Source organism: Pseudaquabacterium terrae, from assembly GCF_013266755.1.
Taxonomy (GTDB): Bacteria; Pseudomonadota; Gammaproteobacteria; order Burkholderiales; family Burkholderiaceae_C; genus Pseudaquabacterium; species Pseudaquabacterium terrae.
Window position 1 is genome coordinate 1 of sequence record NZ_JABRWJ010000010.1, and the last position, 52,859, is coordinate 52,859.

57 protein-coding genes and 3 pseudogenes (1 of these 60 running past the window's edge) are annotated in these 52,859 nt (G+C 70.4%); 36 read left to right on the forward strand and 24 right to left on the reverse strand.

The genetic code is table 11. The features are described 5' to 3' along the window. Nucleotides 1-434 precede the first annotated feature (434 nt). The 5 genes and pseudogenes from HLB44_RS28500 to HLB44_RS28520 form a co-directional block, all read left to right on the forward strand. Nucleotides 435-878 (forward strand): annotated as a pseudogene (locus HLB44_RS28500) (4Fe-4S binding protein); the annotation flags it as partial. Beyond that, entirely contained in the window at nucleotides 875-2,143 is a 1,269-nt protein-coding gene (locus HLB44_RS28505) for a nitrous oxide reductase family maturation protein NosD (RefSeq protein WP_173131174.1), read from the forward strand. The pseudogene HLB44_RS28500 and the gene HLB44_RS28505, both read left to right, overlap by 4 nt. Beyond that, nucleotides 2,130-3,050, forward strand: a complete 921-nt coding sequence (locus HLB44_RS28510) for an ABC transporter ATP-binding protein (protein WP_173131177.1) — start codon at nucleotides 2,130-2,132, stop codon at nucleotides 3,048-3,050. The genes HLB44_RS28505 and HLB44_RS28510 overlap by 14 nt, the downstream gene beginning before the upstream one ends. Beyond that, complete coding sequence (locus tag HLB44_RS28515) at nucleotides 3,047-3,868, forward strand: ABC transporter permease (protein WP_173131179.1); 822 nt, start codon at nucleotides 3,047-3,049, stop codon at nucleotides 3,866-3,868. The genes HLB44_RS28510 and HLB44_RS28515 overlap by 4 nt, the downstream gene beginning before the upstream one ends. After that, the gene (locus HLB44_RS28520) at nucleotides 3,865-4,386 is read left to right on the forward strand and encodes a nitrous oxide reductase accessory protein NosL (RefSeq protein ID WP_173131181.1); all 522 of its coding nucleotides are present in this window, start codon (nucleotides 3,865-3,867) and stop codon (nucleotides 4,384-4,386) included. Before HLB44_RS28515 ends, HLB44_RS28520 begins: the two co-directional genes overlap by 4 nt. A gap of 11 nt (nucleotides 4,387-4,397) precedes the next feature. Here the strand turns inward: HLB44_RS28520 and HLB44_RS28525 are convergent, their stop codons facing one another. Further along, nucleotides 4,398-4,955, reverse strand: a complete 558-nt coding sequence (locus tag HLB44_RS28525; RefSeq protein ID WP_173131190.1) for a hemerythrin domain-containing protein — start codon at nucleotides 4,953-4,955, stop codon at nucleotides 4,398-4,400. A gap of 134 nt (nucleotides 4,956-5,089) precedes the next feature. On the opposite strand from HLB44_RS28525, the gene HLB44_RS28530 reads away from it, so the two are divergent. The 11 genes and pseudogenes from HLB44_RS28530 (at nucleotide 5,090) to HLB44_RS28580 (ending at nucleotide 14,981) form a co-directional block, all read left to right on the forward strand. Beyond that, the gene (locus HLB44_RS28530) at nucleotides 5,090-5,866 is read left to right on the forward strand and encodes a Crp/Fnr family transcriptional regulator (protein WP_173131192.1); all 777 of its coding nucleotides are present in this window, start codon (nucleotides 5,090-5,092) and stop codon (nucleotides 5,864-5,866) included. Nucleotides 5,867-5,891: 25 nt separating this feature from the next. Continuing rightward, entirely contained in the window at nucleotides 5,892-8,129 is a 2,238-nt protein-coding gene (locus HLB44_RS28535) for a heavy metal translocating P-type ATPase (protein WP_173131195.1), read from the forward strand. A gap of 31 nt (nucleotides 8,130-8,160) precedes the next feature. Further along, nucleotides 8,161-8,295 (forward strand): annotated as a pseudogene (ccoS, locus tag HLB44_RS38235) (cbb3-type cytochrome oxidase assembly protein CcoS); the annotation flags it as partial. 103 nt (nucleotides 8,296-8,398) lie between these two features. Continuing rightward, the gene (gene ccoN, locus HLB44_RS28545; protein WP_173131201.1) at nucleotides 8,399-9,853 is read left to right on the forward strand and encodes a cytochrome-c oxidase, cbb3-type subunit I; all 1,455 of its coding nucleotides are present in this window, start codon (nucleotides 8,399-8,401) and stop codon (nucleotides 9,851-9,853) included. Nucleotides 9,854-9,889: 36 nt separating this feature from the next. Then, a complete protein-coding gene (gene ccoO / locus HLB44_RS28550) occupies nucleotides 9,890-10,513 on the forward strand; it encodes a cytochrome-c oxidase, cbb3-type subunit II (RefSeq protein ID WP_173131204.1) in 624 nt (207 codons plus the stop codon). Between the two features lie 15 nt (nucleotides 10,514-10,528). Then, a complete protein-coding gene (locus HLB44_RS28555; protein WP_173131206.1) occupies nucleotides 10,529-10,672 on the forward strand; it encodes a cbb3-type cytochrome oxidase subunit 3 in 144 nt (47 codons plus the stop codon). A 15-nt stretch (nucleotides 10,673-10,687) separates the two neighbouring features. After that, a complete protein-coding gene (gene ccoP / locus HLB44_RS28560; protein ID WP_173131209.1) occupies nucleotides 10,688-11,587 on the forward strand; it encodes a cytochrome-c oxidase, cbb3-type subunit III in 900 nt (299 codons plus the stop codon). 20 nt (nucleotides 11,588-11,607) lie between these two features. Continuing rightward, nucleotides 11,608-13,062, forward strand: coding sequence for a cytochrome c oxidase accessory protein CcoG (gene ccoG, locus HLB44_RS28565; protein ID WP_173131212.1), 1,455 nt, complete (start codon nucleotides 11,608-11,610; stop codon nucleotides 13,060-13,062). Between the two features lie 25 nt (nucleotides 13,063-13,087). Then, entirely contained in the window at nucleotides 13,088-13,357 is a 270-nt protein-coding gene (locus HLB44_RS28570; RefSeq protein WP_173131215.1) for a nitrogen fixation protein FixH, read from the forward strand. A gap of 28 nt (nucleotides 13,358-13,385) precedes the next feature. After that, nucleotides 13,386-13,682, forward strand: coding sequence for a hypothetical protein (locus tag HLB44_RS28575; protein ID WP_173131218.1), 297 nt, complete (start codon nucleotides 13,386-13,388; stop codon nucleotides 13,680-13,682). Between the two features lie 138 nt (nucleotides 13,683-13,820). After that, nucleotides 13,821-14,981 carry a Fic family protein gene (locus HLB44_RS28580; protein ID WP_173131221.1) on the forward strand — a complete coding sequence of 387 codons (1,161 nt, stop codon included), beginning with the start codon at nucleotides 13,821-13,823 and terminating at the stop codon, nucleotides 14,979-14,981. A 19-nt stretch (nucleotides 14,982-15,000) separates the two neighbouring features. On the opposite strand, the gene HLB44_RS28585 is transcribed toward HLB44_RS28580, so the two are convergent. Continuing rightward, nucleotides 15,001-15,750, reverse strand: a complete 750-nt coding sequence (locus HLB44_RS28585; RefSeq protein WP_246312525.1) for a helix-turn-helix domain-containing protein — start codon at nucleotides 15,748-15,750, stop codon at nucleotides 15,001-15,003. Between the two features lie 98 nt (nucleotides 15,751-15,848). On the opposite strand from HLB44_RS28585, the gene hemN reads away from it, so the two are divergent. Both hemN and HLB44_RS28595 read left to right on the forward strand, forming a co-directional pair. Next, nucleotides 15,849-17,276: an oxygen-independent coproporphyrinogen III oxidase gene (gene hemN, locus HLB44_RS28590; protein WP_173131224.1), complete on the forward strand. Its 1,428-nt coding sequence runs from the start codon at nucleotides 15,849-15,851 to the stop codon at nucleotides 17,274-17,276. A 16-nt stretch (nucleotides 17,277-17,292) separates the two neighbouring features. Next, nucleotides 17,293-17,979 (forward strand): sulfite exporter TauE/SafE family protein, encoded by a 687-nt coding sequence (locus tag HLB44_RS28595; protein ID WP_173131225.1) that lies wholly within the window; start codon nucleotides 17,293-17,295, stop codon nucleotides 17,977-17,979. Between the two features lie 29 nt (nucleotides 17,980-18,008). Here HLB44_RS28595 and HLB44_RS28600 read toward each other — a convergent pair whose 3' ends face one another. Both HLB44_RS28600 and HLB44_RS28605 read right to left on the reverse strand, forming a co-directional pair. Further along, a complete protein-coding gene (locus tag HLB44_RS28600) occupies nucleotides 18,009-18,593 on the reverse strand; it encodes a hemerythrin domain-containing protein (RefSeq protein WP_173131227.1) in 585 nt (194 codons plus the stop codon). Next, the gene (locus HLB44_RS28605) at nucleotides 18,590-19,090 is read right to left on the reverse strand and encodes a universal stress protein (RefSeq protein WP_173131229.1); all 501 of its coding nucleotides are present in this window, start codon (nucleotides 19,088-19,090) and stop codon (nucleotides 18,590-18,592) included. The genes HLB44_RS28600 and HLB44_RS28605 overlap by 4 nt, the downstream gene beginning before the upstream one ends. A gap of 116 nt (nucleotides 19,091-19,206) precedes the next feature. Between HLB44_RS28605 and HLB44_RS28610 the strand changes: the two genes are divergently transcribed. The 3 genes from HLB44_RS28610 (at nucleotide 19,207) to HLB44_RS28620 (ending at nucleotide 22,750) form a co-directional block, all read left to right on the forward strand. Then, complete coding sequence (locus HLB44_RS28610; protein ID WP_173131231.1) at nucleotides 19,207-21,672, forward strand: cation-translocating P-type ATPase; 2,466 nt, start codon at nucleotides 19,207-19,209, stop codon at nucleotides 21,670-21,672. Between the two features lie 89 nt (nucleotides 21,673-21,761). Then, complete coding sequence (locus tag HLB44_RS28615; RefSeq protein ID WP_173131233.1) at nucleotides 21,762-22,205, forward strand: universal stress protein; 444 nt, start codon at nucleotides 21,762-21,764, stop codon at nucleotides 22,203-22,205. A 122-nt stretch (nucleotides 22,206-22,327) separates the two neighbouring features. Beyond that, the gene (locus HLB44_RS28620; RefSeq protein ID WP_173131235.1) at nucleotides 22,328-22,750 is read left to right on the forward strand and encodes a universal stress protein; all 423 of its coding nucleotides are present in this window, start codon (nucleotides 22,328-22,330) and stop codon (nucleotides 22,748-22,750) included. Nucleotides 22,751-22,776: 26 nt separating this feature from the next. Here the strand turns inward: HLB44_RS28620 and HLB44_RS28625 are convergent, their stop codons facing one another. Beyond that, entirely contained in the window at nucleotides 22,777-25,458 is a 2,682-nt protein-coding gene (locus tag HLB44_RS28625) for a bifunctional acetate--CoA ligase family protein/GNAT family N-acetyltransferase (protein WP_173131238.1), read from the reverse strand. Between the two features lie 60 nt (nucleotides 25,459-25,518). Further along, nucleotides 25,519-26,661 (reverse strand): DUF1513 domain-containing protein, encoded by a 1,143-nt coding sequence (locus HLB44_RS28630; RefSeq protein WP_173131241.1) that lies wholly within the window; start codon nucleotides 26,659-26,661, stop codon nucleotides 25,519-25,521. Between the two features lie 261 nt (nucleotides 26,662-26,922). On the opposite strand from HLB44_RS28630, the gene HLB44_RS28635 reads away from it, so the two are divergent. The 3 genes and pseudogenes from HLB44_RS28635 to HLB44_RS38245 all read left to right on the forward strand — a co-directional run bounded on the left by HLB44_RS28635 (nucleotide 26,923) and on the right by HLB44_RS38245 (nucleotide 28,243). Next, entirely contained in the window at nucleotides 26,923-27,732 is an 810-nt protein-coding gene (locus HLB44_RS28635) for a Crp/Fnr family transcriptional regulator (protein WP_246312526.1), read from the forward strand. A 168-nt stretch (nucleotides 27,733-27,900) separates the two neighbouring features. Beyond that, a pseudogene (locus HLB44_RS38240) lies at nucleotides 27,901-27,987 on the forward strand (NAD(P)H-dependent oxidoreductase); the annotation flags it as partial. 70 nt (nucleotides 27,988-28,057) lie between these two features. After that, a complete protein-coding gene (locus tag HLB44_RS38245; RefSeq protein ID WP_343051633.1) occupies nucleotides 28,058-28,243 on the forward strand; it encodes a hypothetical protein in 186 nt (61 codons plus the stop codon). Nucleotides 28,244-28,265: 22 nt separating this feature from the next. On the opposite strand, the gene HLB44_RS28645 is transcribed toward HLB44_RS38245, so the two are convergent. Continuing rightward, nucleotides 28,266-29,102 carry a hypothetical protein gene (locus HLB44_RS28645; RefSeq protein ID WP_173131244.1) on the reverse strand — a complete coding sequence of 279 codons (837 nt, stop codon included), beginning with the start codon at nucleotides 29,100-29,102 and terminating at the stop codon, nucleotides 28,266-28,268. 338 nt (nucleotides 29,103-29,440) lie between these two features. Between HLB44_RS28645 and exaC the strand changes: the two genes are divergently transcribed. Genes exaC through HLB44_RS28670 form a run of 5 tightly spaced genes read left to right on the forward strand, consistent with a single transcriptional unit; the run spans nucleotide 29,441 to nucleotide 33,685 of the window. After that, nucleotides 29,441-30,961, forward strand: a complete 1,521-nt coding sequence (gene exaC, locus HLB44_RS28650; RefSeq protein WP_173131248.1) for an acetaldehyde dehydrogenase ExaC — start codon at nucleotides 29,441-29,443, stop codon at nucleotides 30,959-30,961. Between the two features lie 11 nt (nucleotides 30,962-30,972). Next, nucleotides 30,973-32,727 carry a PQQ-dependent methanol/ethanol family dehydrogenase gene (locus HLB44_RS28655; protein WP_173131251.1) on the forward strand — a complete coding sequence of 585 codons (1,755 nt, stop codon included), beginning with the start codon at nucleotides 30,973-30,975 and terminating at the stop codon, nucleotides 32,725-32,727. Nucleotides 32,728-32,756: 29 nt separating this feature from the next. Beyond that, on the forward strand, nucleotides 32,757-33,047 hold the full coding sequence (locus HLB44_RS28660; RefSeq protein WP_173131254.1) for a high-potential iron-sulfur protein: 291 nt from the start codon (nucleotides 32,757-32,759) through the stop codon (nucleotides 33,045-33,047). Between the two features lie 45 nt (nucleotides 33,048-33,092). Further along, on the forward strand, nucleotides 33,093-33,368 hold the full coding sequence (locus HLB44_RS28665) for a YlcI/YnfO family protein (RefSeq protein WP_173131257.1): 276 nt from the start codon (nucleotides 33,093-33,095) through the stop codon (nucleotides 33,366-33,368). After that, nucleotides 33,365-33,685, forward strand: coding sequence for a type II toxin-antitoxin system RelE/ParE family toxin (locus HLB44_RS28670; protein ID WP_173131260.1), 321 nt, complete (start codon nucleotides 33,365-33,367; stop codon nucleotides 33,683-33,685). Before HLB44_RS28665 ends, HLB44_RS28670 begins: the two co-directional genes overlap by 4 nt. 33 nt (nucleotides 33,686-33,718) lie before the next feature. Here the strand turns inward: HLB44_RS28670 and HLB44_RS28675 are convergent, their stop codons facing one another. From HLB44_RS28675 to HLB44_RS28725, 11 genes are all read right to left on the reverse strand, one after another. Continuing rightward, a complete protein-coding gene (locus HLB44_RS28675; protein ID WP_173131263.1) occupies nucleotides 33,719-34,675 on the reverse strand; it encodes a tripartite tricarboxylate transporter substrate binding protein in 957 nt (318 codons plus the stop codon). After that, nucleotides 34,672-35,487 (reverse strand): ABC transporter permease, encoded by an 816-nt coding sequence (locus HLB44_RS28680; RefSeq protein ID WP_173131266.1) that lies wholly within the window; start codon nucleotides 35,485-35,487, stop codon nucleotides 34,672-34,674. The genes HLB44_RS28675 and HLB44_RS28680 overlap by 4 nt, the downstream gene beginning before the upstream one ends. After that, a complete protein-coding gene (locus HLB44_RS28685) occupies nucleotides 35,487-36,656 on the reverse strand; it encodes a type 1 periplasmic-binding domain-containing protein (protein WP_173131269.1) in 1,170 nt (389 codons plus the stop codon). The genes HLB44_RS28680 and HLB44_RS28685 overlap by 1 nt, the downstream gene beginning before the upstream one ends. Then, on the reverse strand, nucleotides 36,649-37,614 hold the full coding sequence (locus HLB44_RS28690; protein WP_173131272.1) for a PQQ-dependent catabolism-associated beta-propeller protein: 966 nt from the start codon (nucleotides 37,612-37,614) through the stop codon (nucleotides 36,649-36,651). Before HLB44_RS28690 ends, HLB44_RS28685 begins: the two co-directional genes overlap by 8 nt. After that, nucleotides 37,611-38,336, reverse strand: a complete 726-nt coding sequence (locus HLB44_RS28695; RefSeq protein WP_173131275.1) for an ABC transporter ATP-binding protein — start codon at nucleotides 38,334-38,336, stop codon at nucleotides 37,611-37,613. The genes HLB44_RS28690 and HLB44_RS28695 overlap by 4 nt, the downstream gene beginning before the upstream one ends. Continuing rightward, nucleotides 38,330-39,523, reverse strand: a complete 1,194-nt coding sequence (pqqE, locus tag HLB44_RS28700) for a pyrroloquinoline quinone biosynthesis protein PqqE (protein ID WP_173131278.1) — start codon at nucleotides 39,521-39,523, stop codon at nucleotides 38,330-38,332. Before pqqE ends, HLB44_RS28695 begins: the two co-directional genes overlap by 7 nt. 10 nt (nucleotides 39,524-39,533) lie before the next feature. Beyond that, nucleotides 39,534-39,797: a pyrroloquinoline quinone biosynthesis peptide chaperone PqqD gene (gene pqqD / locus HLB44_RS28705; RefSeq protein WP_173131282.1), complete on the reverse strand. Its 264-nt coding sequence runs from the start codon at nucleotides 39,795-39,797 to the stop codon at nucleotides 39,534-39,536. Then, nucleotides 39,794-40,561: a pyrroloquinoline-quinone synthase PqqC gene (gene pqqC, locus HLB44_RS28710; RefSeq protein WP_173131285.1), complete on the reverse strand. Its 768-nt coding sequence runs from the start codon at nucleotides 40,559-40,561 to the stop codon at nucleotides 39,794-39,796. The genes pqqD and pqqC overlap by 4 nt, the downstream gene beginning before the upstream one ends. Then, nucleotides 40,558-41,490 (reverse strand): pyrroloquinoline quinone biosynthesis protein PqqB, encoded by a 933-nt coding sequence (gene pqqB / locus HLB44_RS28715; protein ID WP_173131288.1) that lies wholly within the window; start codon nucleotides 41,488-41,490, stop codon nucleotides 40,558-40,560. The genes pqqC and pqqB overlap by 4 nt, the downstream gene beginning before the upstream one ends. Nucleotides 41,491-41,592: 102 nt before the next feature. Beyond that, nucleotides 41,593-41,667: a pyrroloquinoline quinone precursor peptide PqqA gene (gene pqqA, locus HLB44_RS38390; protein ID WP_173131893.1), complete on the reverse strand. Its 75-nt coding sequence runs from the start codon at nucleotides 41,665-41,667 to the stop codon at nucleotides 41,593-41,595. Nucleotides 41,668-41,880: 213 nt separating this feature from the next. Beyond that, nucleotides 41,881-43,956: a sigma-54-dependent Fis family transcriptional regulator gene (locus tag HLB44_RS28725; RefSeq protein ID WP_173131291.1), complete on the reverse strand. Its 2,076-nt coding sequence runs from the start codon at nucleotides 43,954-43,956 to the stop codon at nucleotides 41,881-41,883. A gap of 225 nt (nucleotides 43,957-44,181) precedes the next feature. Between HLB44_RS28725 and pedF the strand changes: the two genes are divergently transcribed. Further along, a complete protein-coding gene (pedF, locus tag HLB44_RS28730; RefSeq protein WP_173131294.1) occupies nucleotides 44,182-44,697 on the forward strand; it encodes a cytochrome c-550 PedF in 516 nt (171 codons plus the stop codon). Next, complete coding sequence (locus HLB44_RS28735) at nucleotides 44,694-45,539, forward strand: ABC transporter substrate-binding protein (protein WP_343051611.1); 846 nt, start codon at nucleotides 44,694-44,696, stop codon at nucleotides 45,537-45,539. Before pedF ends, HLB44_RS28735 begins: the two co-directional genes overlap by 4 nt. Before the next feature lie 12 nt (nucleotides 45,540-45,551). Here HLB44_RS28735 and HLB44_RS37490 read toward each other — a convergent pair whose 3' ends face one another. From HLB44_RS37490 to pal, 3 genes are all read right to left on the reverse strand, one after another. Next, nucleotides 45,552-45,797, reverse strand: a complete 246-nt coding sequence (locus HLB44_RS37490) for a ribbon-helix-helix protein, CopG family (RefSeq protein WP_246312539.1) — start codon at nucleotides 45,795-45,797, stop codon at nucleotides 45,552-45,554. Between the two features lie 80 nt (nucleotides 45,798-45,877). Next, nucleotides 45,878-46,633: a fused MFS/spermidine synthase gene (locus tag HLB44_RS28745; RefSeq protein ID WP_173131297.1), complete on the reverse strand. Its 756-nt coding sequence runs from the start codon at nucleotides 46,631-46,633 to the stop codon at nucleotides 45,878-45,880. A 27-nt stretch (nucleotides 46,634-46,660) separates the two neighbouring features. After that, nucleotides 46,661-47,191 (reverse strand): peptidoglycan-associated lipoprotein Pal, encoded by a 531-nt coding sequence (gene pal / locus HLB44_RS28750; protein ID WP_173131299.1) that lies wholly within the window; start codon nucleotides 47,189-47,191, stop codon nucleotides 46,661-46,663. A 131-nt stretch (nucleotides 47,192-47,322) separates the two neighbouring features. Here pal and HLB44_RS28755 point away from each other — a divergent pair, with 131 nt between their 5' ends. The 4 genes from HLB44_RS28755 to HLB44_RS28770 all read left to right on the forward strand — a co-directional run bounded on the left by HLB44_RS28755 (nucleotide 47,323) and on the right by HLB44_RS28770 (nucleotide 50,933). Beyond that, the gene (locus tag HLB44_RS28755; protein WP_173131301.1) at nucleotides 47,323-48,069 is read left to right on the forward strand and encodes a YoaK family protein; all 747 of its coding nucleotides are present in this window, start codon (nucleotides 47,323-47,325) and stop codon (nucleotides 48,067-48,069) included. A 146-nt stretch (nucleotides 48,070-48,215) separates the two neighbouring features. Then, nucleotides 48,216-49,976 carry a ribonucleoside triphosphate reductase gene (locus HLB44_RS28760; RefSeq protein WP_173131303.1) on the forward strand — a complete coding sequence of 587 codons (1,761 nt, stop codon included), beginning with the start codon at nucleotides 48,216-48,218 and terminating at the stop codon, nucleotides 49,974-49,976. A gap of 32 nt (nucleotides 49,977-50,008) precedes the next feature. Further along, the gene (nrdD, locus tag HLB44_RS37995; protein WP_173131305.1) at nucleotides 50,009-50,218 is read left to right on the forward strand and encodes an anaerobic ribonucleoside-triphosphate reductase; all 210 of its coding nucleotides are present in this window, start codon (nucleotides 50,009-50,011) and stop codon (nucleotides 50,216-50,218) included. Then, nucleotides 50,196-50,933 carry an anaerobic ribonucleoside-triphosphate reductase activating protein gene (locus HLB44_RS28770; protein WP_173131307.1) on the forward strand — a complete coding sequence of 246 codons (738 nt, stop codon included), beginning with the start codon at nucleotides 50,196-50,198 and terminating at the stop codon, nucleotides 50,931-50,933. Before nrdD ends, HLB44_RS28770 begins: the two co-directional genes overlap by 23 nt. A 13-nt stretch (nucleotides 50,934-50,946) precedes the next feature. Here the strand turns inward: HLB44_RS28770 and HLB44_RS28775 are convergent, their stop codons facing one another. The 3 genes from HLB44_RS28775 to HLB44_RS28785 form a co-directional block, all read right to left on the reverse strand. Then, on the reverse strand, nucleotides 50,947-51,450 hold the full coding sequence (locus tag HLB44_RS28775) for a Rossmann-fold NAD(P)-binding domain-containing protein (RefSeq protein WP_173131309.1): 504 nt from the start codon (nucleotides 51,448-51,450) through the stop codon (nucleotides 50,947-50,949). A gap of 101 nt (nucleotides 51,451-51,551) precedes the next feature. Continuing rightward, nucleotides 51,552-51,959 (reverse strand): ribonucleotide reductase subunit alpha, encoded by a 408-nt coding sequence (locus tag HLB44_RS28780; RefSeq protein WP_173131311.1) that lies wholly within the window; start codon nucleotides 51,957-51,959, stop codon nucleotides 51,552-51,554. A gap of 88 nt (nucleotides 51,960-52,047) precedes the next feature. Beyond that, complete coding sequence (locus HLB44_RS28785) at nucleotides 52,048-52,332, reverse strand: DUF2249 domain-containing protein (RefSeq protein ID WP_173131313.1); 285 nt, start codon at nucleotides 52,330-52,332, stop codon at nucleotides 52,048-52,050. Nucleotides 52,333-52,518: 186 nt separating this feature from the next. Between HLB44_RS28785 and HLB44_RS28790 the strand changes: the two genes are divergently transcribed. After that, nucleotides 52,519-52,859: the 5' portion of an acyl-CoA dehydrogenase family protein gene (locus HLB44_RS28790; RefSeq protein ID WP_173131900.1), read on the forward strand. The gene runs 901 nt beyond the window's last position; the window shows 341 of its 1,242 coding nt (coding positions 1-341); its start codon is at nucleotides 52,519-52,521; its stop codon lies beyond the right edge, outside the window.

Here is a 52,859-nt window from a genome sequence, read left to right on the forward strand (position 1 = left end):
CCCGGCCAGCGTGCCCGCCACCGGCTTTGCAGAGACGGGGTGGCGTGCGACGAGAAACCTCTGCGTGACGGGTGTCGGGTTTTCTTCGCGCATCTCCGTGGTTTTGCAAAGCCGGGCGCGGGCTGCGCGGCCCGGGCATTCAGAGATGAGCGTCGAGCAGCGCAGCAGGCGCGGGTCGGCGACCGAAGGGAGCTGGGTCCACGTGTCTGAGGCCCTGTACTCAGGGCCGAGTTGTGGACCCATCCCGCGTCTGCGAGCAGCGCAGAGCAGTCGGCCCCCCAGGGCCGACCGCCATCTCGCCCGGGCCGTGCAGCCCGCGCCCGGCTTTGCCGCGCCGAACTCCGCAAGCCAACGACATGCCACGACCGCTCAGGGCCGCCAGCGGTCCTTCACGCTGTCCCGTCTTATGGATCTCGGCTCGCAAACAGCGCGGTCGAGCAACTGACATGGTCGACCCCCGCATGCCCACCGAGCCCGTCGTGCCCGCCTACCTGCAAGGCGAGCCCGGCGTCTGCGGCTGGCTCTGCGCCGAGGCCTGGGACCACGCGTGGCCGTGGCGCCGCGGGGTCGCCGCGCCGCACCTCGCGCTGCGCGCCGCCGGCATCTCGCTCGCGCTCGGCGCCACGATCGTCTGGGTGCTGGCAGCGCTCGGGCATCTGCGCGCCGGCGCCGTCATCGGCTGGTGGTTCGGCTGGAGCGTCTACGAGGTGCTGATCCGCCTGGGCGCCAAGCGCTACGTGAAAGACGGGCCGTGGTGGGGCCGCCGCTACCGCGTTGCCAACGTGATGGACATGGTCTGCTACGTCGGCTTCAAGAACCTGCTGATCGGCGCCGCGCTGTTCCTGGCGCTGAAGGCGGCCGGCCGCTTCGTCGCATGAAGATCCTGTTGGCCCTCATCGCCTGCGTGCTGGCCCCGCTGGCCACGGCCGCGGCACCTGCCGCACCCGCCACGTGGACCGTGCAGCCCGGCGGCTCGATCCAGGCCGCGATCGACCGCGCCGCGCCGGGCGACATCGTCGAAGTGCAGCGCGGCCGCTATACGGCGAACCTGAAGATCACGAAGCCGCTCATTTTGCGCGGTATCGACCGGCCGACGCTGAGCGGTGGGCTGCAGGGCGACACGATCCGCATCACCGCGCCCGACGTGATCATCGAGGGCCTGATCGTGCGCGACTCCGGCGCCAGCCTGCTTGAGCAGAACGCCGGCATCTATGTCACGCCGGGTTCGCACCGGACGACAGTGCGCCGCTGCGACCTCGTCTACAACCTGTTCGGCCTGTGGATCCAGAAGGCCGACGACGTGACGGTGGAGGACAACCTGATCGTCGGCAAGCGCGACCACGCATCGTCGCAGCGCGGCAACGGCGTGCAGCTCTACAACACCGAGCGTGCGCGCATCAGCGGCAATCGCATCTCGTTCGTGCGCGACGCGCTCTATGTCGACGTCTCGCATCACGCGGTGTTCCGCGGCAACCGGCTGCACCACAGCCGCTACGGCACGCACTACATGAATTCCTACCACAACCTGTGGGAGGACAACGACAGCTACCGCAACCGCGGCGGCCTGGCGCTGATGGAGGTGCGCGACCAGATCGTGCGCAACAACCGCGCTTGGGGCAACAGCGACCACGGCATCATGCTGCGCACGCTGCAGGATTCGGTGATCGAGGGCAACGTCGTCTCCGGCAACGCGCGCGGCTTCTTCATCTACGACGTCGAGTACGCGCAGCTGCGCGGCAACGTCGTGATCGGCAACCAGGTCGGCGTGCACCTGTCGGCCGGCTCGACGCGCAACGAAGTCGAGGGCAACGACTTCGTCGGCAACCGCGAGCAGGTGCGCTACGTCGGCGCGCGCGACGAGACCTGGGGCGCCAGGCACGGCAACCACTGGAGCAACTACGTCGGCTGGGACCGCGACGGCGACGGCCGCGGCGATGTGCGCTACGAGGCCAACGACGTCGTCGATCGCCTGGTCTGGCGCCACCCGTCGGCGCGGCTGCTGCTGGCGAGCCCTGCCGTGCAGGCGCTGCGGCTCGTCGCGCAGCAGTTCCCGCTGCTGCGCGTGCCCAGCGTCGTGGATCCCCAACCGCGGCTCGCGCCGCAGCAGCCGGCGCTGTGGAGCGTTTCGAATGGCGAGCACTGAACATCCCGCGCTGGCCCTGGCCGGCGTGACCAAGCACTTCGGCGCCGTGCGCGCCGTCGATGGCGTCGACCTCGAGGTGCGGCGCGGCGAGCTGTTCGGCCTGATCGGCCACAACGGCGCCGGCAAGAGCACCTTGATCAAGCTGATGCTCGGGCTGCTGAAGCCGACCGCCGGCACGATCCGCATCCAGGGCGCGCCGGTCGACGGACGCGGCTTCCGCGACGTGCGCCGGCGCATCGGCTGGCTGCCCGAGAACGTCGTGCTATACGACAACCTGAGCGGCATCGAGACGCTGCGCTACTTCGCGAAGCTCAAGGGTGCCGACGCGGCAGGGTGCGCGCCGCTGCTCGAGCGCGTGGGCTTGGAGCAGGCCGCCGATCGCCCGGTGCGCGAGTACAGCAAGGGCATGCGCCAGCGGCTGGGCTTCGCGCAGGCGCTGCTGGGTGAGCCGGCGGTGCTGTTCCTCGACGAGCCGACGACCGGGCTCGACCCGGTCGCGACGCGCGACTTCCACGCCACGCTGGCGACGCTGCGTGAGCAGGGCACGACGGTGGTCATCACGTCGCACGTCCTGGCCGAGTTGCAGGAGCGCGTCGACCGGCTCGCGCTGCTGGCCAACGGCCGCGTGCAGGCGCTGGGCAGCGTGCAGGCGCTGCGCGAGCGCATGGCGCTGCCGCTGCGCGTGACGCTGCGTGCCGCGCCCGCTTCGGTGCCGGCGCTGCAGCGCGCGCTGGCACTGCTGCCGCTGGCCGAAACGCGCTGGCTGGTCGACGGGCTGCGGGCGCTGTGCCCGCGCCACGCCAAGATGCCGCTGCTGGCGGCCATCGCCGCGGTGCCTGGCGGCGTGGACGACGTGCAGGTGCACGAGCCCACGCTGGAAGACGTCTATTTCGAGCTCGCGCGATGATCGAAGCCCGCCCCGTCCTGATCGTCGCCGCCAAGGAGCTGCGCGACCGGCTGCGCAACCGCTGGGTGCTGGCGGTGGCGCTCGTCTTCACCGTCTTCGCGCTGGTCATCGCGTACTTCGGCGGCGCGCAACAAGGCGCTGTCGGACTGCGCTCCACCGAGGCGACGATCGCCAGCCTGGTCAGCCTGGTGATCTACCTGATTCCGCTGATCGCGCTGCTGCTCGGCTTCGATGCCGTCGTCGGCGAAGCCGAGCGCGGCACGCTCGACCTGGTGCTGGCGATGCCGATCACGCGGCTCGAGCTGCTGCTGGGCAAGTACCTGGGCCTGGCGGCGGCGCTGAGCTTGTCGACCTTGTGCGGCTTCGGCCTCGTCGCGCTGATGCTCGGTGCGCAGGCCGGCAAGGCGGCGCTCGAGCCCTACGGCGGCTTCCTCGTCAGCTCGGTGCTGCTGGGCCTGGTGTTCCTCAGCCTCGCGGTGATGGTCTCGGTGCTGGCCGCCGATCGCGCGCGCGCATCGGGACTGGCCATCGCGCTGTGGTTCTTCTTCGTGCTGGTGTACGACCTGCTGCTGCTCGGGCTGCTGGTGACGAGCGGCGGCGAAGTCGGCGGCGACGTTTTCCCGTACCTGCTGCTGCTCAATCCCGCGGACGTGTTCCGCATCCTCAACGTCTTCTCGCTCGAGGAGGTCAAGAACCTCTACGGGCTCGCCGGCATCGTGCCGGCGCCGCTGGCCAAGCCCTGGCTGATGGCGCTGGTGATGCTCGGCTGGATCGCGGCGCCGCTGGGCGTCGCCACCTGGAGGTTCCGATCATCATGAACACGCTGCATCGCCGCCACCTGCTGCTGGCCGGCTGCGCCGCGGTGCTCGCCGGCTGCGGACAGGCCGCCGGCGAGATCGCCGCCATGCCGAAGCCTGTCGACGGCGCCACCGCCTGCGACCTCGACGGCATGCTGCTCGCCGACTATCCCGGCCCAAAGGCGCAGGTGCACTACGCCGGCGCCGCCACGCCGGTGTTCTTCTGCGACACCGTCGAGCTCTTCTCGACGCTGCTGCGGCCCGAGCAGGTGCGCGCGGTGCGCGCCGCCTATGTGCAGGACATGGCGCTCGCCGACTGGGACCAGCCGGCGGGCCACTGGTTCGATGCCAAGGCGGGCCTCTACGTGGTCGGCAGCAGGCGCCACGGCTCGATGGGACCGACCTTCGCCAGCTTCGCGGCGCTCGACCCGGCGCAGCAGTTCGCCGCGAAGTGGGGCGGCAAGGTGCTGCGCTATGCCGACATCAAGCCCGAGATGGCCGATCTCTCCGGCGGCGCGCGCCACGACGTGAAGATGTAGCGCGGCGCGGTTCAGCAGGCCGGCACGCGCTGCGCGCGCCGGCGCGCCGCCATCTCCCGGCCCATGTCCCGCCGCTGCTGGCCCTGCAGCCTTTCGCGCGCCTGTGGATAGATCAAGGACTCTTCCAGCGCGATGTGGTCGTGCATCAGCGCGTTGAAGACCAGCACGCCGTCGCGCAGGCTGTCGAGCTCGCACCAGGCCTGGCCGCGGGCGATCGCCGCGAGATGCGGCGACAGCGCCATCCAGTCCTCATCGAGCCAGAGGTGGTCCTGCTGCAGCCGCAGCACCGCCTGCACCGTTTCGTCGTCGCCGTCGCTGGCCAGGCGCGGAAAGACATGCCGCTCCTCGTCCACGTGGTGCTGCGGCACGCTGAAGGCGAAGAAGCCGAGCAACTCCGCGGCGATAGCGCGCGCTTCGGCATCGGTGCCGATCGTGGCCAGCCGCGTGACCAGCGCCGACAGCTTGCCGAGCGCGAACAGGATGCGCCGGTGACAGGCGTCGAGTACGTCGAAGCCGTCGTCGAAGGCGGCGGATGCCGGTCGGGCGGCGGGGACAGGCACTGCAGACATGCGCGGGGCTCTCCTGGGCGGACGCTGAAGGCAGCTTCACATGGCCCGGCACGCGATGCCTTGATGGTGATCAATGCCTGTCGCGGCGTGCGCGCCGAAGATCGGCCGATCGCAGTCACTCGCGGAAGCCGACCATGACATCCCTCTCTCAAGCCACCGCCGATCCTGCCGATCCTGCGCATGCCACGCTCGCACCTTCCCCCAAGGGCTGGCTCGATGCGCTGAGCGCCGCGGCACCCGATGCACCAGCCGACGGCCTGCAGGCCTTGCTGCCGGTGGCCTTGCCGGTGTCGCTGTTCAGGGGCGCGCAATTGCTATCGCGCGAGCAGCCGGCGCAGCGCCACTGGCTGCTGCTGTCGGGGCAGGTGGCGATGGGCCTGGCCGAACGCGGCCGCATGCAGCAGCAGACGCGCGACGTGCGTCCCGGCCAGTGGATCGACAACGCCAGCGCCTGGCTGATGGACGGCAGCGGCTACCTGGAGGACGCATTGGTCGAGCAGGACGGGCTCGCCTTGTCCTTCGCGCATGCCGACCTGCTGCGCTGCGGGCTGCGCCACCCGATGCTGCTGGCGGCCAGCGCCGGATCGCTGGTGCAACGCGTGCAGGCGATGCTCGGTGCCGAGCTGAGCCTGATCCGCCAGAGCGCGGAGTCGCGTTTCGCGGCCTGGCTGCTGCAGCATGCCGAGGCGCCGGTCACCGGCGGCGTCGCGCGGGTTCCGCAGGTCGTGCTGCGACAGCGCAAGCGGGCGATCGCCTCGCAGCTCGGCGCGACGCCGGAGACGTTCTCGCGTGTGCTGCGGCAGCTGATCACGCGGGGCGCCGTGCGCGCCCGCGGCTACACGATCGAGCTGCTCGACCTGACGCTGCTGCACGAGCTGGCGACGGCCGGCGTGCCGCCGCGCCGCGTCTGAACGCAGCACCGCCGCACGCCGGACGATGAGCACCCTGGCCTGGGACGACCCGACGCAGCTCGCGCGCTTCACCCGCTGGTCCGGCGCCGACGCCGCGCGACGCGCCGACTCGACGCTGCTGATCGACGGGATGGTCTGCGCCGCGTGCTCGGTGCTGATCGAGGACGCGCTGAAGCGGCTGCCCGGCGTCGAGTCGGCCGACGTCAACCCGGCGACGCGGCGCGCGCAGCTGCGCTGGGATCCGGCGCGCACGCGCGCGTCCGCGCTGGTCGCGGCGATCGAAGGCGCCGGCGACTACCGCGCGCTGCCGGCCCATGCGCTCGACGCCGAGACCGCGCGCCGGCGCGAATGGCGCGCGATGCTGTGGCGGCTCTTCGTCGCGGGTTTCTGCATGATGCAGGTGATGATGTACGCGACGCCCGCGTACGTCGCCGGCCCCGAGGGCATCAGCCCCGACATCGCGCGGCTGCTGCAGTGGGCAAGCTGGCTGCTCAGCATTCCGGTGCTGCTGTTCTCGGCCGCGCCGTTCCTGCGCGGTGCCATCAATCAATTGACGCGGCGCCGGATCGGCATGGACGTGCCGGTGGCGCTGGGCATCGTCGTCACCTTCGCCGCCAGCACCGCGGCGGCTTTCGATCCCGGCGGCGTGCTCGGCAGCGAGGTGTACTTCGACTCGCTGACGATGTTCGTCTTCTTCCTGCTCGCCGGCCGTGCGCTCGAGCTGCGCGCACGCCATGCCAGCGTCGGCCAGCTCGAGGACCTGATGGCGCGGCTGCCCGAGACGGTCGAGCGCATAGCGCCCGATGGCCGCGGCGAGATGATCGCGTTGACCGCGCTGGTGCACGGCGACACCGTTCGCGTGCGCCCCGGCCAGGCCTTCCCGGGTGACGGGCCGCTGGTCGACGGCAGCACGCTGGTCGACGAGGCGCTGTTGACCGGCGAATCGACGCCGCTGCGCCGCAACGCCGGCGACGGGCTGCTGGCCGGCAGCTTCAATGTCAGCGCGCCGGTGCTGCAGCGGCTGCAGACGCTCGGCGAGGACACGCGTTATGCCCGCATCGTCGCGCTGATGGCGCGCGCCGCGGCCGACCGCCCGCCGCTGGCGCGCGCGGCCGACCGCATCGCGCTGCCGTTCCTGTGGGGCGTGCTGCTGCTGGCCTGCGGCGGTGCGCTGGCGTGGTGGTGGATCGATCCGGCGCGCAGCGTGTGGGTGGCAGTCTCTGTGCTGATCGTCACCTGCCCGTGTGCGCTGTCGCTGGCCACGCCATCGGCGCTGCTGACGGCCGCCGGAACGCTCGCGCGCCGCGGTGTGCTGGTGCAACGCCTGGCCGCGCTGGAAGCGCTGGCCCGCGCCGACCTCATCGTGTTCGACAAGACGGGCACGCTGACCGAGGACCGCATCGCGCTGAAGCAGGTCCTGCCGGCGCCTGGCTGGCGCGCCGACACCGCGCTGCAGGCCGCGCTGACACTGGCCAACGGATCGCTGCATCCGGTCTCGCGCGCGATCGTCGATGCGGCAAACCGCGACGGCATCGAGCCGTCGCCGCTTTCCGACCAGCACGAGACTGCAGGGCAGGGCGTGCAGGGCCGGGATGCCCGCGGCCGCTGCTGGCGTCTCGGTGCGCAGGCCTTCGCCGGCACCGGCGCATCGGCCGACGACGATGACGATGACGACCACGGTGCCGCGTGGCTGTCGGTCGACGGCGAAGCCGTCGCACGGCTGCAATTCGAAGAGCGCCTGCGCCCCGATGCGCGAGCCGCGCTCGAGCGCCTGCACGCCGATGGCGTGCGCACGATGCTGCTGAGCGGCGATCGGCCGGCCGCGGCGCAGCGCGTCGCGTCGGCACTCGGCGTACGCGAGGTACATGCCGGTGCATCGCCGGAAGACAAGCTGCGCATCGTCGCCGCAGCGCAAGGCCAGGGCCATCGGGTCGCGATGGTCGGCGACGGCATCAACGACGGCCCGGTGCTGGCGCGCGCCGACGTCTCGCTGGCGATGGGCCAGGGCGCGCCGCTGGCGCGCGCGCAGGCCGACTTCACGCTGCTGCGCGGCAGCCTGGTCGACCTGGTCGCGACGCGCGCGCTCGCGCAGCGCACGCTGCGCGTGCTGCGCCAGAACCTCGGCTGGGCCGCGGCCTACAACGCGGTGTGCGTGCCGCTGGCGCTCGCCGGCTGGCTGCCGCCCTGGGCCGCGGGTCTCGGCATGGCCTGCAGCTCGCTCTCCGTCGTGCTCAATGCGCAGCGGCTGCGGCGCATCGGCTGACCCCAACCCTTTCAAACGTTAGGCGCCCACGATGGACATCCTGTTCCTGCTCGTCCCGCTGTCGGTGGTCCTGGTGCTGGCCATCATCGTCGTCTTCGCCTGGGCCTTGCACGGCGGCCAGTTCGACAACCTCGAACGGGAGGGCGAACGCATCCTCTGGGATGGCCCAGTGAACTTGTCGGACATCGCCTCGAAGCTTGCGCCCGATCAACTCCGCGACCGCCCGGCCCTCGAACAATCGCAGCGCTGAAACCTCGAGGTCTTGCCCGATGAACCACGCCACCGCTTCACCGCTCACGCAGCCCCCTGCGGTCTACGACGACACCGCCGTGCGCCAGTTCACCGTGATGTCGGTGGTCTGGGGCGTCGTCGGGATGGCCGTCGGCGTGTTCATCGCCGCGCAGCTCGCGTGGCCCGAGCTCAACATGGGCGTCCCGTGGTTGAGCTACGGCCGGCTGCGGCCGCTGCACACCAATGCGGTGATCTTCGCCTTCGGCGGCAGCGCGCTGTTCGCGACCAGCTACTACGTCGTGCAGCGCACGAGCCACGTCACGCTGTTCGCGCCGAGGCTCGCAGCCTTCACGTTCTGGGGCTGGACGGCGGTGATCGTCGCCGCGGCCATCTCGCTGCCGCTGGGCTACACCTCGGGCAAGGAGTACGCCGAGCTCGAATGGCCGATCGACATCCTGATCACGCTGGTGTGGGTGTCGTACGCGGTGGTCTTCTTCGGCACCATCGCCACCCGCCGCATCCGCCACATCTTCGTCGCGAACTGGTTCTTCGGCGCCTTCATCATCGCCGTCGCGCTGCTGCACCTGGTCAACAGCGCCGCGGTGCCGGCCGGCTTCATGAAGAGCTATTCGGCCTACGCCGGCGTGCAGGACGCGATGATCCAGTGGTGGTACGGCCACAACGCGGTCGGCTTCTTCCTGACCGCCGGCTTCCTCGGGATGATGTACTACTTCATCCCGAAGCAGGCCGAGCGCCCGGTGTACTCGTACCGGCTGTCGATCGTGCACTTCTGGGCGCTGATCTTCACCTACATGTGGGCGGGTCCGCACCACCTGCACTACACCGCACTGCCCGACTGGGCGCAATCGATCGGCATGCTGTTCTCGCTGATCCTGCTGGCGCCGAGCTGGGGCGGCATGATCAACGGCGTGATGACGCTGCAGGGCGCGTGGCACAAGCTGCGCGACGACCCGATCCTGAAGTTCCTGATCGTCGCGCTGTCGTTCTACGGCATGTCGACCTTCGAGGGTCCGATGATGTCGATCAAGACGGTCAACGCGCTGTCGCACTACACCGACTGGACCGTCGGCCACGTGCACTCGGGCGCACTCGGCTGGGTCGGGCTGATCTCGATGGGGAGCCTCTACTACCTGATCCCGCGCATGTTCGGCCGCAAGCAGATGTTCAGCGTGCGGGCGATCGAGCTGCACTTCTGGGTCGCCACCATCGGCATCGTGCTGTACATCGCCGCGATGTGGATCGCCGGCGTGATGCAGGGCCTGATGTGGCGCGCGATCAACCCCGACGGCACGCTGGCCTACAGCTTCGTCGAGAGCGTCAAGGCGACGTTCCCGTTCTATGTCGTGCGCACGATCGGCGGCCTGCTGTACCTGGCCGGCATGCTGATCATGGCCTGGAACACCTGGATGACCGCACGAGGCCCGCAGCCGGCACGCCAGTCCGAAGCGCCTGCAGCGCTGGCCGGTGCCTGATTCGTGGCCGCGCCGAATAATCAATAGGAATTCATCATGTCCGATCCCGGAGCTCCCGCGTTCTCGCACGAACGCATCGAGACCAACAGCGTGCTGATGATCGCGCTGATCATCGTCGTGCTGCTGTTCGGCGGCCTGGTCGAGATCGTGCCGCTGTTCTTCCAGAAGAGCACGACGCAACCCGTCGCCGGGCTCGAGCCGTACTCGGCGCTGCAGCTGGCCGGCCGCGACGTCTACCTGCGCGAGGGTTGCTACAACTGCCACTCGCAGATGATCCGCCCGCTGCGCGCCGAGACGATGCGCTACGGGCCGTACTCGGTGGCCGGCGAGTTCGTCTACGACCATCCGTTCCAGTGGGGCAGCAAGCGCACCGGGCCGGACCTGCACCGCGTCGGCGGCCGCTATTCGGACGAATGGCACCGCGTGCACCTGCTGAACCCGCGCGACGTGGTGCCCGAATCGAACATGCCGTCCTACCCGTGGCTGGCGACCGCGGCGGTCGATCCGCAGCAGATGGCGCCGCGCATGAAGGCGCTGCGCATGGTCGGCGTGCCCTACACCGATGTGCAGATCGGCGGCGCCGCCGATGCCGTCAAGGGCCGCACCGAGCTCGACGCGCTGGTCGCCTACCTTCAGGTGCTGGGCACCGCGCGCAAGTAACTCGAGAGGATCGCCATGAACATCGACGTCAATGACCTGCGCTCGGCCGTCACGCTGGTCTCGCTGCTGGTCTTCGCCGGCATCTGCGCCTGGGCCTGGGCGCGCCGCAACCAGGCCCGCTTCGCCGAAGCGGCGCGGCTGCCGCTGGATTCGGAATAGAACGGAGCCCCTGCCATGAGCGATTTCTTCAACGAGGGCTGGTCGACCTACATCGCGGTGGTCACCGCGGTCAGCATCCTCGCCTGCCTGGTGCTGCTGATCATCGCCGCCCGCACCAAGGCGATGGCCGCCGACAACACCACCGGCCATGTGTGGGATGAGAACCTGCGCGAGCTGAACAACCCGCTGCCGATGTGGTGGATGGGCCTGTTCGTGCTGACCATCGTCTTCTCGGCGATCTACCTCGTGTTCTACCCGGGGCTCGGCAGCTTCCAGGGCAGCCTGGGCTGGTCGCAGAAGGCGCAGTACGAGGCCGAGATCCAGCGTGCGAACCAGGAGCTGGCGCCACTGTATGCGCGCTTCGATGCGATGAGCGTCGAGCAGCTGGCGGCCGACGGCCAGGCGCTGCGCGTCGGCGAACGCCTGTTCGTCAACAACTGCGCGCAATGCCACGGCTCGGACGCGCGCGGCAGCAAAGGCTTTCCGGACCTGACCGACACCGACTGGCTGTACGGCGGCTCGCCCGACGCGATCATCCACACCATCGCCAAGGGACGCATCGGCACGATGCCGCCGATGGCCGCCGCCGTCGGCTCGAGCGACGACGTGCGCAACCTCGCGAACTACGTGCTCAGCCTGTCCGGCAGCCCGCACAATGAAATCCAGGCCCACCTCGGCCGCTCGAAGTTCACGGCGTGCGCCGCCTGCCACGGCATGAAGGGGCAGGGCAATCCGGCCCTCGGCGCGCCGAACCTGGCCGACAGGGTCTGGCTGCACGGCTGGGGCGACGAGGCCATCGCCAACATCATCCGCCAGGGCAAGGTCAACACGATGCCGGCGCATGCAGACAAGCTGACGCCGTCGCAGATCCGCGTGCTGGCGGGCTACGTCTGGGGTCAATCTCACCCGCACTGATCAAGCGTTGGCCGGTTTCGATGTCTTCCCGCCCCGTGATCCCGATCCAGCCGGTCGCTGCCACCCCTGACGGCAGCGCCGAGCTGATCTCGCTGTTCGAGCGTTCGGCGAAGATCTATCCGCGCTCGGTCAGCGGCTGGTTCAACGGCTGGCGCTGGGCCTTCGTGTGGCTGACGCAGGCGATCTTCTACGGGCTGGCGTGGCTGCCGTGGAACGGCCGGCAGGCCGTGCTGTTCGACCTCGCAACGCGCCGCTTCTACATCTTCGACCTGGTCCTGTACCCGCAGGACTTCATCTACCTGACCGCGCTGCTGGTGCTCAGTGCGCTCGGCCTGTTCCTCTTCACCGCCATCGCGGGGCGGTTGTGGTGCGGCTATGCCTGCCCGCAGACCGTCTACACGCAGATCTTCCTGTGGGTCGAGCAGCGCTTCGAAGGCGACCGCACGGCGCGCATGCGGCGCGATGCCGGCCCGTGGACCTGGGACCGGCTGTGGCGCCGCGGCGGCAAGCACGCGGCGTGGATCGCGATCGGACTGTGGACCGGCTTCACCTTCGTCGGCTACTTCACGCCGATCCAGCGCCTGGCGGCCGAAGCGACCTCGTTGGCCTTCGGCCCGTGGGAATGGTTCTGGGTGCTGTTCTACGGCTTCGCCACCTACGGCAATGCCGGCCACATGCGTGAGCAGGTGTGCAAGTACATGTGCCCGTACGCGCGCTTCCAGAGCGCGATGTTCGATGCCGACACGATGATCGTCAGCTACGACGCGGGCCGCGGCGACCCGCGCGGCGCGCGCTCGCGCAAGGTCGACCCGCGCGCCAGGGGCCTGGGCGACTGCGTCGACTGCACGCTGTGCGTGCAGGTCTGCCCGACCGGCATCGACATCCGCAACGGCCTGCAGTCGGACTGCATCGGCTGCGCCGCCTGCATCGACGTCTGCGACGGCGTGATGGACAAGCTCGGTTATGCGCGCGGGCTGATCCGCTACTCCACCGAGAACGGCCTGGCGCAGGGCTGGACGCGCGCGCAGATGATCCGCCGCGTGCTGCGGCCGCGCGTGCTGATCTACGGCGCGATCCTCGGCGCGATCGGCATCGGCTTCGTCGCCAGCCTGGTGCTGCGCAGCCCGTTCAAGGTCGACGTGATCCGCGACCGCGGCGCGCTGGCGCGTTTCGTCGACAACGGCCGCGTCGAGAACGTCTATCGGCTGCAGGTGATGAACAGCACCGAGCGCACGCAGCACTACTCGATCACGGTCGACGGGCTGCCGGGGCTCGCGCTGGCCGGCGCCGCACCGGTCGAGATCGGCCCGGCACAGGCGCGCTGGGTGCCGGTGCGCGTGCAGCTGCCGCCGCAGGCTGCGCCGCAGTTCGCCGGCAGCTCGCAGCCGATCACCTTCCACATCGAGCGCCGCGCGGCCGACGGCGACGCCGCGCGCAGCGTGCACGAGCGCTCGACCTTCCTGGTGCCGCGTTGACGGCGCCGATTGCACGAGGTTCACGATGAACACCTCCATTCCTTCTCACGGCGCCGCGCCGGTCGCTGCCCCGTCGCGGGCCGGCCGCTGGTGGCAAGAGCCGATGATGTGGCTCGTCGTCGGAGGGCCGCTCGCGGTGGTCATCGCCGCCAGCGCCACCGCGGCGATCGCGATGCGCGCCGCCGACACCGTCGTGCTGCAGACGCCGGCACCGACCGCGCTGCGTCCCGCCGTGCAGGCGCGCAACCATGCCGCCGCGCCGCCGCCGGCAACGGACGCGCCAGTCAAGCGTTAGAACGACGACAAACGCCGAGGAGACCCCGATGAAGGAACGCGTGATGTGGATCGCCTGGCCGGCCTTCCTGACCGCCGGCGCGCTGGAGACGGTGGTCTTTGCGCTGGTCGACCCCGAGGCCCTGCGCGGCTTCGACGGCGAGCCGCTGGAGCTGTCGCGCTCGGCCGTCTACACGGTCTCGTTCTTCGTCTTCTGGGGCGCGACGATGTTGTCGAGCGCCTTGACGACGCTGCTGTCGGCGTCACCGTTCGAGCGCAACCGGTGTCCGCTGCCGGTCGACGGCAGGCCGCAGGCGTGTCCGAAGCCGGTGCCGCGCGGGCGATAGTCCCGGGTCGGTTCCAGATCGCATGGGCCGAAATTCAAGAAAGCTTGCGCCAGGCGATTTCGTAAGCTGTTGTCAACACTTATGTTCTTGACATAGAGTCCAGAATTTGTTGACGGCCGTCGCAGATGACGGTGACCCATGGCCACGTTTGTCCATCACGATCTGCGCCTGCTCAATCCGAGCTTTGCGTCCCCGCTGCTGGATGTGCTGACCGACCTGGAACACTTGAGGCGGCTTCAGATCCAGGGAACCACGCCCTGGCCGGTCTTCCTGCAACTGAAGCATGTCTTCCACTTGCTCGAGAGCCTGGCCTCTGCACGGATCGAAGGCAATCACACGACCCTGGCCGACTATGTCGACGCCAAGGTGGCCGATGGTACGGGCCGCGGGGATCAGTTGCTCGAAATCGACAACATCGAGCGCGCGATGCAGCAGATCGAGCAGACCATGCTACCCGGCGAGCCGCTGTCCGAGCATCTGCTGCGCGGTTTGCACGCCACGACCGTCGAGGGCCTCCAGCGTGAAGGGGACACCACGCCAGGTGCCTACCGAAGAGGGCCGGTGCGCATTGCCCTGGCCACGCACCTGCCGCCCGATGCGATGCGCGTGCCCGAGTACATGCAGGAGTTGGTGAGCTTCGTCAACCGGCCTGACCCGCCCAAGTACGACCTGATGAAAGTGGCATTGGCACATCACCGCTTCGCGTGGGTCCACCCGTTCGGCAATGGCAACGGAAGAGTCGTGCGTCTGTTCACCTACGCGCTGCTGATCAAGTACGGATTTCAGGTCAGCGCCGCCGGTCGCCTGCTCAATCCGGCTGCGGTGTTCTGCGCCGACCGCAACCGCTACTACGCCATGCTGTCGGCGGCCGATGCCGGCACGGATGCGGCCCTTGAAGGCTGGTGCACCTATGTGCTCGCAGGCGTGCGCGACGAGTTGAACAAGGTGAACCGGCTCGCCGACTACCACCACCTGCAGAGCACGGTGCTGCTCCCTGCGGTCACGCACGCGCGGCAGCGCCAGCTCATCAACCCGCAGGAGGAAGCCGTGCTGGCATCGACGATCAAGTCAGGCGTCGTCAAGGCCGGCGACCTGGAGTCGGCAATGCCCCGGCTCAATGCCAATCAGCGCACGTACCAGATCCGCAAGCTCGTGGACGCCGGCATGTTGCAGCCGATCAAGCCGGGCTCGCGGCAGTACTGCATCGGGTTCAGCCACAACATGCTGCTTCGCGGCGTGGTGCGAGCGTTGACCGATCAGGGCTTCATTTCTGACGCACTGGCAGGGACGGCGGCCTGATGCGTGCGGGCGGCGCGCGTCACACGCCTGGCGCATTCACCAGCCGCCGCAAGCCTTCCTCGTCCAGCACCCGCACCTCCCGCTGCCGCACCGCCAGCAGCCCTTCCTCGTGGAACTTCGAGAAGGTCCGGCTGACGGTCTCCAGCTTCAGCCCGAGGTAGCTGCCGATCTCCTCGCGCGTCATGCGCAGCACCAGCGCGGTGGGCGAGAAGCCGCGGGCCTTCAGCCGGCGCGTCAGGTTCAGGATGAAGGTGGCCAGGCGCTCCTCGGCACGCATGCTGCCGAGCAGCAGCATCACGCCGTGGTCGCGCACGATCTCGCGGCTCATGATCTTGTGGAAGGCCTGCTGCAGCTCGACGAATTCGCGCGACAGCGCTTCGAGCCGGTCGTACGGGATCACGCAGACCTGCGAGTCTTCCAGCGCGATCGCGTCGCAGGTGTGGCGGTCGTGGCTGATGGCGTCCAGGCCGAGCATCTCGCCGGCCATCTGGAAACCGCTGACCTGGCTCGCACCGTCCTCGGTCGCGACGCAGGTCTTGAAGAAGCCGGTGCGCACCGCGTACAGCGCGGTGAACGGATCGCCGACGTGGAAGAGCGCGCCGCCGCGGCGCACGCGGCGGCGGTTGGCCACCAGCGTGTCGAGCCGCTCGACGTCGGCGCTGCGCATGCCCAGCGGCAGGCAAAGCTCGCGCAGGCTGCAGCTGGAACAGGCGACCTTGAGCTCGTGCATGGGTTCGGTGGAGAGGGTGGCGTGGCAGGGATCGAGCATGAGGCACCTCAACGATGGAATTGATTGTCGTCAGCATTCATCGCCGGGCTTTGCGCTGGATCAAGCCGTGCGGCGCCCCCCCGGGACAAAGTTGCGGCATGACGACGCTCGCCCCCCAGCCGCCCGTGCGCGGCGACCAACTCGCCCGCTTCGACGTCGCGGGCCCGCGCTACACGTCCTATCCGACGGCCGACCGCTTCGTCGAGGCCTTCGACGCCGCGGCCTATCGCCGCGCGCTGCAGGACCGCACCGGCGCGGGACGCGCGATCGGCGCGCTGGGCGCCAGCGCCGGCACGCGGGCGCCGCTGTCGGTCTACGTGCACATCCCGTTCTGCGAGTCGCTGTGCTATTACTGCGCCTGCAACAAGGTCATCACGAAGCACCACGAGCGCGCCGCCGAGTACCTCGATGCGCTGGAGCGCGAGATCGCACTGCACACCGCGGTGCTCGGCGCGGCGACCTCGGTGTCGCAGCTGCACTTCGGCGGCGGCTCGCCGACCTTCCTGACCGATGCCGAGCTGGCGCGGCTGATGGCGGCGCTGCGCGGCGGATTCCGGCTGCTGCCGGATGCCGAGCTGTCGATCGAGGTCGATCCGCGCACCGTGACGCCTGAGCGCCTGCAGCACCTGGCCGCGCTCGGCTTCAACCGGCTGAGCTTCGGCGTGCAGGATTTCGACCCCGACGTGCAGAAGGCCGTGCACCGCGTGCAGCCCTACGAGTCGGTGCTCGCGCTGATGGCCTCGGCACGGCGCATCGGCTTCCAGTCGATCAACGTCGACCTGATCTACGGCCTGCCGAAGCAGACACCGGAATCGTTCCAGCGCACGCTGGCGCAGGTGCGCACGCTGCGGCCCGACCGCATCGCGCTGTATGCCTACGCGCACCTGCCCGAGCGCTTCAAGCCGCAGCGCCGCATCGTCTGCGCCGACCTGCCCGCGCCCGCGCACAAGATCGCGATGCTCGCCGCGGCGATCGATGCGCTGGGCGCCGAGGGCTACGACTACATTGGCATGGACCACTTCGCGCTGCGCGACGATGCGCTCGCGGTGGCCAAGCGGCAGGGCCGGCTGCACCGCAACTTCCAGGGCTACAGCACGCAGCCGGATTGCGACCTGCTCGGGCTGGGGGTGTCGGCGATCGGCAAGGTCGGTGCCAGCTACAGCCAGAACGCGAAGACGCTGCCGGAGTACTACGACGCGCTGCGCAACGGCGTGTTCCCGGTGGTACGCGGGCTCGCGCTGGAGCGCGACGACCTGATCCGCCGCGCGGTGATCATGGCCGTGATGTGCCAGGGCCGCGTCGACTACGAATCGATCGATGCCGCGCACCTGGTGCGCTTCGCCGACTACTTCGCGCCCGAGCTCGAACGGCTGCGCTCGCTCGCCGAGCAGGGCCTCGTCGAGCTGGAGGACGACGGCCTGCAGGTCACGCCGCTCGGCTGGTACTTCGTGCGCGCGGTGGCGATGGTCTTCGACAAGCCGCTGCAGGCCGAACGCTGCCGCGCGCGCTTCTCGCGCATCGTCTAGCCGCCTCGGATCGCCCATGGTCTTCGGGCTGCTGATCAGCGCGCTGCTGATGGGCCTGGCCGGCGCGCCGCACTGCATTGCGATGTGCGGCGCGGCCAGCGCCGGCATCGGCTGCACGCGCCAGCGGCTGTGGGCCTTCCAGGCCGCCCGCATCGCGGGTTATGCGCTGCTCGGCGCGGCGGCGGCCTCGTCGGCCGCGTTGCTGGGCTGGGGTGCAGACCGCATCGGCCTGCTGAAGCCGTTCTGGGCGATGCTGCATGTGGCGTTGGTCGCGCTGGGCATCAGCCTGCTGTGGCGCGGACGCCAACCCGCGGCGCTGGACCGCCTGGCGCAGCGCGCCTGGCAGGGCTTGAGGCTGCGCACCCTGGGCTGGGACGACGGCTCGGTGCGCGGACCGCTGCTGGCCAGCGGCATCGCCGGGCTGCTCTGGGCGCTGCTGCCGTGCGGCCTGCTGTATTCGGCGCTGATGCTGGCCTCGCTGAGCCCCGCGCCGTGGCACGGCGCGGCGGTAATGGCCAGTTTCGGCCTGGGTTCCGGGCTCGGCCTGCAGCTCGGTGCACGGCTGTTGCAGCGCTGGTGGCGGCCGAAGGCCGGTGCCGACAGCCGCTGGGGCGTGCGCCTGGCCGGTGCCGCGGTGGCCGGCGCATCGGCGTGGGCATTGGGCCACGGGCTGTGGCAGGACGTCGCGCGGCTGGTCTGCTGACTGGCGCCGCCGCGGCGCGGCGTTTGGACTCAGCGCGCCGGACCGAGCCCCAGCGGTGCCGGTACCAGCGCGACGATGCGCGAGAACAGCTGCTCGTACGCGGCTTCCGGCGCGCAGCCGGTCAGCGGGTCGCGGTTGGCTTCGAAGGCCTCGTCGACATCGGCCCAGTCCTCGGGCGTCAACACGCGCTCGGCCAGCGGCAGCACTTCGCGCTCTTCCAGCGCCATGTGCGAGCGATAGAAGTCGACGTATTGCGCGGCGGCCTGCTCGAAGGCCTCGCGCCGCGATTCGCCCATCATCTCGAAGGCCAGCAGGCGATGCTCCAGCTCGCGAATGCGCGCCTCGCCGCGCGCGTGGTCCTCGTCGAGGCGATCCAGCAGCTCGCGCGCCAGCGGCGTGCGCGCGCGCAGCTTCGGAAACAACAGCTCGGTCTCCTTGCGGTGGTGGCGCTGCTCCGGAAACTCGTCGAGGTAGAACAGCATCGCGCGCAGCGCGCCGAAGTCCGGCAGGCTCTTGTCGCGGCGATGCTGTGCCAGCAGCAGCAGCACCGAGCTCAGCATGGCCGCGAGGGCCTGGTGCTCGTCGCGGATGATGCGTGTCGCGGCGTGAGTCATGCGATGCTCCTGTGGGCCGGGGGGCGACCTGCGGTCGCGGTCTCGGCGACCGTGCCCGCCGCCGGCGGCACCAGCATCACCGGCACCGGGCTGCGCCGCGCGACGCCTTCGGCAACGCTGCCGATCACTGCGCGCGCCAGGCCGCGGCGTCCGTGTGTTCCCAGCACGATCAGCTCGCAGTGTTCCTTGCTCGCGATGTCGACGATGGTGTCGGGGAGGTCGAGCACGGCAAAGGCCACCCTGCTCGCCGCCGTGACGCCGGCCTGCGCGGCCTGCTGCACGGCGGCGGCGAGCATCGCGGCGGGCACGTTCGCGCGGGCTTCCTGCTCCTGGGCGAGCAGCTCGTAGCTCGCGAACTCGCGCATCGTCGGAAAGTCGTCGATGACGTGCAGCAGCAGGATCGAGGAGGGGTGCGCCGTGGCCAGGCGGATGGCTTGCTGCAGTCCACGTTCGGCCGTGGCGCTGCCGTCGAGCGGCACGAGGATGTGTCGGAACATGTGAGCCACTCCTTCGATGGGCTGCTGAAGTCGTCAAGGCCAGTCTAGAAAGCGCCGGCGCGCGCGGCCTTGCGCTGCATCAACTCCGCTCCGGGGCCGTCGGGCAACCTGCGGGCATGGACCATGCCTCGCGCCCGCCACCCGACCCTGGCCCGCACGGCCTCGACGCCGCCGCCGTGATCGCGCGTCGCCGCGCCGACGGTCCGAACCGCCTGCCGCAGCCGGACCGGCGCGGCCTGCTGCGCATCGCTGCCAGCGCCTTCGCGCAGCCGATGTTCCTGCTCCTGCTCGCGGCCGCCGGGGTCTATGCGCTGGTCGGCGCGTTCACCGATGCGCTGCTGTTGCTCGCGTCGGTGCTGGTGGTCGGCGCGCTGGCGGCATGGCAGGAGCACCGCAGCGAGCGTGTGCTGCGTGCGCTGGAGGATCTGTCGAGCCCGCGCTGCCGCGTCGTGCGCTCGGGGCGCACCGAGATGATCGCCAGCGAGGACCTGGTGTGTGGCGACCGCCTGCTGGTGGCCGAAGGCGACCGCCTGGCCGCTGACGCGCTGCTCATCGGCGGCAGCGGCCTGGGGGTCGACGAGTCGCTGCTGAGCGGTGAATCGGCGCCGGTCGCCAAACATCCGAATGGAGCGGCCGACGCCGCGGCAGCGGCCGACGCCGCGCGGCTGCACGCCGGCAGCCTGGTGGTGCAGGGCGAAGGCGTGGCCGTTGTCAGCGCCACCGGCGAGCGCACCACGCTCGGCCGCATCGGCGGGTCGCTGGCCCAGCTGAAGCCGAACCCCAGCCGGCTGCAGCGCGAGCTGAAGCGCCTGGTGCAGATCGTCGCGCTGGCCGCCGTCGTGACCTGCCTCGTCGCCGGCGCGCTGTATGCCGCACGCGACGGCTCGTGGACCGCCGGGCTGCTGGTCGGGCTGACGCTGGCGATGTCGCTGGTGCCGGAGGAGTTCGCGGTGGTCTGGACGGTGATGCTCGCGCTCGGCGCGTGGCGGCTCGCGAAGGCACAGGTGCTGACACGCCAGGCGCAGGCCATCGAGGCGCTCGGCACCGTCAGCGTGCTGTGCGTCGACAAGACCGGCACGCTGACGCACAACCGCATGACGCTGCAGCGCCTGCACGATGGTGCGCAGGAGGCCGCGCCCGCAGAGCTGCTGCCCGGGCCAGGGCCGCTGCGCACGCTGCTGGACCATGCGGCGCTGGCCTGCGCGCCGAGCAGCATCGAGCCGATGGACCAGGCGATCGCCGCGGCCGGCGCTGCAGCGCCGCCGCACTGGCGTGCGCAGCGCTACCACGGCACGGCCGTCGGCCGCCCCTATGTCGAGCGGCAGTGGCGCGACGCCACGGGCCGCTCGGTCGGCGCGATCAAGGGCGCGCCCGAAGCGGTGCTCGCGCTCTGTGCCGAGGCGCCGCTTCGGCGGGCCGCGCTGCAAGAGGCGGCGCGCGCGATGAGCGAGCGCGGCCTGCGCGTGCTGGCGGTCGCCCGGGCGAACGACGCATCCGATGCCGCGTCGGGCGCGTGGCGCTGCGTCGGCCTGCTCGGCTTCGAGGACCCGTTGCGCGCCGAGGTGCCGCAAGCGATCGCCGAATGCCGCTCGGCCGGCATGCGGGTGATCATGATCACCGGCGACGCGCCCGCCACGGCGAGCTCGATCGCCGCCCAGGCCGGCCTGTCCAGCGCCATCGTGATGACCGGCGCGCAGCTCGCCGCGCTGGACGAGACGCAGCTGCGCCGCGCGCTGCGCGACTGCAACGTCTTCGCGCGCATCGAGCCGGCGCAGAAGCTGCGCATCGTGCGCGCGCTGCAGGCCGAGGGCGCAGTCGTCGCGATGACCGGCGACGGCGTCAACGATGCGCCGGCGCTGCGCGCGGCCGACGTCGGCGTCGCGATGGGCCGGCGCGGCACCGACGTCGCGCGCGAGGCCGCGGCGCTGGTGCTGCTGGACGACAACTTCGCGTCGCTGGTGCAGGGCGTCGCTGCGGGCCGGCGCATCTTCGTGAACCTGCGCAAGGCGCTCGGCTACCTGTTCGCGGTGCACGTGCCGATCGTCGGCGTGGCGCTGATCCCGCTGCTGGGCGGCGGCGCGCCGCTGCTGCTGCCGCTGCACGTCGTGCTGCTGGAGCTGATCATCGACCCGGCCTGCTCGCTGGTCTTCGAGGCCGAGCCGGCGCAGCACGACCTGATGCGCGTGCCGCCGCGGCCGGCCGGAGCGCGGCTGTTCGAGCCGCGCGCGGTGGCGCAGGCGCTGATGGCGGGCGGCATCGGATTCGCGGGTGTCGCCGCGGTGTACGCCGTGGCCGCCGCGGCGGGCGCGACGACGGAGGTGTTGCGCCTGCTGTGCCTGGCGTCGATCGTCGTCGGCAACCTGTTGCTGCTGCGCTGGTTCCGCGGCATCCGCGGCCAACGCGACACGACCAACCCGGTGTTTCACGGCCTGGTCGCCGCTGTCGGCGTGGTGCTGGTGGTGTTGCTGCTGCTGCCCGGTGCACCGGGACTGCTGGGCTGGCCGCCGCGGCTGGATCCGGCATGGGCGTTGCTGCCTGCGGTGCCCGCTGCGTGGTTCGCGCTGCGCGCGTGGCGGCGTTGAGGCAGCAGCCTTCTTGATCTGGCGCATCGCAGTTGCGCCACGCGCTGCCTACAGTGGCTTGTCGCGATCCGAATTGCGAGGAGCCCGAGATGTATTCGAACCTGCTGGTGCCCATCGACGGCGGTGCGCTGTCCGACAAGGCCATCGCCGGCAGCATCGCGCTGGCGCAACAGCTCGGCGCGGCGATCACCGGCTTCGTCGCCGAGCCCTCTCTGCCGCTGCCGGCCGTCGGCCGCCCGGCCCACCTCGTCGAGCGCGAGCTGGCGCTGCACGACGATCGAACGGCCTCACATGCGCATGACCTGCTCGGCCGCTTCGAGCGCTGCGCGCGCGATGCCGGCGTGCGCTTCAGCGGCCATCACGTGCAGTCGGCCTTCGTCGACACTGCGATCCTGGATGCCGCGCGGGAGCACGGCTGCGACCTGATCGTGATGACCACGCATCGGCGCGGCCTGCTCGGCGAGCTGCTGCACGGCGCGTGCACCAAGGCCGTGCTGGCGCGCAGCCCGGTGCCGCTGCTGGTGCTGCATTGAGGCAGATTTCTTGCCCGGCCGAGGCCCGCGGCCGCCGGCCGCGCCTGGCTTGACCCAGCGCAAGGCCGCCAGCCGGGGCAGCGATCACGATGGCGGCCTGACAGTCCGGAAAGGGAACCGCCATGAAGATCCTGCTCGCCGTCGACGGCAGCCCGACCACGACGCGCATGCTCGCCTACATCGCTGCGCACGACGAGCTGCTCGGCGCCGGACACCAGTTCACCGCGCTGACCGTGGTGCCCGCGGTGCCGCCGGGCGCCGCGACCTGGATCGACAGCGCCGTTCTGCAAGGCTGGTACGACGAACAGGCGCAGCGCGTGCTCTCTCCCGTGTGCAAGTTCGCCGCGCAGAAGGATTGGCATCTCGAGCCGCGCCATGCCGTCGGCCATGCCGGCGAGATGGTCGCGGCGATCGCTCAGGAGGGCGGCTTCGACCTGATCGTGATGGGCACGCACGGCCATTCGGCAATCGGCAACGTCGTGCTCGGGTCGGCCGCCACGCGGGTGCTCGCCGGCACGCGCATCCCCGTGCTGTTAGTGCACTGAACCGTCGCCAGCAGCGACGACGCTCGTTACGTTGCCGGTGGCAGCGGCAGCTCGGCGACGTAGCGCAGCGCGTCGCCGCCCTGGGCCGCGCTGCCCGCCGCGGGTTTCATGCCGATCGACTGCGCGAGGCCGCGCATCGCGGTGTTCTCGCGCAGGACATGCGCGACCAGCCGCTGCGTGCCGTGGCCGCTCAGATAGCGCGTCATCTTCCCCAACAGCAGCCGGCCCAGGCCGCGCTGGTGCAGCCCCGATCGCACGATCAGCGCGAACTCGGCCTCGACGTTGTCGGGGTCGCACACCGCATGCACCACGCCGAGCAGCGCGCCCGCATCGTCGCCGTCCGCCGCTTCGGCGACGAAGGCCATCTCGCGCGCGTAGTCGATCTGCACCAGGCGTGCCAGCTCGGTGCGCGGCAGCTCGCGCCGGCTGCTGAAAAAGCGCAGCCGCAGATCCTCGGGCGGCTGCGCGGCGAAGAACTCGCGCTGGCGCGTCTCGTCCTCGGGGCGCACCGGCCGCAGCCGCAGGCGCCGGCCGTGCCAGTCGACCTCTTCGATCAGCTCGGCCGGGTAGGGCAGGATCGCGAAGTGCGCACGTCCGCCGGGCCGATGGCGCGCGAGCACGATGCGCGCATCGAGCGCGATCACGCCCTGCTCGTCGGCGAGCAGCGGGTTGATGTCGAGCTCGGCGATCTCGGGCACGTCGGCGAGCAGGCGCGCCAGCGCGATCGGCACGTCGGCGAGCGGATCCATCGCCACCGGCGGGCGGTCGCGGTAGCCGGCGAGCAGCCGGGCGATGCGCGTGCGGCCGATCAGCTCGCGCGCCAGCGGGCGGTTCAGCGGCGGCAGCGCGATCGCGCGGTCGGCCAGCACCTCCACCGCGGTGCCGCCGGCGCCGAACAGCAGCACCGGGCCGAACACCGGATCGATCGAGGTGCCGACGATCAGCTCGTGGGCATGCGGCCGGCGCAGCATCGGCTGCAGCGTGAAGCCGTCGATGCGCGCGTCGGGGCGCGCAGCGCGCGCGCGCTCGAGCATCGCATGGGCCGCGCTGCGCAGTGCGACGGCATCGGCGATGTCGAGCGCGACGCCGCCGACATCGGACTTGTGGCTGATGTCGCGTGAGCGGATCTTCAGCACCACGGGATAGCCGATGTCTGCCGCCGCGCCCTCCAGCGTTTCGGGGTCGGGCCCGAGCGCCTGTGTCGGCACGACCGGAATGCCGCAGGCGGCGAGCACGGCCTTGGCCTCGTCCTCGGCCAGCAGTTCGCGGCCGTCGGCGAGCGCGTGGTCGATGATCCGGCGCACGGCGGCCAGGTCGGCCGCCGGACCGTCGGCGCCCAGCGGCGGCGCCTCGGTCAGCAGCGCCTGGTTGCGGCGATAGGTGTCGAGCATGCCGAAGGCGTGCACGGCATCCTCCGGCGTCGGATAGTTCGCGATGCCGGCGTCCTCGAAGATGCGGCGCGCCTCGGCGACCGCCGCATCGCCGAGCCAGCAGGCCATCACGCGGCCCGGCGCGCGCCGCGCGATCGGGGCGCAGGCGCGCGCGATGTCGGCGCTGCGCACGATCGCCGTCGGTGCGTGCATGAACAGCACGGCTCCCGCCTGCGGGTCGCCGAGCAGCGCCTGCAGCGCCGCGGTGTAGCGCTCGACCGGCGCGTCGCCGATCAGGTCGACCGGGTTCTGGCGCGACCAGTTCGCCGGCAGCGTTTGATCGAGAAGGCTGCGCACTTCAGGCGATAGCGGCGCGAGCTTCACGCCGGCCAGCGCGGCCGCATCGGCCGCCATCACGCCGGCACCGCCGCCGTTGGTCATCACCGTCAGCGCGGCGTCGCGGTTGCCGCCGAAGCGCGCCAGCGTCTCGGCGGCGATGAACAGCTCGGCCAGCGTCTGCACGCGCAGCAGGCCGGCGCGGCGGATCGCGGCGTCGATCACCGCATCGGCGCCGGCCAGCGCGCCGGTGTGCGACGCCGCCGCCGCGACGCCCGCGCCGGCGCGGCCGGCCTTGACGATGATCACCGGCTTGTTGCGCGCCGCAGCGCGCGCGGCCGACATGAACTTGCGCGCCTCGCCGATCGATTCGGCATACAGCAGGATCGCCCGCGTGCGCACGTCGCTGGCCAGGTAGTCGAGCAGGTCGCCGAAGTCGACGTCGGCATGCTCGCCCAGCGACACCATGGTCGACAGGCCGATGCGACGCGAGCGCGCCCAGTCGAGCACCGCCGTGACCAGCGCGCCCGATTGCGAGACGAAGGCGACCTCGCCCGGCAGCGCATCGGTGTGCGCGAAGCTGGCGTTGAGGCCGGCATGCGGCGCCAGCAGGCCGATGCAGTTGGGGCCGAGGATGCGCAGCAGGTACGGCCGCGCGGCATCGAGCATCGCCTGCTTCTGCGCCGCATCGAGCCCGGCGCTCATCACGATCGCGGCACGCGTGCCGCGCTGGGCCAGCTCGGCGATCAGCCCGGGCACGGTCGCGGGCGGCGTGCAGATCAGCGCCAGATCGGGGGCCTGCGGCAGCGCGGCCACGTTCGGGAAGACAGGCTCGCCGTCGAGCCGCGCGAGCCGCGGATTGACGGCGTGGACCGGCCCGGCGAACGCGCCGCCGCGCAGGTTGCGCCACACCGTCGCGCCGACGCTGCCGCTGCGGTCGCTGGCGCCGATGACCGCGATCGATGTCGGGGACAGCAGCTTGTCGAGATGGCGGATGCTCATGGCGGGCAGCGATGGATGCGACAGCGCAGCCTAACGGCAATCCGCTGCGGCGGCGGTCGGTTACGCCTGGCGGGCCAGCAGCGCCCAGTGGTTGTCCGGCAGCATCGGCTTGGGCCACGCGAGCATGCGTGGCTTGCGCGTCGGGTGCCAGAAGGCGATACCCCGGGCCGAACCGATCAGCACGGCCGGCACGCCGTCGAGCGGCAGCGACGCCAGCGCGCACGCCTCGATGAGCTCGGCGACCTTGGTCATCGTGCGCGCGGCGCGAGGATGCCACCAGAGCCCGCGCGCGGCCTTCTGGCCGCTGAGGATGAAGCCGCCCATGGGCCCGAGCGCGATGTCGCCGACATAACCGGCGGCCTGGGCATCGGCGCTCGGCATGCTCAGCTCGGCGCCGCGCCACAGGGCCAGCACCGGCGCCTCGCGCCGGCGGCTCGGATCGTCGTGTTCGGCCTGCAGGCCGACGCCGAGCACGCGCTTGCCGTCCGCCTGCTGCGACCACGCCAGGTGCCGGATGCTCAGCCGCTGGTCCTGCAGGCGCCATTGCCCGAGCACCTCGGTCGAATCCGGGTCGATGTGCGCGAGCGACGGCCGCATGCGGTCCAGGTCGATCTTGCGGCCATCCTCGGCGCGCAGGATGCCGCCGTTGGCGATGAAGACATTGCCGTCATCGTCGAGCAGGCACTGGTGCGCATCGAAGCCGGCGCTCAGGAACTGGTGGATGCGGTGCAGGTTGCGCACGTCTCGAACGCTGACCCACGACATGCCGGTCGGCGAGCTCGTCTCGGTGGTGAAGAGCCACTGGCCGTCGTGGCTGAGCGTCACGTGGCCGTTGAAGGTGCGCCCCGGAAACTCCTGTCCGGTGATCACCCGCGCGACCACGCGGCCCTCGGCATCGCAGCGCAGCAGCCAGTGGCCCGGCCGCGTCGCCACCGCGACGAAGCCGCCGTCGGGCAGCGCGACCACGCCGTGCACCCGGCCCGGCGCGGGCAGGTCGGCCAGCAGCCGGACCTGCTCCTTCGCCCAGTCGACCTCGATGATGCCGACGCGGTCCGCGGCTTCGCCGGCGGCGGCCTCGCTGCGCCACCCGGCGGCGAGGCGGATGGCCGGCGGCGGCGACTCGGCCGCCGCAGCGGCGTCGAGCCAGGGCCCGGCGAGGGCGAGGGAGGCGAGGGGCAGCAGGTCGCGACGGCGCAGGGGCATCGGGTGGGTACGGCAGTCAGGGCGTGGCGCCGATTGTTGGCCGCGGCCGCCGCGCCCTGCCTTGTTCCGCCTCAACGACGGCATGCCGCGGCGTTGACGCAGCGCAAGCGCTGGCCTTGACAGTCGGGCGCGCCGTTACCCAGCGGATACCGACCATTCACACAGCGTTGCCGAGCGACATCGGGCGTTGTTCGGCCATTGCCGGATCCTTCCTACGATGACTTCCATCGCAGAACACGCACCCCGACCGGAGCCCCGACCATGCTGACCACCGCCCTCGCCACCGCCGCCAGCCACCAGAACGCCGTGATCGGCCAGGCCACGCTGCAATCGCTGCAGCGCGACGAGGCGCCGCGTGCGCCGGTGGCGCCGCGCCGCGAGGTCTTCGACGCCGCGCCGATCGCCGCGATGCTGCAGCAGCTGAACGACGCGCTGCAGCCGCAGCGCCGCATCGTGCACGCCGGCGATCGCATCTGCCAGGCCGGCACCAGCTTCGGCGCGCTCTACGTGCTCAATTCCGGCGTCGCCAAGGTCGTCAACCTTGCCGCCGACGGCCGCGAGCAGGTGGTCGGCCTGAAGTTCCGCGGCGACTGGCTCGGCTTCGACGGCATCGCGCAGGGCTGCTACGCCTGCGACGCCATCGCGCTGGACACCGGCGAAGTCTGGGTGATCCGCTACGAGGCGCTGCTGGCCGCCTGCGCGGCCCGGCCCGCGCTGCTGGCGCTGCTGCACGGCGCGATGAGCCGCGAGATCGCCGGCGACCGCGATTCGATGATGTCGGTCTGCACGCTGCCGGCCGATGCGCGCGTCGCCGACTTCCTGCGCCATTGGGCCGAAGCGCTGGCGCAGCGCGGCCTGCGCACCGACCAGATCACGCTGCGCATGACACGTGCCGAGATCGGCAACTTCCTCGGCATGACGCTCGAGACGGTGAGCCGCGCGCTGTCGCGCCTGGCGCGCGAAGGCCTGATCATCTTCGCCGAGAAGGGCCGCCGCGACGTGCGGATCCCGGAAGTCACCGGCCTCGTGGCCTTCGTGCAGAGCTTCCTGGCGACCGGCACGGTGCAGTGAGCACCGCACGGCCGTTCCGAAGGTGCTCGCTCCCCCCTGGGGGGAAGGCCCGCAGGGCCAAGGGGGCCACGTGAGCACCGCACGGCCGTTCCGAAGGTGCTCGCTCCCCCCTGGGGGGAAGGCCCGCAGGGCCAAGGGGGCCACGTGAGCGCCTCAGACGATCGTTTGATGAAGGCGAAGCGCATCCTGCTGATCCAGGGCCATCCCGATCCTGCCGGCCAGCACTACGCGCATGCGCTCGCCGCCGCCTACGCCGAAGGCGCGCGCGACGGCGGCCACGAAGTGCGCACGCTCGACATGGCGGCGCTCGACTTTCCGCTTGGGCATGCCGGCGCTGGTCTATCGCTGGGTCTACCGCGCGCACAGCGTCAAGGCGCTGGAGCGCAACATCCTCGGCTTCGTCGGCATCGCGCCGATCCACGAGACGCTGATCGGCATGGTCGAAGGCAAGGACAGCGCGCGGCGGCGCTGGCTGGGACGGCTGCGCGAGCTGGGCGTCGCCGCAGGCTGAGAACGCCGCCTGCGGCGGGCCGCTACTTCGGCGCGTTCAGCATGCAGGAGATGCTGGCGGTGAGCGCCCCGGCGGGCGTGAACTCGGCTTTCAGCGTTCCGCCTTGCGCGAACGAGATCGTCGGGTTGGCCATCACCTGCATCTTCGCCGACCTCGAGTCACCCGCGTTGCTCACCATCAGGATGAAGTTGCCGAAGGACCCGCTCTTCGTGAAGTTCACGCTCGAGTAGGTGGGTCCCACCGAACCGGACTTGCCGTCGGACGACAGCGTGAGGGCGCCGTCGTCGGCGATGTCGAGCCGGCACGTCTTCGCAGTGTCGAAGGTCTGCGCGCCGGTCAGGTTTCCGACCATGCAGGCATGGAAGCCGGGCGCAGTGGAGGCCACGACGTCCGGGCACTGCCCGAGGATCGTTGCCGTCAGTGGCCGGTCCTTTCCCGTGGCAGGCGCCGTGACGTAGCTCGTGATGGCGCCCAGCGACATCACTTCCGTCCCGAACGGCCCACCGAGCGCGAACACGCCGTTGCCGATCACGGCCAGGTGGATGCCGGTCTCCGGGTAGTAGCGGTAGGACCAGCCCTCGAACGTGCGCGTCGACTGCTTGCTCGGAAAGTACGCGGCATACGCCGATTCGGCCAGGGCGTAGAGCTGCGTCGCAAGGTCGGCGGAGTAGCTGCCGGCCGCCGCGGCCAGGGCCCGCTGCCGCCCCGAGGGCGAACCGGCATGCGCCGCGGCCGCGGCAGCCAGTGCCTGCACGGCCTTCGGCTGCGCGGCGCTCTCGTTGACATCCGCTTCGCCACCGCCGCATCCGGCGATGAAGACGCTGGCCGCAATCGCGGCAATGACTGAGTGCTTGTGCATCGATCGTCCTCCCTGACGATGGTGATCAAGTCCGGACCCGGGGTCCGGGCCGGAAGGTTCGCGCCTTCAGCGCAATGGGCGCGCATTCTCTTCATCCGCCTGTGTCTCCCCAACCCCCTAACCTGAATGCTCCATCGTGTGACACCTGTGCCAGCACCATCGGTTGCGGCACGCGTCCGCGGCGCTCGAAACGCGGGTTAGACCTGAGGCCGCAGGCCCGATCCGGCCCGGCGGCACGATGGCACGGCGATTGCGGTTGAGACATCGAACCGCCTCGGCAAGGACTGACGTCGAGCGGTGTGTTCGTCCAACCGTTCGCCACCCCGCAGGAGACCTCCATGCTCTACGCCGCCCCCGGCACCCCCGGTGCCAAGCTCGCCTTCAAGCCGCAGTACGACAACTTCATCAACGGCCGCTTCGTGCCGCCGGTCGAAGGCCAGTACTTCGACGTCATCACGCCGATCAACGGCAAGCCGTACACGCGCGCGGCGCGCTCCGGCGCCGTGGACGTCGAGCTCGCGCTGGACGCCGCACACGCGGCCGCCGATGCCTGGGGCCGCACGGCGCCGGCCGAGCGCGCCAACGTGCTGCTGAAGATCGCCGACCGCATCGAGCAGAACCTCGAAGTGCTGGCCTACGCCGAGACGGTGGACAACGGCAAGCCGATCCGCGAAACGCTGAATGCCGACATCCCGCTGACGGTCGACCACTTCCGCTACTTCGCCGGCTGCCTGCGCGCGCAGGAAGGCGCATTGAGCGAGATCGACGAGAACACCATCGCCTACCACTTCCACGAGCCGCTCGGCGTCGTCGGCCAGATCATTCCGTGGAACTTCCCGATCCTGATGGCGGCGTGGAAGCTGGCACCGGCGATCGGTGCCGGCAACTGCGTGGTGCTCAAGCCCGCAGAGTCGACGCCGATCAGCATCATGGTGCTGGCCGAATTGATCGCCGACCTGCTGCCGCCGGGCGTGCTGAACATCGTCAACGGCCTCGGCCGCGAAGCCGGCATGCCGCTGGCGTCGAGCAAGCGCATCGCGAAGATCGCCTTCACCGGCTCCACCGCCACCGGCCGCGTCATCGCGCAGGCGGCGGCGCAGAACCTGATTCCCGCGACGCTGGAGCTCGGCGGCAAGAGCCCGAACATCTTCATGCCCGACATCGCCGATGCCGACGACGCGCTGTTCGACAAGGCGATCGAAGGCCTGGTGCTGTTCGCGTTCAACCAGGGCGAGGTCTGCACCTGCCCGTCGCGCGCGCTGATCCACGAATCGATCTACGACAAGTTCATGGCGCGGGCGCTCGAGCGCGTGAAGGCCATCAAGCAGGGCAGCCCGCTCGACACCGACACGATGATGGGCGCGCAGGCCTCGGCGATGCAGATGGACAAGATCCTGTCCTACCTGGAGATCGGCAAGGCCGAAGGCGCGCAGTGCCTGATCGGCGGCGGCCGCGCCGAGCTGGGGGGTGACCTCGCCGGCGGCTACTACGTGCAGCCGACGCTCTTCAAGGGCAACAACAGCATGCGCATCTTCCGCGAGGAGATCTTCGGCCCGGTGCTCGCGGTGACCACCTTCAAGACCGAGGAAGAAGCGCTGCAGATCGCCAACGACACGCCGTACGGCCTCGGCGCTGGCGTGTGGACGCGTGACGGCGGAGCAGCCTATCGCATGGGCCGCGCGATCAAAGCCGGCCGCGTGTGGACGAATTGTTATCACGCCTACCCGGCACACGCCACCTTCGGCGGCTACAAGGAATCGGGCATCGGTCGCGAGACGCACAAGATGATGCTCGACCACTACCAGCAGACCAAGAACCTGCTGGTCAGCTACAGCCCGAACAAGCTCGGTTTCTTCTGAAAGGAGCGGCCATGCAACCGAAGCTCTCGATACTCTTCTGCGCCGCTGCGCTGGCCTCGGCGGCAGCGCACGCCGTGGTCACCGACTCGATGATCCAGGCCGAGGCCACCGCCGGCGGCAACGTGCTGACCTGGGGCCTGAACACGCAGGGCCAGCGCTATTCGCCGCTCAAGCAGGTCAACGTGTCCACCGTGTCGCGGCTGGTGCCGGCCTGGGCCTTCTCGTTCGGCGGCGAGAAGCAGCGCGGCCAGGAATCGCAGCCGGTGATCCACGACGGCAAGATGTTCGTCACCGCGTCGTACTCGCGACTCTTTGCGCTGGACGCAGCCACCGGCAAGAAGCTGTGGAAGTACGAGCACCGCCTGCCCGACGGCATCATGCCGTGCTGCGACGTCATCAACCGCGGCGCGGCGCTGTACGACAAGCTGGTGATCTTCGCGACGCTCGATGCGCAACTCGTCGCGCTGGACCAGGACACCGGCAGCGTCGTGTGGAAGGAGAAGATCGACGATTACAAGGCGGGTTATTCGGCCACCGCCGCGCCGATCATCGCCAACGGCCTGGTGCTCACCGGCGTCTCGGGCGGCGAGTTCGGCGTGGTCGGCCGCGTCGAGGCGCGCAATGCGAAGACGGGTCAGCTGGTGTGGTCGCGCCCGACCGTCGAAGGCCACATGGGCTACACCTACGACCCGGACGGCAATTCGAAGGAAAACGGCCTCTCGGGCACGACCAACCAGACCTGGCCCGGCGACCTGTGGAAGACCGGCGGCGCCGCCACCTGGCTCGGCGGCACCTACGATGCCAAGACCGGCCTGGCCTACTTCGGCACCGGCAACCCGGCGCCGTGGAACAGCCACCTGCGCAAGGGCGACAACCTGTTCTCGTGCTCGACGGTCGCGATCGACGTCAAGACCGGCCAGATCAAGTGGCACTACCAGAACACGCCGAACGACGGCTGGGACTTCGACGGCGTCAACGAGTTCGTCACCTTCGACATGGACGGCCGGCGCGTCGGCGGCAAGGCCGACCGCAACGGCTTCTTCTACGTGAACGACGCGGCCACCGGCCAGTTGCTGAACGCGTTTCCGTTCGTCAGGAAGATCACCTGGGCCAGCAGCATCGACCTGAAGACCGGCAAGCCGAACTTCATCGATGCCAACCGGCCCGGCGACCCCACCGCCAGCAGCGACGGCAAGAAGGGCGCGGCCATCGTATCGGCGCCGAGCTTCCTCGGCGGCAAGAACCAGATGCCAATGGCCTACAGCCCGGACACGAAGCTGTTCTACGTGCCGGCCAACGAGTGGGCGATGGAGATCTGGAATGAGCCCATCGCCTACAAGAAGGGCGCGGCCTACCTCGGCGCCGGCTTCACGATCAAGACGCTGCACGAGGACCACATCGGCGCGCTGCGAGCGGTCGATCCGAAGAGCGGCAAGATCGTCTGGGAGGTGAAGAACGGCGCGCCGCTGTGGGGCGGCGTGCTGACCACCGGCGGCAACCTGGTGTTCTGGGGCACGCCCGAGGGTTACCTGAAGGCCGCCGACGCGCGCACGGGCAAGGTGGTCTGGGAATTCCAGACCGGCTCCGGCGTCGTCGCGCCGCCGGTGACCTGGATGCAGGGCGGCGAGCAGTACATCAGCGTCGTGTCCGGCTGGGGTGGCGCGGTGCCGCTGTGGGGCGGCGAGGTGGCCAAGAAGGTCAACTACCTCGAGCAGGGCGGCATGGTGTGGGTGTTCAAGCTGCCGAAGGCGGGGGGCAAGTCGTGAGCGGCGCGGCATCGCGGCGCGTTTTCCTAATGCGCGCAGTGAGCGTCAGCGGCGCCGCGCTGGCCGCGCCGGCGCTGTCGCCGGCCGCGCCGGCGCGCGTCGACGAGGCCGACGAGACCGCCGTCGCGCTCGGCTACAAGCACGACACGGCGAAGGTCGACCGCCAGCGCTATCCGAAGCACAGCCCGGCGCAGAACTGCGCCAACTGCAGCTTCTTCCAGGGCGCCGCCAACGACCCCTGGGGCGGCTGCGCGATGTTCGGCCGCAAGCACATCGCGGCGGCGGGGTGGTGCAACGCGTGGGCGAAGAAGCCGGGTTGAGCGCCGCCGCGGCGGATGCAGTGCATTTGCACTACACTGCCGCAGATGAAGACCGCCGTCATCCCGCAAGTCCGCGTCGAGCCGGAGTTGCGCGCTGAGCTCGATGCCGTGCTCAGCGCGAATGAAACGCTCAGCGAATTCGTCGAAGAGGCCGTGCGTCGCGCGGTCGAGCATCGACGCGTGCAGGCCGCGTTCCTGGCCCACGGGGAGGCAGCATGGCTGGAGTTCCAGCGCACGGGGAGAGCCGTCAACGCCGATGAGGTTCTGGGCAAGCTGCAGGCGCGGCTCGATGAGCGGCGCCGTCAGCTGCGGCAGCGGTGAGCTTTCGAGTCCGGTTCGCACCCGCCGCCGCTGAGGATCTGGTCAGGCTCTTCGACTACCTGCTCGAACGCGCCGAGACGATCGAGGACCTCGACCGCGCCGAAGGCGTGATCGGCGCCCTGAGGCAGGCCATCTACGCGCAGCTGGCGGTGACGCCTTTCAGCTTCCGGAAGGCCGGCGACGGCAGTCGCTCGACGCGGCGTGAGCTGATCGTGCCGTCGGGATCCACCGGCTACGTCGCGCTGTACGAGATCACCGGTCCTCGCGACGTTCTCGTGCTGGCGGTGCGTCACCAACTGGAGCAGGACTATCACTGAACGCGCGCTCAGGTCCTTCGCTTGCCGTGCCGCTCAATCAGCGGCCGGCCGCAGCCCCAGCCGCTCCACCACCCGCCGCTCGGCGGCGAAGGCCTCGCGCATGCTGCGCCCGTAGTCGGCGCTGCCGAGGTAGGCCGGTTCCTGGTCGAACTTCGCCAACTCGGCGACATGCGGCGGATCGAACAGCGCGGTCTTGAAGGCGTCGTGCAGCGCCTGCACCACCGCCGGTGCCAGGCCGCGCGGGCCGGCCAGGCCGTAGGGCGACATCGCGACGATGCCGTGGCCCAGTTCGGCCAGCGTCGGCACGCCGGGCCAGCGCCGAGCGCGGGCGGCACCGGTCATCGCCAGCAGGCGCAGGCGGCCCGAGTCGACGAAGGGCGCGAAGCCGGTGGCACCGACGCCGACCATCACCTGGCCGGAGGCCACCGCGAGCATCTGCTCGGCGGTGCCCTTGTACGGCACATGGATGGTGCTCAGGTGATGACGCGTGAACAGCTCGTCCAGCACCAGGTGCGGCGTGGTGCCGACGCCGTTGGTGGCGATGCTCAAGGCACCGGGGTGCGCGGCCGCGAAGGCGAGCAGATCGTCGATGCAACGCCAGGGTGCGCTCGCCGGCACCAGCACGCCGAAGCTGACGCCGCTCAACTGCAGGATCGGCGTCGTGTCGCGAATCGGATCCCAGGACAGCTTGTGCAGGTGCGGCGCACGGAACACCGGCTGCGGCATCTGCGCGATCGTGTGGCCGTCGGGCGCCGCCTGCTGCAGCACCGGCATCACCAGCGTGCCGCCGGCGCCGCCGCGGTTCTCGACCAGCACCTTCTGGCCGAGCAGGCGGCCGGCCAGTTCGGCCAGCAGGCGCAGCGTCTGGTCGGTGGCGCCGCCGGCTGCCCACGGCACCCACAAGCTGACGGGGCGCTGCGGAAAGGCCTCGGCGCGCGCGCCGAGCCACGGCGCCGCGGCGGCGGTGAGCACGGCACGGCGGCTGATCATGCGCCGCCCCGCTGCGCCGCGGCGCCGAAGCGCCTGGCATCGTAGCCCCGGCAGGCGAGCACGAAGCACAGCGCCAGCGTGCCCAGCACGACCCACGGCGCGAGGCCGGGGTCCTTGCCGTAGAGCGCGAAGCGGATCCACTCGACCGCATGCGTGAACGGGTTCCACTGCGCCGCGCGCCAGACCCACAGCGCGCCGCACTCCTCGAGCTTCCACAGCGGATACAGCGCCGTCGACAGGAAGTACATCGGGAAGATGACGAAGTTCATCGTGCCGGCGAAGTTCTCGAGCTGCCGCACGTGCACCGACAACAGCAGCCCGAGCGCGCCCAGCATCAGCGCGCCGGCCAGCGTGGCGGCCAGGGCATGCAGCAGCGCCGCGGGCTGCAGCGGCAGCACGGTGCCGAGCAGCGCGCCGACGCCAACGAAGGCCAGCGCCTGCGCCAGGCTCAGCACGGCGGTTGCCAGCAGCTTGGCCAGCAGCAGCCACGGCCGCGGCAGCGGCGCGGTGAGCAGCAGCCGCATCAGCCCCATCTCGCGGTCGTAGACCATCGCCAGCGACGACTGCAGGCCGTTGAACAGCAGCACCATGCCGATCAGCCCCGGCGCGATGTACAGCTCGTAGGGGATGTAGGTGTCATAGGGCTCGACGATCGCGACGCCGAAGACGCTGCGAAAGCCCGCCGCGAACACCGCCAGCCACAGCACCGGGCGCAGCAGCGCGGCGAGCAGCCGGCCGTGTTGCCGCAGCGAGCGCAACAGCTCGCGCTGCACGATCGCGCGCAGGGCCAGCAGCGCATGGGCGGAGCGCATCACAGGCCCGCCTTGCAGGCCGACTCGGCGGCATCGCTGCCGAGCGTGTCGAGCACGTTGACCGGGTGCAGCACGCCGTCGACCGGCGCGCTGCCGAGCACCGCGAGGCCGTCGCTCAGCAGCAGCGGCTGGCGCAGCTGGCGGTCCCAGGCGCGAAAGCCCAGGCGCACGCCCTTGAAGCCGTCGAGCGCGAAGTCGCTGCGCTGCAGGGCTCTCAGCACCTGCGCGGCGTTCGGCGCCACGGGCTGCTCGAGCGCCGCCTGCAGGATCGCCTTGGCGGCGATGTATCCGGCCCAGTCGTGGCCGGTCATCGGCCGCCGCGCGGCGCGCATGAAGCGGCGCGCCAGCTGGGGTGATCCATAGCGCTCGAAATGAGCGGCCCAGGGGACGGCGACCAACCCGGCATCGCCGACCACCGGCCGCGGCAGCACGGTGTTATAGGGCAGGCCGCGGGCGAACTCGCCGTCGCTGTCGACCACCCAGACGGCGTCGTAGTCGCCGCCGGCGGCGCTGGTCAGCAGCCGCGGGTTGGCGAGCTCGCGTTCGCGCGGGTCCGCCGAGCGCCTGAAGGCCCGGGTGGCGATCAGCTTCAGGCCATGGCGCTTCAGGGCCGCCTGCGCCAGCGCGAGGCGCTGAGCATCGTCGTCACCCGGGCCGTGCAGCAGCAGCACGCGGCTCCAGCGCCGCGCCAGCAGTGCCTGCGCCAGCGCATCGGCGCGCATGCGCTCGCTCGGCAGCGTGTGGAAGAGCTGCGGCGCGCAGCCTTGCTGCCGCAGGGCCTCGTCGCCGGCGCCGGCGTTCAGCAGCGCCGGTGTCGCAGCGGCCTTCAGTGCAGCGATCCACGCCGTCGGCAGGTCGAGCACGACGCCCAGCGCGCCGGCGCGGGCCAGTTGCTGCAGCAGCGCGGTGGCCTCGTCGGCACTGCGCGCGGCGTGCACGTCGATCACGATCCGCAGCTTCGCGGCATCGAGCGCGAAGCGGCTTTCGTCGATCGCCAGCTCGACCGCCGCCTGCAGCGATCCGCCGGGGTGGCCCGGGTAGGCCTGCTCGATCCGCGCCGGCGCGAGCCGCTCGTCGTCGGCGCGTTGCAGCACGCCCAGCGTCAGCGTGGCGGCGGCGACCGGACCGGCCAGCAGCAGTGCCAGCGCGGCGAGCAACGACTTAGTCATCGATCACCACCGTGTGCGGCACGCGGCCGACCGGCACCGTCTTCAACGCCTTCGCCGCGGCGGTGTCGACCACCGTCATGTCGTCGGACAGGCCATTGACGACGAACAGCCGCGAGCCGTCGCGGTTGAGGCCCAGGCCCCAGGCGCGTTTGCCGACCAGCACCTGCTGCGTGACCCGGCGGCTGGCGACATCGACGAAGGCGACGTGGTTCGCGCGGCCCAGGCCGACGTACATCGTGCGGCCGTCGCGCGACAGCACCATGCCGACCGGCGTGATGTCGTCGGCGCGCAGGCCCTTCAGCGCGAAGTCGACGGTGGCCAGCACCGTCAGTCCGGCCGTCGAGACGATGCTGACGCTGCTGCCGAGCTCGTTCGTCACCCACAGCTCGCTGCCGTCGGCGTTGAACGCGAAGCGGCGCGGGCGCTTGCCGACGGGGATGTTGCGCAGCACCTGCAGCGTCGCCGCGTCGACCACGTGCACCATGTTCGCGACTTCCGAGGTCACGTAGATGCGCCGGCCGTCGGCCGAGACCTTCACGCCCTCGGGCTCCTTGGCCAGCGGCACGCTGGCGCGCTGCCGGCGTGCGACGAGGTCGAAGACGTTCAGCGCGCCGTCGTCCTCGGCCGAGACGTAGGCGGTGCGGCCGTCGGGCGAGACGTCGAAGAGCTCGGGGTCGTCGCCGAGGGGCATGCTGCCGACCGAGCGCCGGGTCGCCAGGTCGATGATGTCGGCGCGGCCGGATTCGCTGCAGGCGACCATCAGCTGCCTATCGCCCGGCAGCCGCTGCAGATGGCGCGGGCGGCGGCAGGTCGGGATGCTGCCGACCACCGCCAGCGTCTGCAGGTCGACCAGCGTGATCGCGTGATCCTTCTCGCTCGAGACGTAGGCCAGGCCGCTGCCGGCGGCATGGACGCTCATCATGGATGTCAGCAGCGACAGCAGCAGCAAGGTTTTCATGGCGACTCCGGTCGCGTGGCGTGAATGAAGGCGGCCTCGAGCGTCGGGCCACCGAGGGTTTCGGTGACCTGCGCCGGCGTGCCATCGGCCAGCAATCGGCCGTGGTGCAGCACCAGGACGCGGTCGGCGCCGTCGGCTTCGGCCACCAGGTGCGTGGCCCACAGCACGGTGACGGCGCGCTGGCGCACCTCGTCGTGCAGCGCAGCGAGCAGGTCGCGGCGCGAGCGGGGGTCGAGGCCGACGCTGGCCTCGTCCATCAGCAGCAGGCGCGGCCGGTGCAGCAGCGCACGCACCAGCTCCACCTTGCGGCGATTGCCGCCGGAGAGCTCGCGCACGCGGCGGCCGAGCTCGGCACTCAGGCCGAAGCGCGCCGAGTCGGTCGCGATGCGCTCAGCCGCCAGCGCGCGCGGCAGGCCCTGCAGGTCGGCATGGAACTGCAGGTTGCGCGCGACGCTCAGGTCGAGGTCGAGCGAGGGCTGCTGGAAGACGACGCCGATCTGCGCCAGCGCCTGTCGCGGATCGTGGCGCATCGAGTGGCCGGCGATCTGAAACTCGCCCTCGTCGGCAGCGAAGAGGCCGGTGAGCACCTGGAACAGCGTCGACTTGCCGGCGCCGTTCGGCCCGAGCAGCACCGCGAAGCAGCCGGGCGCGATGTGCAGGTCCAGCGCGTCCAGCGCGACGCGGCTGCCGTAGCGCTGCGTCAGCCCGCGCAGCCTCAGCATGGCGCGGCTCCGGTCTTGCCGAGCGCGTGCGAGTTCTCGTCGCAGCGATAGACGAGCCCCGCCTGCTGCGCGGCGCCGGGCACGAAGCGCAGCGGCTGCGGCGCAACCGCGCCGCTCGCGCATGCCCGTTCGGCATCGGCTCCCGCCAGCATCGCGTCAATGCGGCCGCGCTGCGGGCTCTTCGGGCACACCGGATCGGTGGCCGCGGCGTCGCCGGTCACCAGGAAGGCCTGGCAGCGGCAGCCGCCGAAGTCGTGGCCGCGTTCGTCGCAGCTGCCGCAGGTGGACGACATCCAGGCCTGGCCGCGGTAACGCTGGAAGCCGTCGCTGTGAAACCAGGCCTCGCGCACCGACTGCTCGCGCAGATTCGGAAACGCAATGCCCGGCAGCATGCGCGCGCTGTGGCAGGGCAGCGCGGTGCCATCGGGCGCGACCACCATGAACACGGCGCCCCAGCCGGCCATGCAGGGCTTCGGCTTGGCGTCGGCATAGTCCGGCGAGACCCAGATCACCTTCATGCGGCCGTCGAGCCGGGCGCGCTGCGCGATGACGACGCCTTCAGCCTCGCGCAGCTCGTGCACCGTGGGCATCAGGGCCGTGCGGTTCAGCCAGGCCCAGCCGTAGTACTGCGTGTTGGCGAGCTCGAGGTAGTCGGCGCCGAAGGCCTCGGCCATCTGGATGATGCGGCCGACGTGCGGCAGGTTGTAGCGGTGCATCACGCAGTTCAGCACCATCGGATAACCGAGCGACTTGATGATGCCGGCGACGCGGGCCTTCAGCTCGAACGTGCGGCTGGAGCTGAGGAAGTCGTTCAGCTCGCGCGTCGAGTCCTGGAACGAGAGCTGGATGTGGTCGAGGCCGGCGGCCTTCAGCGCCTTCGCGCGCGCTTCGGTGAGGCCGACGCCGGAGGTGATCAGGTTGGTGTAGAAGCCGAGCCCGCGCGCATGGGCGACCAGTTCTTCGAGGTCGTCACGCAGCAGCGGCTCGCCGCCGGAGAACCCCAGCTGCACCGCGCCCAGCGCACGCGCCTCGCTGAAGATGCGCTTCCAGTCGGCGGTGTCGAGCTCCTGCCGATGCTGCGCATAGTCGATCGGGTTCGAGCAGAACACGCAGTGCAGCGGGCAGCGGTAGGTCAGCTCGGCCAGCAGCCACAACGGTGGCCGGGTCGCGGCGGCGGCGGTGCGCATGACCCGGTGCCTACTGCAGCCAGCCGCGCTGCCGCGCCTCGTCGATGAAGGTGCAGACGTCGTCGCGCAGCGCGGCCTGCGCAAAGGCCTGCTCGAGTTCGTCGACGATCTGCTCGACCGAGCGCCGGCCGTCGCAGCGGCGCAGGATCTCGGCGGCCGGCGTGTTCAGCTTGACCATGCCCTCGGGATACAGCAGCACCCAGCAGTCCTGCGCCGGCTCGAACTGCAGCCGGAACATCGCGGCCACGGCCGGTCTTGTTTGCAATGCGCTCATGGCCGCGACTCCGCCGGCAGGTCATCGGGATAGGCGTGCGCGATCGTGTCGAGCATCGACCACAGGATGTCGAGCTTGAAGTCGAGGATCGATATCGCGCGCTCCTGGCGTGCGCGCGTGCTGCACCAGCGCCGCGCGACCTCCAGGCCGTGCTCGACGTCGCGCGTCGCGAGCGGGATGCGGCTGCGGAAATAGGCCAGGCCATCGGGCTCGATCCACGGGTACAGCCGCGGCCAGTGGGCCAGCCGGTCGGCATGGATCTTCGGCGCGAACATCTCGGTCAGCGACGAGATCGCCGCTTCCTCCCAGGGAGCCGAGCGCGCGAAGTTGACGTAGGCGTCGACCGCGAAGCGCACGCCGGCGCGCACGTGGCGGTGCGACCACAGGTCCTCGCGCGACAGGCCGACTGCCGTGCCGAGCCGGCTCCAGGCTTCGATGCCGCCGGCGTTGTTGCCGTCGAAATCGCCGCGGCCGTCGTGGTCGAGGATGCGTTCCATCCAGCGCCGGCGTTCGGCGCGGTCATGGCAGTTGGCCAGCACGGCCGCGTCCTTCAGCGGGATGTTGACCTGGTAGTAGAAGCGGTTCGCGACCCACGCCCGCACCTGGAACGGCTGCAGCTCGCCGCGGTTCAGGCGCTGGTTGAACGGGTGGTGGATGTGGTAGCGCGGTTCGCGCTCGCGCAGCCGGGCCTCGAAGGCCTCGGCGCTCCACGGCTCGCGCGGGTCGGCCGCAGGCGGTGCGCTGCCGAAGGTGGTTTGGTTCACAGCAGGATCTCCATGCCATCGTGGGCGACTTCGATGCCTGACGCATGAAGTACGCGGCGCTGCTCACTCGATTGATCGAGGATCGGGTTGCTGTTGTTGATGTGGATCAGCACCTTGCGCTGCGCCGGCAGCGCGCCGATCAGCTCGGCCATGCCGGTGCGCGTGTCGCTGCACTGCTGCGGCAGGTGGCCCATCTCGCGCGCGGTCTTGGCGCTCAGCCCGGCGTCGCGCATCTCGCACTCCTGCCAGAAGGTGCCGTCGACCAGCAGGCAGTCGGCACGGCGCATCCACTGCAGCTCTTGCTCGCCGACGTCGGCCAGCCCGGGCGCGTAGAACAGGCGCTGGCCGGTGGCGAGATCCTCGATCAGCAGCGCGATGTTGTCGCCTGTCACCTGCTCGCGCCGGTGCGGCGAATAGGGCGGCGCCATGCCGGGAATGGCGATCGCGGTGAAGCGCAGCGTGTCGAAGCCGGCGATCGCGAACTCGGCGCTCGTCTGGTGGCCCGCCACCGGCAGCATGTGCCAGCGCGTGCCGCAGTAGTGCTGCAGCACGTTGATCAGCGGCAGGCCGGTCGTCAGGTCCTCGAAGACGCAGGGCGTCGCGTAGAGCTTGATGCGCGGGCCTTCACGCAGGCTCAACAGGCCGGTGACGTGGTCGATCTGCGCGTCCATCAGCACGACGGCCTTGATCGGCGTGTCGCGCAGGCCGCTGCGCGGGCGCAGCTGCGGCTGGCTGCGGATCTGCTGCCCGATGTCGGGCGAGGCATTCAGCAGCACCCAGGACTGCCCGTCTTGCGACACGGCGATCGAGCTTTGCGTTCGGGCCGACGCATCGACCTCGCCCTGCCGCTGGCCGGCGCAGAGCCGGCAATTGCAGTTCCATTGCGGGAAGCCGCCACCGGCGCCCGAACCCAGCACGAGGACTTTCATGACAGTGCCGCCCGGCCGCCCGAAGGCACTGACGCCCCCTCGGGGGGCAGCGAACGCAGTGAGCTTGGGGGCTTCATGCTGGAGCGGTGCCGGTGGCTCGGGTCAGCGGTTCGAGATGTACATCGTGATCTCGAAACCGAAGCGCAGGTCTTCGAAGGCGGGCTGGGTCCAGAACATGGTGGTCTCCTGAGGGGTTGCGGCGGTGGTGACGTTCCCGGCGTGGCGACAAGCCGCGCCGGGCAGACGTCATTGCGCAAGTCGCGTGCCGGCTGCACGCGGGCTCAGGAGACAAGGAATTCGGGGTTTTTGGAGCAACACCCGCTGCGGGTTGCTCCAGCGCGGGACAGCGGCGTCAGGCAGTGGCACAGGGAATTCCCTGTGCCGTTGGCTTCAATCCGCGCGGCCCCAGCGCAGCTTGCGGTAGATCGTGTTGCGGCTGATGCCCAGGCGCTTCGAGGCCACCGAGATGTTGCCGTTGGCCGCTTCGAGGGCCCGGCGGATCATCTCGATCTCGGCTTCGCCGAGCGTGCGCGCGGCCTCGGCCGGGGCAGGCGCCGGCGGCGCAGCCGCGGTCTCGATCACCATCGGCGCAGCCGTCTCGGGCGTTGCTTCCGCGATTCGCGCGGCGGCGCGCGCCGTCATCGCCGGCACGCGGCGCATGTCCTCGAGGAAGTCATCGGACAGGTGCTGCTCGTCGATCTGCGGCTCGCCCGCGGCCATCACCGCGGCCGTGCGCAATACGTTGGCAAGCTGGCGGATGTTGCCGGGCCATGCGCAGCGCTCGAACAGCGCCATCACGGCCGGGCTGATGCGCGGCGGATCCTGCGGGCATTCGGCGCGCAGGATGCGCTGCGCCACCGCCTGCAGGTCGCTGCGCTCGCGCAGCGCCGGCAGCCGCACCACCAGGCCATTCAGGCGGTAGTACAGGTCCTCGCGGAAGCTGCCGGCCTCGATCATCTCGCGCAGGTTGCGGTGCGTGGCGCCGATCACCGCGATGTCGACCGGAATCGCCTTCTGCCCGCCCAGCGGCATCACGCAGCGCTCCTGCAGCACGCGCAGCAGCCTGGCCTGCAGCGCCAGCGGCATGTCGCCGATCTCGTCGAGGAACAGCGTGCCGCCGTTGGCCTGCACGATGCGCCCGGGCGCGCCCTTGCGGCGTGCGCCGGTGAAGGCGCCGTCCTCGTAGCCGAACAGCTCGGCCTCGATCAGCGACTCGGGAATCGACGCGCAATTGACGGCGACGAAGTCCTGCCGCGCGCGGTTCGAATCCTGGTGCAGCGCCCGTGCGAGCAATTCCTTGCCGGTGCCGGTCTCGCCGAGGATCAGCACCGGGATGTCGCGGTTCAGCACGCGCTGAACCTTGCCGATGGTGGCTTCGATCTGCGCGTCACCGGTCTTCAGGTATTGCAATGCCGACAGCCCGGCGGGGGCGCTGGTTGCGTCGGCGGCAGGCGAGGGCAGGCGGGCCGCTCCGGGCGACGGCACGGCAACTCCGGGCGGCGCGCCCCGGGCGGCGGCCGGCTCGTCGCTACCGAGCCCCAGTGCCATCGACCGCGCTGCGCCGCTGAAGCGCGCGTTGACATGGAACTGCCGACCATTGGGCAGGCACAGCCGCATCGGCAGCGGCAGCGGCGCGCGGAAGTGATCGAACACCGCGGCGGCGGTGGTGCCGAAGAGCGAGGTCAGGCTCTGCATGCGCAGCGCCGCGCCGCTCACGTCGAGCTGGTCGAGCGCGCTGCGGTTGGCGCCGACGATGCGGCCGTCGGCGCCGACGACGAGGATGCCTTCGAGCAGCGTGCCGATGAATTCGACGCGGCTGTGGAAGTGCAGCCGCAACCGGTTGCCGCAGTCGTCGGACAGCCAGTGGTTCTCGATCATGCGCGCCGACATGCGCACCAGCCCCATCGTGTGCTGGTGGTACGAGCGCTGGTCGCCGGTGACGTCGAGCACGCCGAGCATGCCGCCGCGCGGGTCGAAGATCGGCGCCGCCGAGCAGGTCAGGAAACTGTTGGCATGGATGAAGTGCTCGCTGCCGTGCACGAGCGTCGGGCACTCCTCGAACAGTGCCGTGCCGATGGCGTTGGTGCCCTTGGACTGTTCGGCCCAGTTGACCCCCGGTGCCAGCGCCACCTTGCCGGCGCGGGCCAGGAATTCATCGTCGCCGACCGAATGCAGGATGGTGCCCTGGGCATCGGTCAGCACGATCATGCTTTCGGTGTTGACGATCTGCTCGAACAGCATCTCCATCACCGGCGCGGCGTGCGCGAACAGGCGCTGGTTGCGCTCGCGCGCGATGGTCAGGTCGCTGCGCAGCAGTGGCTCGAAGTCGGGCCGCTCGACGCGCGTCAGCCCGAGCGCCGCGCAGCGCAGGTGCGACTGCTCGATCAGCTCGGCGCGCGCCGGATGGCGTGCCAGGGGCAGCGCCGAGGGGGTGGTCCAGGTCTGGACCGCGTGGCCTGGAGGCATCGTCGCTTCCTGTTCTCCTGCCGTGGCAGGTTGTCTCCGTCCAAACCCTGTGCCGATGCGCAGCGAGCGGATCGGTGGAGGGTGCCTCGGACTCGGCGTGTTGTGTTGATCTGGCGCAAGTCCGGCACCTGCCAAGCGATTTGTGTACCCGGCTGCAGCACCGGTGCGTGGCACGCGCTTTGCGGTCGGGCCCATCGTCCAACCCCAGCTTGACGGAGACCTGACATGCCGCGCCCCCGCACTTCTTCACCCCTTTCTTCTTTGACCAGGGCCGCCCGCGCCGCCGGCGCGCTCGCCGCGCTGGCGCTGTGTGCCGCCGCCTGGGCCCACGGCGACGTGACGCCGCAGGCCGTCGACACCAGCGCGCTGCCCAAGCTGGGCGACAGCTGGCGCGCCGAGAACCCGTACCGCGCCAGCGAGGCGGCGGTGCGCGTCGGCAGCTCGGCCTACAACCAGAACTGTGCGCGCTGCCACGGGCTGGAGGCGATCTCCGGCGGCATCGCGCCCGACCTGCGCAAGCTCGACGACGAGTGCGCGCCGATGAAGGACGGCGCGCGCCGCCAGGCCTGTGTCACCGAGATCGACGACTACTTCGCGACCACGGTGCGGCGCGGCCGCGTGCGCAACGGCGCGGTCTACATGCCGCCGTTCGAGGGCGTGATGAACCAGGAGGCCGTGTGGGCGATCAAGGCCTACCTGGAGACGCGGCGCGAGAAGCCGCTCCAGGCGGCGCAGAAGTGAGCGCGCTGATCACGACGCGGCGCGCTTGCCTGCGCCGGCTCGGCGCGGCGGCCGTAGCCGGCCTCGCACCGCTGGCGCTGTCGGCCACGCCGCTGGAGCGCGTGCGCGAGCGCGGCGTGCTGAAGGTCGGCCTGTACCACGGCATGCCGCCGTTCCATGTCGACGGTCAGGGCATCGATGTCGCGCTGGCCGGTGCGCTGGCCGCGGCGCTCGGCGTCAAGGCGGCGCTGCTGCCCTTCCATGCCGACGACAACATGAACGATGACCTGCGCAACATGGTCTGGCGCGGCCACTACCTCGGCTACGGCCCGGCCGACGTGCTGCTGCACGTGCCGGTCGAGCGGCCGCTGATGGAGGCCAATCCGCAGGTGAGCATCGTTGCGCCTTACTGTCGTGAGCACGTGGCGATTGCGCGGCGGATCGACGACGTGCCGCGACTCGACACGCTGGCGCCACTGGCCGGGCTGCCGGTGGCGGTGCCGGGCCGTTCGCTCGCCGGCTGGCTGCTGATCGGCGCCGATGGCGGCGCCTACCGGCAGCAGTTGAGCACGCAATGGACCGACGGCGCCGCGGCCGCGCGCGCGCTGCAGCGCGGCGACGTGCCGGTGGCCTCCGGCCTCGCGTCCGAGCTCGAATCGGTGCTGCGCGGCGATGCGCGCTTCGCGATCGAGCCGCTGCCGTCGCCACGCGCGCCGCGTGGCGGCTGGGCGGTCGGCATGGCGGTGCGGCGCGATGCCGGCGCGCTGGCGCAGGCGCTGCAGGGCGCGGTGAATGCGTTGGTGGCCAGCGGCGAGCTGCAGCAGTTCTTCGCGCGCGCGAACGTCGGCTGGCAGGCGGGCTGACGAAGGTCTGCGCTAACGCTTGCGGCCGACCTTGACCGCGCGGGCAGCGCCCGCCTTCGATCGAGCGGCTTTCGACGGGGCGGGCTTGTCTTCCTCGCCGCTCGGCACGTAGGCGGCGCCGTGCTGCGCCAGGTAGTCGCGAATCATCTGGCGCACGACCTGCGACGGCGTCAGGTCGAGCTGCGCGCACAGACGCTCGAAGGCCGCCTTCTTGTTCGGGTCGATCAGCAGCGTCAACCGCGCGGTCTTGAGCTCCATGGATCCTCGGGATGGCAACGTGATGGTCACGCGATGCACATCGTACCCGTCGCGAAACGGGCCTCGCGCGGGCGCTTCGCTCAAGCTTGCCGATCCTTCAGCGCGCGGCCGACCAGCGCAAACGCCGCCTGCAGCTGGCCGGCCCCCGCCCGGTCGAGGCCGGCGGGGCGGCGCGCGACGCTGCCGGGCACGGCATCCAGCGCATGGCCCTTGCACGCAAAGACGATGCTGTTGCTCGAATCGCCGTCGTCGACGACCAGGATCGCCCCGTCGAAGCTGCGGCCGATGCGCTCGACCAGCGTGTCGTAGTGGCGGTGGCCGTAGTGCAGGTTGACGACGAGCATGCCGCCGGGTTGCAGCATCTCCCGGCAGTCGTCGTAGAAACGCTGCGTGCACAGCCGTGCAGGCTGCCCGCTGCTGTCGAAGCCGTCGACCAGCAGCGCGTCGCAGCGGGTCGAACGGTAGCGCACGAACTGCGCGCCGTCGCCGTGGATCACGCGAAAGCGATGGTCGTCCGCCGGCACGTGGAACTCATCCCGCAACGCGATCACGTGCGGATTGATCTCCACGACCTGGATGCGCGTGCCGGGCAGGTAGCGGTGGCAGAACTTGGCCATGGACCCGCCGCCGAGGCCGATCATCGCGATCTGCCGCGGGTCCGGCTGGAACAGCAGGAAGCCCATCATCGTGCGCGTGTACTCGAGGTCGAGCGCGGTCGGATCGTCGAGCTTCATGCGGCTCTGGATCTCGCAGATCGAGAAGTGCAGCGCCTTCGACGTCAAGCCTTCGTGGACGAAGGGCCTGACGTGGTCCGCATGGTCGAGGTTGTCGGGCATCGCAAACCGGGCGTTGCGCAGCCGGCCTCAGCGCTTGACCTGATGAACCTCGGCGCGCCGGTTCCTGGCCCACGCGGCATCGTCGTGGCCGGTGGCCGCCGGCCTTTCCTTGCCGAAGCTCACCGCCTCCATCGACGCCTCCGAGGCTCCCTGCAGCTGCAGCGTCTTCAGCACGGTCTCGGCGCGCCGCTGCCCGAGGGCGAGGTTGTATTCGCGCCCGCCGCGTTCGTCGCAATGGCCTTCGATGCGGGCCTTGGCCGCGCGGTTCGCCGCCAGATGGCGGGCGTGGGCTTCGAGCAGCGGCTTGTCCTGGTCGCGGATCGACGCGCTGTCGAACTCGAAGTAGACCGTGCGTTCGGTCGGCGCCTGCGCATCGCGTTGCGCCGTTGCAGGCGGCACCCTGACGACGGGGTCACTGCTGGTGTGCGGCCCGGGGGGCGCCGGCCGGCTGGCCGTGCCGGGCCGGGCCTCCGTGCCGAGGGGTGCCTCGGTCAGCGGGGTCGAGCTGCAGCCTGCGGCCAGCACCGCGGCCAGCACGATGGCGGATCTGATCATCATGAAATGTCTCCTCTGCGGTCGTCGAAGCAATGGACATCGTAGTCAAACGCAGTGTGCATGACATTAACATACCGCCACGGAGATCCCGTCGTGCAGGCGGGCTTCCTCCGCCCGAGGAGCGAGCGCCGACCATGCCGATCAACTACGCCCGCCTGCTGACCGGCGCCGACCGCACCGCGGAAGCGAACGAACACCTGGGCTACGCGCTGGCGTTCGTCGCGGGGGCGACCAACGCCGGTGGGTTCCTGGCGGTTCACCAGTACACGTCGCACATGACCGGCATCGTCTCGTCGATGGCGGACGGCGTGGTGCTGGGGTCGATGGACGTCGTGCTGTCCGGGTTCGGCGGCCTGCTGTCCTTCGTGCTGGGCGCCATGACGTCCGCGATGCTGATCAACTACGCGCGGCGCCGGCGCCTGTCCAGCGCCTACGCACTGCCGCTGCTGCTGGAGGCGGTGTTGCTGCTGTGCTTCGGCATGGCGGGCGGCGCGCTGCAGTACCTGCATGCCGTCTTCGTTCCGGCGACGGTGATGCTGCTGTGCTTCATCATGGGTCTGCAGAACGCGGCGATCTCGAAGATCTCGCGGTCCGAGATCCGCACCACGCACATCACCGGCACGATCACCGACATCGGCATCGAATGCGGCAGGCTGCTGTACTGGAACCATCCCGCAACGCAGGGGCCTCGCGTGCTCGCCAACCGCAGGCGGCTTCGTTTGCTGGTCTGGCTGGCGATCAGCTTCTTCGTCGGCGGACTGCTCGGCGCCGTCGGATTCCGCCACGCCGGTTACCTGTGCACCGTGCCCTTGGCCGTGATGCTGCTCACGCTGGCCGCCGTGCCTGCGTTCGACGACCTGCGCAAGGTCCGCGGCGGCTGAGCAGCGCCAACGCGGCGAAACAAATTCAGCCCGAGCCTGACCTGGGTCAAACGGGTCGCCTGCCGCTCTCCGCGCACTGTCAACACTACATATAGTGTCCGTCACTCGTTCGGACACTACATCTAGCGCACAAGGCGCCAATCGCAATGAACCCCACTGACCTCCCGACCCGCGTCATCAAGGGCGACGGCACACCGCAGCAGCACCGCGCGGTCGACGTCGAGGCGTCGATGAACGAGTACCTGCAGCAGCGGGACTGGCGCGTCAACGCCAACGCGAACCAGGGCTACTCGCTCGGCGGCCTGATCCTCAACGTGTCCGGCAAGGTCACCGCGAACTACTGGCTCGACCACGTCTACCCGCCCGAAATCGGCCAGGCCCACCGCGATGCCGACTTCCACATCCACGACCTCGACATGCTGAGCGGCTACTGCGCCGGCTGGTCCTTGCGCACGCTGCTGCACGAAGGCCTGAACGGCGTGCCGGGCAAGGTGGAAGCGGGGCCGCCGAAGCACTTGTCGAGCGCCGTCGGGCAGATCGTCAACTTCCTCGGCACGCTGCAGAACGAGTGGGCCGGTGCGCAGGCCTTCTCGTCCTTCGACACCTACCTCGCGCCGTTCGTGCGCAAGGATGCGCTCGACTACCGCCAGGTGCGCCAGTGCATCCAGGAGCTGGTCTACAACCTCAACGTGCCCTCGCGCTGGGGCACGCAGACGCCGTTCACCAACCTGACTTTCGACTGGGTGTGCCCCGAAGACCTGCGCGAGCAGGTGCCGGTGATCGGCGGCGTCGAGATGCCGTTCAGCTATGGCGAGCTGCAGGCCGAGATGGACCTGATCAACCGCGCCTACATCGACGTGATGACGGCCGGCGATGCGAAGGGCCGGGTGTTCACGTTCCCGATCCCGACCTACAACATCACGAAGGACTTCGACTGGCACGGGGCCAACGCCGACGCGCTGTTCGAGATGACCGCGCGCTACGGGCTGCCGTACTTCCAGAACTTCGTCAATTCCGAGCTGCAGCCGAACATGGTGCGCTCGATGTGCTGCCGGCTGCAGCTGGACGTGCGCGAGCTCCTGAAGCGCGGCAACGGCCTGTTCGGCTCGGCGGAGCAGACCGGCTCGCTCGGCGTCGTCACGGTCAACTGCGCGCGGCTGGGCCACCTGCACGCCGGCGACGAGCCTGCGCTGCTGCAGCGGCTGGACCGGCTGCTCGAGCTCGGCAAGCAGAGCCTCGAGATCAAGCGCAAGGTGATCCAGCGCCACATGGACGCGGGGCTGTTCCCGTACACCAGGCGCTACCTCGGCACGCTGCGCAACCACTTCTCGACGCTGGGCGTCAACGGCCTCAACGAGATGGTGCGCAACTTCACGCGCGACGAGCACGACATCACGAGCGAATTCGGCCATGCCTTCGCCGTTCGCCTGCTCGACCGCATCCGCCAGCGCATGCGCGATTTCCAGGAAGAGACCGGCCACCTGTACAACCTGGAGGCCACGCCGGCCGAGGGTACGACCTACCGTTTCGCGAAGGAGGACCGGCGGCGCTTCGCCGGCATCCTGCAGGCCGGCACGCCCGAGCAGCCGTACTACACCAACTCGAGCCAGCTGCCGGTCGGCTTCACCGACGACCCGTTCGAGGCGCTCGAGCGCCAGGACGAGCTGCAGCGCAAGTACACCGGCGGCACGGTGCTGCACCTGTACATGAGCGAGCCGCTGAGCAGCGCCGACGCCTGCCGCCGCCTCGTGCAGCGTGCGCTGTCGCGGTTCCGGCTGCCGTACATCACCGTCACGCCGACCTTCTCGATCTGCCCGACCCACGGCTACCTGAGCGGCAAGCACGAGTTCTGTCCCCGATGCGACGAGGAACGCCTCGCGCGCAAGCAACAACGCGCGGCGGCCTGACCCCTTCCACTTCAACCGGAGCTTTCGACCCCATGAACACCACGCTCGACACGCCGAACACCGTCACGACCACCGCGTCCATCGCGCTCGACGACGACGAACGCCAGCGCTGCGAGGTCTGGACGCGCGTGATGGGCTATCACCGGCCCGTCTCGTCCTTCAACACCGGCAAGAAGGGCGAGTTCAACGAACGGCGCTGCTTCGAGGAGCGGCGCTGCGATGGCGAGTCGGCAGCCGCCTGAGCCGCGGCCCGCGCAGCTGAAGGTCGGCGGGCTGACGCCGTTCACGAGCATCGACTATCCAGGCAAGCTGTCGGCGGTGGTCTTTGTCCAGGGTTGCCCGTGGCGCTGCGTGTATTGCCATAACCCGCATCTGCAGCGGCGCGAAGGGGGTGACGAGGGCCGGTCATGGCCCGACGTCCTCGGGCTGCTGAAACGCCGCGTCGGACTGGTCGACGCCGTCGTCTTCAGCGGCGGCGAGCCGACCATCGATCCGCAGCTCGGCACGGCGATGGCCGATGTGCGGGCACTGGGCTTCAGCGTTGGCCTGCACACCGCGGGCATCTATCCGCGGCGACTGGCGGAGGTGCTGGATCGGGTCGACTGGATCGGCTTCGACGTGAAGGCGCCTTTGTCCGAGGCGGCACTGCATGACGGCATCGCCAGCGTCGCGGGCAGCTCGAAGGCCGTGGCGGAGAGTCTGTCGATGGTGCTGCGCAGCGGCGTCGAGCTGGAGTGCCGGACGACGGCGCATCCGGGCGTGCTCTCGGAAGCTGATCTGCTGGTGCTCGCGCAGCAGCTGGCAGCGCTCGGCGTGCGTCGTTATGCGCTTCAGATCGCGCGGGCGGTTCCCGGCAGCCCGCATCGGCCCGAGCCGACAACCGCTGCATACCCGTCGACGGACACCCTCTCAGGGCTCCAGCGCGCGTTTGCGCACTTCAGCGTGCGGCGCAGCTGATGCTGCGTGGCGATCAGGACATCGCCGTCAGCAAGACCGCCTGCAGAATGAATCGCCGCGCGTCCGCCGCGCAGAGGCCGCCTTCGAGACGCGTCGCCAGGCCTGCGAGCGGATGATGCGGCGAACCGATGCCGTCGAAGACCGGCACGCCGGCCGACTGCGCGACCTGGCGGACGACATCGGCCGGGGTCCCGGCGATGTCCACCGCGTCGTACAGCAGCCCGAGCATGCGCGCCGTGTCCGCGATGTCCGCCGCCGAGCTGGCCGATGTCAGGCTGGGGCGAACATGCGCCACCTGGGCGCCCAGCGCGGTCGCCGCCTGCCGCAGCAGCCGGGCGTCGGCATCGTCGGGCCGGGCGCTGACGAGCCCGATGTTCTTGCCCCGCAGAACCGGAGCGAGCGGACCGTGCTTCGCTGCACGCACCAGTTCGTTCGCCCGGGCCAGGACCACACTCAGGTCGGCGGCGGAGAGGGTCCTCTCTGCAGCCGAAGTGGCGGGCTGGGCGATGGCGTCCATGGCGGGGTCCTGCGCGGGCTTTCGTTTCACGGAGCAAGGCTATCGGTGCGAACCGGCCGCGCTGTTGATGGTCGTCAAAGCAGCGGTGACGTCGAGCGGCCTCAGACGAAGTGCATCGTCTCGCCCTTGGCGGACAGCGCGAGGAACGCGTCCACCGCGCCGCTGCGAACGCGCTCGACCATCGTCGTCAGCGCACCCTCGACGGCACGCGGGGCCGGTGGCGCACCATCCCGGCCGCCCAGACCGGCGGCGAACACGACGGTCCAAGGGGGGCCGACATCGCGCGATTCGGCCACCAGCGCATCGAACGTGGTCAGCTCATCCAGCGACTTCTCGACGCACATCAGCGGTGTCAGCTCGCCGCCGACACCGGCCTCGAAGCGGGCGCGCTGCTCGGCCGTGGCATCGGGCGGCAGCTCGGCACGGGCGAAGACGAACAGCAGCACCTGCGGATCGGGCTGCGCGCGGGCGGCCGACAGCAACTGCTCGAAGGGGGTGGGATCGCTCATCTGGGGATCGTCGCTGCAGCAGCGCCGCCGCGGCTTGCGCTGCATCATGCGCGGGACCGGCGTTTCGCCGCGGCCGCGAGCTGGGCGCCTACGAGCAGCAGCATTCGCAGCCGCAGCCGTCCGCCCGGGTCGGCTTGATGCGCATGATGCGCACGCGCCAGGCCTGCGGGCCGCGCTGGAGGGTGTCCCAGCCGAAGCCGCCCGGGTGGCGCTCCTGGAACTGGTGGAAGAGCGTTTCCGGGTCCTGCTCGATGACCAGCTCCATCGTCTGGCCGGACTCGAGCAGCCGGTAGGTATTGAAGACCAGCGCGTGCCGGTCGCGCACGGGGATCTCGCGCAGGTCGATCTTGGTTCCGTAGGTGGCGAGGGCCATGAGGGAGGGCTCCAGTCGAAGGGTGGTGTGAAGTCGGGGACAACCCGGATGGTGAGAACCGCTGCCTTCTCGCGCATTGAGGGCGCGCAAGGAGTCGTCAGATGCCGGCCGGCGGGGGCTCGGCGGCAGGCATTCGTGTCCCACAGCGGACAGGGGCGGCGCGGCTCGTCCGGCGACGATGGCCGCATGGACTTCACGCATTCCCCTCGCGCCCTCGAGCTCAGGCAGCGGCTGCGGCGCTTCATGGACGACCTGGTGATTCCGTCGTTGCCGGACTGGCAGCGCTACGCGGACGAGGGCGTCTATCCGCTCGACGTGCTCGAGCCCCTGAAGCAGCAGGCGCGCGAAGCGGGCTTGTGGAACCTGTTCCTGCCATCGCTGCGCGAGGACCAGCCCGGCACGCGAACGAGCCATCTCGACTACGCGCCGCTCGCCGAAGTGATGGGCCGCCTGCCGTGGGCGGCCGAGGTCTTCAACTGCAATGCGCCGGACTCGGGGAACATCGAGCTGCTGCAGCTGTTCGCCTC

What these genes read in the sequence shown, in the direction of transcription:
- HLB44_RS28510 (WP_173131177.1), top strand. Translation starts at nt 2,130, where the DNA reads ATGGCGAGCACTGAACATCCCGCGCTGGCCCTGGCCGGCGTGACCAAG.
- HLB44_RS28695 (WP_173131275.1), bottom strand. Translation starts at nt 38,336, where the DNA reads ATGCTGAGGCTGCGCGGGCTGACGCAGCGCTACGGCAGCCGCGTCGCG.
- ccoP (WP_173131209.1), top strand. Translation starts at nt 10,688, where the DNA reads ATGAGCGATTTCTTCAACGAGGGCTGGTCGACCTACATCGCGGTGGTC.
- HLB44_RS28625 (WP_173131238.1), bottom strand. Translation starts at nt 25,458, where the DNA reads ATGAGCATCCGCCATCTCGACAAGCTGCTGTCCCCGACATCGATCGCG.
- HLB44_RS28770 (WP_173131307.1), top strand. Translation starts at nt 50,196, where the DNA reads ATGGCGAGTCGGCAGCCGCCTGAGCCGCGGCCCGCGCAGCTGAAGGTC.
- HLB44_RS28570 (WP_173131215.1), top strand. Translation starts at nt 13,088, where the DNA reads ATGAACACCTCCATTCCTTCTCACGGCGCCGCGCCGGTCGCTGCCCCG.
- HLB44_RS28615 (WP_173131233.1), top strand. Translation starts at nt 21,762, where the DNA reads ATGTATTCGAACCTGCTGGTGCCCATCGACGGCGGTGCGCTGTCCGAC.
- exaC (WP_173131248.1), top strand. Translation starts at nt 29,441, where the DNA reads ATGCTCTACGCCGCCCCCGGCACCCCCGGTGCCAAGCTCGCCTTCAAG.
- pqqE (WP_173131278.1), bottom strand. Translation starts at nt 39,523, where the DNA reads ATGCGCACCGCCGCCGCCGCGACCCGGCCACCGTTGTGGCTGCTGGCC.
- HLB44_RS28690 (WP_173131272.1), bottom strand. Translation starts at nt 37,614, where the DNA reads ATGAAAACCTTGCTGCTGCTGTCGCTGCTGACATCCATGATGAGCGTC.
- HLB44_RS28595 (WP_173131225.1), top strand. Translation starts at nt 17,293, where the DNA reads ATGGTCTTCGGGCTGCTGATCAGCGCGCTGCTGATGGGCCTGGCCGGC.
- HLB44_RS28505 (WP_173131174.1), top strand. Translation starts at nt 875, where the DNA reads ATGAAGATCCTGTTGGCCCTCATCGCCTGCGTGCTGGCCCCGCTGGCC.
- ccoG (WP_173131212.1), top strand. Translation starts at nt 11,608, where the DNA reads ATGTCTTCCCGCCCCGTGATCCCGATCCAGCCGGTCGCTGCCACCCCT.
- HLB44_RS38245 (WP_343051633.1), top strand. Translation starts at nt 28,058, where the DNA reads ATGCCGGCGCTGGTCTATCGCTGGGTCTACCGCGCGCACAGCGTCAAG.
- pedF (WP_173131294.1), top strand. Translation starts at nt 44,182, where the DNA reads ATGCCGCGCCCCCGCACTTCTTCACCCCTTTCTTCTTTGACCAGGGCC.
- hemN (WP_173131224.1), top strand. Translation starts at nt 15,849, where the DNA reads ATGACGACGCTCGCCCCCCAGCCGCCCGTGCGCGGCGACCAACTCGCC.
- ccoN (WP_173131201.1), top strand. Translation starts at nt 8,399, where the DNA reads ATGAACCACGCCACCGCTTCACCGCTCACGCAGCCCCCTGCGGTCTAC.
- HLB44_RS28645 (WP_173131244.1), bottom strand. Translation starts at nt 29,102, where the DNA reads ATGCACAAGCACTCAGTCATTGCCGCGATTGCGGCCAGCGTCTTCATC.
- HLB44_RS28785 (WP_173131313.1), bottom strand. Translation starts at nt 52,332, where the DNA reads ATGGCCCTCGCCACCTACGGAACCAAGATCGACCTGCGCGAGATCCCC.
- HLB44_RS28605 (WP_173131229.1), bottom strand. Translation starts at nt 19,090, where the DNA reads ATGTTCCGACACATCCTCGTGCCGCTCGACGGCAGCGCCACGGCCGAA.
- HLB44_RS28655 (WP_173131251.1), top strand. Translation starts at nt 30,973, where the DNA reads ATGCAACCGAAGCTCTCGATACTCTTCTGCGCCGCTGCGCTGGCCTCG.
- pal (WP_173131299.1), bottom strand. Translation starts at nt 47,191, where the DNA reads ATGATGATCAGATCCGCCATCGTGCTGGCCGCGGTGCTGGCCGCAGGC.
- HLB44_RS28675 (WP_173131263.1), bottom strand. Translation starts at nt 34,675, where the DNA reads ATGATCAGCCGCCGTGCCGTGCTCACCGCCGCCGCGGCGCCGTGGCTC.
- HLB44_RS28525 (WP_173131190.1), bottom strand. Translation starts at nt 4,955, where the DNA reads ATGTCTGCAGTGCCTGTCCCCGCCGCCCGACCGGCATCCGCCGCCTTC.
- HLB44_RS28685 (WP_173131269.1), bottom strand. Translation starts at nt 36,656, where the DNA reads ATGACTAAGTCGTTGCTCGCCGCGCTGGCACTGCTGCTGGCCGGTCCG.
- HLB44_RS28780 (WP_173131311.1), bottom strand. Translation starts at nt 51,959, where the DNA reads ATGAGCGATCCCACCCCCTTCGAGCAGTTGCTGTCGGCCGCCCGCGCG.
- pqqB (WP_173131288.1), bottom strand. Translation starts at nt 41,490, where the DNA reads ATGAAAGTCCTCGTGCTGGGTTCGGGCGCCGGTGGCGGCTTCCCGCAA.
- HLB44_RS28775 (WP_173131309.1), bottom strand. Translation starts at nt 51,450, where the DNA reads ATGGACGCCATCGCCCAGCCCGCCACTTCGGCTGCAGAGAGGACCCTC.
- HLB44_RS28725 (WP_173131291.1), bottom strand. Translation starts at nt 43,956, where the DNA reads ATGCCTCCAGGCCACGCGGTCCAGACCTGGACCACCCCCTCGGCGCTG.
- HLB44_RS28660 (WP_173131254.1), top strand. Translation starts at nt 32,757, where the DNA reads ATGCGCGCAGTGAGCGTCAGCGGCGCCGCGCTGGCCGCGCCGGCGCTG.
- HLB44_RS28530 (WP_173131192.1), top strand. Translation starts at nt 5,090, where the DNA reads ATGACATCCCTCTCTCAAGCCACCGCCGATCCTGCCGATCCTGCGCAT.
- HLB44_RS28755 (WP_173131301.1), top strand. Translation starts at nt 47,323, where the DNA reads ATGCCGATCAACTACGCCCGCCTGCTGACCGGCGCCGACCGCACCGCG.
- pqqD (WP_173131282.1), bottom strand. Translation starts at nt 39,797, where the DNA reads ATGAGCGCATTGCAAACAAGACCGGCCGTGGCCGCGATGTTCCGGCTG.
- HLB44_RS28515 (WP_173131179.1), top strand. Translation starts at nt 3,047, where the DNA reads ATGATCGAAGCCCGCCCCGTCCTGATCGTCGCCGCCAAGGAGCTGCGC.
- HLB44_RS28600 (WP_173131227.1), bottom strand. Translation starts at nt 18,593, where the DNA reads ATGACTCACGCCGCGACACGCATCATCCGCGACGAGCACCAGGCCCTC.
- HLB44_RS28585 (WP_246312525.1), bottom strand. Translation starts at nt 15,750, where the DNA reads ATGCTCGATCCCTGCCACGCCACCCTCTCCACCGAACCCATGCACGAG.
- HLB44_RS37490 (WP_246312539.1), bottom strand. Translation starts at nt 45,797, where the DNA reads ATGGAGCTCAAGACCGCGCGGTTGACGCTGCTGATCGACCCGAACAAG.
- HLB44_RS28680 (WP_173131266.1), bottom strand. Translation starts at nt 35,487, where the DNA reads ATGCGCTCCGCCCATGCGCTGCTGGCCCTGCGCGCGATCGTGCAGCGC.
- HLB44_RS28580 (WP_173131221.1), top strand. Translation starts at nt 13,821, where the DNA reads ATGGCCACGTTTGTCCATCACGATCTGCGCCTGCTCAATCCGAGCTTT.
- HLB44_RS28620 (WP_173131235.1), top strand. Translation starts at nt 22,328, where the DNA reads ATGAAGATCCTGCTCGCCGTCGACGGCAGCCCGACCACGACGCGCATG.
- HLB44_RS28555 (WP_173131206.1), top strand. Translation starts at nt 10,529, where the DNA reads ATGAACATCGACGTCAATGACCTGCGCTCGGCCGTCACGCTGGTCTCG.
- HLB44_RS28635 (WP_246312526.1), top strand. Translation starts at nt 26,923, where the DNA reads ATGCTGACCACCGCCCTCGCCACCGCCGCCAGCCACCAGAACGCCGTG.
- HLB44_RS28520 (WP_173131181.1), top strand. Translation starts at nt 3,865, where the DNA reads ATGAACACGCTGCATCGCCGCCACCTGCTGCTGGCCGGCTGCGCCGCG.
- HLB44_RS28610 (WP_173131231.1), top strand. Translation starts at nt 19,207, where the DNA reads ATGGACCATGCCTCGCGCCCGCCACCCGACCCTGGCCCGCACGGCCTC.
- HLB44_RS28575 (WP_173131218.1), top strand. Translation starts at nt 13,386, where the DNA reads ATGAAGGAACGCGTGATGTGGATCGCCTGGCCGGCCTTCCTGACCGCC.
- HLB44_RS28630 (WP_173131241.1), bottom strand. Translation starts at nt 26,661, where the DNA reads ATGCCCCTGCGCCGTCGCGACCTGCTGCCCCTCGCCTCCCTCGCCCTC.
- ccoO (WP_173131204.1), top strand. Translation starts at nt 9,890, where the DNA reads ATGTCCGATCCCGGAGCTCCCGCGTTCTCGCACGAACGCATCGAGACC.
- HLB44_RS28745 (WP_173131297.1), bottom strand. Translation starts at nt 46,633, where the DNA reads ATGCCCGACAACCTCGACCATGCGGACCACGTCAGGCCCTTCGTCCAC.
- HLB44_RS28665 (WP_173131257.1), top strand. Translation starts at nt 33,093, where the DNA reads ATGAAGACCGCCGTCATCCCGCAAGTCCGCGTCGAGCCGGAGTTGCGC.
- HLB44_RS28535 (WP_173131195.1), top strand. Translation starts at nt 5,892, where the DNA reads ATGAGCACCCTGGCCTGGGACGACCCGACGCAGCTCGCGCGCTTCACC.
- HLB44_RS28760 (WP_173131303.1), top strand. Translation starts at nt 48,216, where the DNA reads ATGAACCCCACTGACCTCCCGACCCGCGTCATCAAGGGCGACGGCACA.
- nrdD (WP_173131305.1), top strand. Translation starts at nt 50,009, where the DNA reads ATGAACACCACGCTCGACACGCCGAACACCGTCACGACCACCGCGTCC.